46 protein-coding genes and 1 pseudogene (1 of these 47 running past the window's edge) are annotated in these 57,671 nt (G+C 46.3%); 22 read left to right on the top strand and 25 right to left on the bottom strand.

Annotation, left to right across the window (positions count from 1 at the left end; translation table 11 throughout):
• The 9 genes from S1OALGB6SA_RS09715 to tsaB form a co-directional block, all read left to right on the top strand.
• Positions 1–785, top strand: the 3' portion of a protein-coding gene (locus S1OALGB6SA_RS09715; RefSeq protein ID WP_124033339.1) for a PilZ domain-containing protein. It extends 109 nt beyond the left edge of the window; the window shows 785 of its 894 coding nt (coding positions 110–894); its start codon lies off the left edge, out of view; it ends in the stop codon at positions 783–785.
• Between the two features lie 256 nt (positions 786–1,041).
• The gene (locus S1OALGB6SA_RS09710; RefSeq protein WP_124033338.1) at positions 1,042–1,902 is read left to right on the top strand and encodes a flagellin N-terminal helical domain-containing protein; all 861 of its coding nucleotides are present in this window, start codon (positions 1,042–1,044) and stop codon (positions 1,900–1,902) included.
• Positions 1,903–2,191: 289 nt separating this feature from the next.
• Complete coding sequence (locus tag S1OALGB6SA_RS09705; RefSeq protein WP_124033337.1) at positions 2,192–3,046, top strand: flagellin N-terminal helical domain-containing protein; 855 nt, start codon at positions 2,192–2,194, stop codon at positions 3,044–3,046.
• Positions 3,047–3,160: 114 nt separating this feature from the next.
• Complete coding sequence (locus tag S1OALGB6SA_RS09700; protein ID WP_124033336.1) at positions 3,161–3,475, top strand: flagellar protein FlaG; 315 nt, start codon at positions 3,161–3,163, stop codon at positions 3,473–3,475.
• A 110-nt stretch (positions 3,476–3,585) separates the two neighbouring features.
• The gene (fliD, locus tag S1OALGB6SA_RS09695) at positions 3,586–5,577 is read left to right on the top strand and encodes a flagellar filament capping protein FliD (protein WP_195910419.1); all 1,992 of its coding nucleotides are present in this window, start codon (positions 3,586–3,588) and stop codon (positions 5,575–5,577) included.
• A gap of 13 nt (positions 5,578–5,590) precedes the next feature.
• Complete coding sequence (locus S1OALGB6SA_RS09690; protein ID WP_124033334.1) at positions 5,591–6,427, top strand: DUF8042 domain-containing protein; 837 nt, start codon at positions 5,591–5,593, stop codon at positions 6,425–6,427.
• Between the two features lie 59 nt (positions 6,428–6,486).
• On the top strand, positions 6,487–7,452 hold the full coding sequence (locus S1OALGB6SA_RS09685; protein WP_195910418.1) for a PilZ domain-containing protein: 966 nt from the start codon (positions 6,487–6,489) through the stop codon (positions 7,450–7,452).
• Positions 7,453–7,525: 73 nt separating this feature from the next.
• A complete protein-coding gene (gene tsaE / locus S1OALGB6SA_RS09680) occupies positions 7,526–7,963 on the top strand; it encodes a tRNA (adenosine(37)-N6)-threonylcarbamoyltransferase complex ATPase subunit type 1 TsaE (protein ID WP_124033332.1) in 438 nt (145 codons plus the stop codon).
• The gene (gene tsaB / locus S1OALGB6SA_RS09675; protein WP_124033331.1) at positions 7,960–8,640 is read left to right on the top strand and encodes a tRNA (adenosine(37)-N6)-threonylcarbamoyltransferase complex dimerization subunit type 1 TsaB; all 681 of its coding nucleotides are present in this window, start codon (positions 7,960–7,962) and stop codon (positions 8,638–8,640) included. Before tsaE ends, tsaB begins: the two co-directional genes overlap by 4 nt.
• Positions 8,641–8,661: 21 nt before the next feature.
• On the opposite strand, the gene csrA is transcribed toward tsaB, so the two are convergent.
• The 6 genes from csrA to S1OALGB6SA_RS09645 all read right to left on the bottom strand — a co-directional run bounded on the left by csrA (position 8,662) and on the right by S1OALGB6SA_RS09645 (position 14,387).
• Positions 8,662–8,886, bottom strand: a complete 225-nt coding sequence (csrA, locus tag S1OALGB6SA_RS09670; protein ID WP_124033330.1) for a carbon storage regulator CsrA — start codon at positions 8,884–8,886, stop codon at positions 8,662–8,664.
• Positions 8,880–9,335: a flagellar assembly protein FliW gene (locus S1OALGB6SA_RS09665; RefSeq protein WP_124033329.1), complete on the bottom strand. Its 456-nt coding sequence runs from the start codon at positions 9,333–9,335 to the stop codon at positions 8,880–8,882. Before S1OALGB6SA_RS09665 ends, csrA begins: the two co-directional genes overlap by 7 nt.
• A gap of 7 nt (positions 9,336–9,342) precedes the next feature.
• Positions 9,343–10,587: a flagellar hook-associated protein 3 gene (locus S1OALGB6SA_RS09660; RefSeq protein WP_124033328.1), complete on the bottom strand. Its 1,245-nt coding sequence runs from the start codon at positions 10,585–10,587 to the stop codon at positions 9,343–9,345.
• Between the two features lies 1 nt (position 10,588).
• On the bottom strand, positions 10,589–12,466 hold the full coding sequence (gene flgK, locus S1OALGB6SA_RS09655) for a flagellar hook-associated protein FlgK (protein ID WP_124033327.1): 1,878 nt from the start codon (positions 12,464–12,466) through the stop codon (positions 10,589–10,591).
• A gap of 12 nt (positions 12,467–12,478) precedes the next feature.
• Positions 12,479–12,958 carry a hypothetical protein gene (locus tag S1OALGB6SA_RS09650; protein ID WP_124033326.1) on the bottom strand — a complete coding sequence of 160 codons (480 nt, stop codon included), beginning with the start codon at positions 12,956–12,958 and terminating at the stop codon, positions 12,479–12,481.
• 67 nt (positions 12,959–13,025) lie between these two features.
• Positions 13,026–14,387, bottom strand: coding sequence for a hypothetical protein (locus S1OALGB6SA_RS09645; protein WP_124033325.1), 1,362 nt, complete (start codon positions 14,385–14,387; stop codon positions 13,026–13,028).
• 295 nt (positions 14,388–14,682) lie between these two features.
• Here S1OALGB6SA_RS09645 and trxB point away from each other — a divergent pair, with 295 nt between their 5' ends.
• Genes trxB through S1OALGB6SA_RS09630 form a run of 3 tightly spaced genes read left to right on the top strand, consistent with a single transcriptional unit; the run spans position 14,683 to position 18,938 of the window.
• Positions 14,683–15,636, top strand: a complete 954-nt coding sequence (gene trxB, locus S1OALGB6SA_RS09640; RefSeq protein WP_037562753.1) for a thioredoxin-disulfide reductase — start codon at positions 14,683–14,685, stop codon at positions 15,634–15,636.
• Between the two features lie 2 nt (positions 15,637–15,638).
• Positions 15,639–17,405 (top strand): glycoside hydrolase family 3 protein, encoded by a 1,767-nt coding sequence (locus tag S1OALGB6SA_RS09635; protein WP_052080105.1) that lies wholly within the window; start codon positions 15,639–15,641, stop codon positions 17,403–17,405.
• 24 nt (positions 17,406–17,429) lie between these two features.
• The gene (locus tag S1OALGB6SA_RS09630) at positions 17,430–18,938 is read left to right on the top strand and encodes a glycogen synthase (RefSeq protein ID WP_037562754.1); all 1,509 of its coding nucleotides are present in this window, start codon (positions 17,430–17,432) and stop codon (positions 18,936–18,938) included.
• Here the strand turns inward: S1OALGB6SA_RS09630 and S1OALGB6SA_RS09625 are convergent.
• Positions 18,928–20,199: a ribonuclease H-like domain-containing protein gene (locus S1OALGB6SA_RS09625; RefSeq protein WP_052080106.1), complete on the bottom strand. Its 1,272-nt coding sequence runs from the start codon at positions 20,197–20,199 to the stop codon at positions 18,928–18,930. The genes S1OALGB6SA_RS09630 and S1OALGB6SA_RS09625 overlap by 11 nt on opposite strands.
• Positions 20,200–22,500 (bottom strand): DEAD/DEAH box helicase, encoded by a 2,301-nt coding sequence (locus tag S1OALGB6SA_RS09620; protein WP_037562757.1) that lies wholly within the window; start codon positions 22,498–22,500, stop codon positions 20,200–20,202.
• A 68-nt stretch (positions 22,501–22,568) separates the two neighbouring features.
• Here S1OALGB6SA_RS09620 and S1OALGB6SA_RS09615 point away from each other — a divergent pair, with 68 nt between their 5' ends.
• Positions 22,569–23,846, top strand: a complete 1,278-nt coding sequence (locus tag S1OALGB6SA_RS09615; RefSeq protein WP_037562759.1) for a glucose-1-phosphate adenylyltransferase — start codon at positions 22,569–22,571, stop codon at positions 23,844–23,846.
• Positions 23,847–23,853: 7 nt separating this feature from the next.
• The gene (locus S1OALGB6SA_RS09610) at positions 23,854–24,348 is read left to right on the top strand and encodes a hypothetical protein (RefSeq protein ID WP_037562762.1); all 495 of its coding nucleotides are present in this window, start codon (positions 23,854–23,856) and stop codon (positions 24,346–24,348) included.
• A 364-nt stretch (positions 24,349–24,712) separates the two neighbouring features.
• Here the strand turns inward: S1OALGB6SA_RS09610 and S1OALGB6SA_RS09605 are convergent, their stop codons facing one another.
• Together S1OALGB6SA_RS09605 and S1OALGB6SA_RS09600 are read right to left on the bottom strand one after the other, a co-directional pair.
• Positions 24,713–25,129: a hypothetical protein gene (locus tag S1OALGB6SA_RS09605; RefSeq protein ID WP_037562764.1), complete on the bottom strand. Its 417-nt coding sequence runs from the start codon at positions 25,127–25,129 to the stop codon at positions 24,713–24,715.
• Positions 25,130–25,276: 147 nt separating this feature from the next.
• Complete coding sequence (locus tag S1OALGB6SA_RS09600; RefSeq protein WP_037562766.1) at positions 25,277–26,440, bottom strand: LIC_12708 family protein; 1,164 nt, start codon at positions 26,438–26,440, stop codon at positions 25,277–25,279.
• Positions 26,441–26,542: 102 nt separating this feature from the next.
• Here S1OALGB6SA_RS09600 and secA point away from each other — a divergent pair, with 102 nt between their 5' ends.
• Positions 26,543–29,296 carry a preprotein translocase subunit SecA gene (gene secA / locus S1OALGB6SA_RS09595; protein WP_037562767.1) on the top strand — a complete coding sequence of 918 codons (2,754 nt, stop codon included), beginning with the start codon at positions 26,543–26,545 and terminating at the stop codon, positions 29,294–29,296.
• A gap of 13 nt (positions 29,297–29,309) precedes the next feature.
• Here the strand turns inward: secA and S1OALGB6SA_RS09590 are convergent, their stop codons facing one another.
• Entirely contained in the window at positions 29,310–30,206 is an 897-nt protein-coding gene (locus S1OALGB6SA_RS09590; protein WP_161786792.1) for a peptidoglycan DD-metalloendopeptidase family protein, read from the bottom strand.
• A 209-nt stretch (positions 30,207–30,415) separates the two neighbouring features.
• On the opposite strand from S1OALGB6SA_RS09590, the gene lepB reads away from it, so the two are divergent.
• From lepB to S1OALGB6SA_RS09575, 3 genes are read left to right on the top strand one after another with little or no spacing between them, the layout of a single operon-like run.
• Entirely contained in the window at positions 30,416–30,889 is a 474-nt protein-coding gene (lepB, locus tag S1OALGB6SA_RS09585; protein ID WP_077067579.1) for a signal peptidase I, read from the top strand.
• Entirely contained in the window at positions 30,882–32,768 is a 1,887-nt protein-coding gene (locus tag S1OALGB6SA_RS09580) for a penicillin-binding transpeptidase domain-containing protein (RefSeq protein WP_037562773.1), read from the top strand. The genes lepB and S1OALGB6SA_RS09580 overlap by 8 nt, the downstream gene beginning before the upstream one ends.
• Position 32,769: 1 nt before the next feature.
• Positions 32,770–34,506, top strand: coding sequence for a motility associated factor glycosyltransferase family protein (locus S1OALGB6SA_RS09575; RefSeq protein ID WP_037562774.1), 1,737 nt, complete (start codon positions 32,770–32,772; stop codon positions 34,504–34,506).
• A gap of 108 nt (positions 34,507–34,614) precedes the next feature.
• Here S1OALGB6SA_RS09575 and tyrS read toward each other — a convergent pair whose 3' ends face one another.
• The 4 genes from tyrS to S1OALGB6SA_RS09555 all read right to left on the bottom strand — a co-directional run bounded on the left by tyrS (position 34,615) and on the right by S1OALGB6SA_RS09555 (position 39,718).
• Complete coding sequence (gene tyrS, locus S1OALGB6SA_RS09570) at positions 34,615–35,871, bottom strand: tyrosine--tRNA ligase (RefSeq protein WP_052080107.1); 1,257 nt, start codon at positions 35,869–35,871, stop codon at positions 34,615–34,617.
• A 43-nt stretch (positions 35,872–35,914) separates the two neighbouring features.
• A complete protein-coding gene (locus S1OALGB6SA_RS09565) occupies positions 35,915–37,306 on the bottom strand; it encodes a glycine--tRNA ligase (protein WP_052080108.1) in 1,392 nt (463 codons plus the stop codon).
• A gap of 62 nt (positions 37,307–37,368) precedes the next feature.
• The gene (gltX, locus tag S1OALGB6SA_RS09560) at positions 37,369–38,874 is read right to left on the bottom strand and encodes a glutamate--tRNA ligase (protein ID WP_037562776.1); all 1,506 of its coding nucleotides are present in this window, start codon (positions 38,872–38,874) and stop codon (positions 37,369–37,371) included.
• 31 nt (positions 38,875–38,905) lie between these two features.
• Complete coding sequence (locus tag S1OALGB6SA_RS09555) at positions 38,906–39,718, bottom strand: hypothetical protein (RefSeq protein WP_037562778.1); 813 nt, start codon at positions 39,716–39,718, stop codon at positions 38,906–38,908.
• 94 nt (positions 39,719–39,812) lie between these two features.
• On the opposite strand from S1OALGB6SA_RS09555, the gene S1OALGB6SA_RS09550 reads away from it, so the two are divergent.
• Positions 39,813–41,039 (top strand): HD-GYP domain-containing protein, encoded by a 1,227-nt coding sequence (locus tag S1OALGB6SA_RS09550; protein ID WP_037562780.1) that lies wholly within the window; start codon positions 39,813–39,815, stop codon positions 41,037–41,039.
• A gap of 66 nt (positions 41,040–41,105) precedes the next feature.
• Here S1OALGB6SA_RS09550 and S1OALGB6SA_RS09545 read toward each other — a convergent pair whose 3' ends face one another.
• The 9 genes and pseudogenes from S1OALGB6SA_RS09545 to prfB all read right to left on the bottom strand — a co-directional run bounded on the left by S1OALGB6SA_RS09545 (position 41,106) and on the right by prfB (position 54,136).
• Positions 41,106–43,913: a tetratricopeptide repeat protein gene (locus tag S1OALGB6SA_RS09545; protein WP_230204535.1), complete on the bottom strand. Its 2,808-nt coding sequence runs from the start codon at positions 43,911–43,913 to the stop codon at positions 41,106–41,108.
• Positions 43,914–43,932: 19 nt separating this feature from the next.
• Positions 43,933–46,518: an ATP-dependent Clp protease ATP-binding subunit gene (locus S1OALGB6SA_RS09540; RefSeq protein WP_077067580.1), complete on the bottom strand. Its 2,586-nt coding sequence runs from the start codon at positions 46,516–46,518 to the stop codon at positions 43,933–43,935.
• 194 nt (positions 46,519–46,712) lie between these two features.
• A complete protein-coding gene (locus S1OALGB6SA_RS09535; protein WP_037562782.1) occupies positions 46,713–47,969 on the bottom strand; it encodes an ABC transporter permease in 1,257 nt (418 codons plus the stop codon).
• Entirely contained in the window at positions 47,966–48,646 is a 681-nt protein-coding gene (locus tag S1OALGB6SA_RS09530) for an ABC transporter ATP-binding protein (RefSeq protein ID WP_037562784.1), read from the bottom strand. The genes S1OALGB6SA_RS09535 and S1OALGB6SA_RS09530 overlap by 4 nt, the downstream gene beginning before the upstream one ends.
• Entirely contained in the window at positions 48,639–49,907 is a 1,269-nt protein-coding gene (locus S1OALGB6SA_RS09525; RefSeq protein ID WP_124033324.1) for an ABC transporter permease, read from the bottom strand. Before S1OALGB6SA_RS09525 ends, S1OALGB6SA_RS09530 begins: the two co-directional genes overlap by 8 nt.
• Positions 49,904–50,887, bottom strand: coding sequence for a hypothetical protein (locus S1OALGB6SA_RS09520; protein ID WP_124033323.1), 984 nt, complete (start codon positions 50,885–50,887; stop codon positions 49,904–49,906). Before S1OALGB6SA_RS09520 ends, S1OALGB6SA_RS09525 begins: the two co-directional genes overlap by 4 nt.
• Before the next feature lie 80 nt (positions 50,888–50,967).
• Positions 50,968–51,084, bottom strand: a pseudogene (locus tag S1OALGB6SA_RS11000) (signal recognition particle-docking protein FtsY); the annotation flags it as partial.
• 536 nt (positions 51,085–51,620) lie between these two features.
• Positions 51,621–53,036 (bottom strand): carboxypeptidase regulatory-like domain-containing protein, encoded by a 1,416-nt coding sequence (locus S1OALGB6SA_RS09510; protein WP_037562788.1) that lies wholly within the window; start codon positions 53,034–53,036, stop codon positions 51,621–51,623.
• Positions 53,026–54,136 (bottom strand): peptide chain release factor 2 gene (prfB, locus tag S1OALGB6SA_RS09505; RefSeq protein WP_200881697.1). Its coding sequence is split into 2 segments (ribosomal slippage): positions 53,026–54,075 and positions 54,077–54,136, totalling 1,110 coding nucleotides; the frame shifts between segments, so codons are not numbered across the junction. The genes S1OALGB6SA_RS09510 and prfB overlap by 11 nt, the downstream gene beginning before the upstream one ends.
• 1,337 nt (positions 54,137–55,473) lie before the next feature.
• Between prfB and S1OALGB6SA_RS09500 the strand changes: the two genes are divergently transcribed.
• The 3 genes from S1OALGB6SA_RS09500 to S1OALGB6SA_RS10995 all read left to right on the top strand — a co-directional run bounded on the left by S1OALGB6SA_RS09500 (position 55,474) and on the right by S1OALGB6SA_RS10995 (position 56,964).
• A complete protein-coding gene (locus tag S1OALGB6SA_RS09500; RefSeq protein WP_124033322.1) occupies positions 55,474–55,845 on the top strand; it encodes a hypothetical protein in 372 nt (123 codons plus the stop codon).
• A 791-nt stretch (positions 55,846–56,636) separates the two neighbouring features.
• The gene (locus S1OALGB6SA_RS10815; protein WP_306766998.1) at positions 56,637–56,759 is read left to right on the top strand and encodes a hypothetical protein; all 123 of its coding nucleotides are present in this window, start codon (positions 56,637–56,639) and stop codon (positions 56,757–56,759) included.
• A gap of 94 nt (positions 56,760–56,853) precedes the next feature.
• A complete protein-coding gene (locus tag S1OALGB6SA_RS10995; RefSeq protein ID WP_124033342.1) occupies positions 56,854–56,964 on the top strand; it encodes a phage tail assembly chaperone in 111 nt (36 codons plus the stop codon).
• Between the two features lie 301 nt (positions 56,965–57,265).
• Here the strand turns inward: S1OALGB6SA_RS10995 and S1OALGB6SA_RS09490 are convergent.
• The coding region (locus tag S1OALGB6SA_RS09490; RefSeq protein WP_230204533.1) for a hypothetical protein at positions 57,266–57,671 on the bottom strand (406 nt) is incomplete at its 5' end.

The raw sequence follows: 57,671 nt of genomic DNA, 5'->3' as shown, positions 1-57,671 counted from the left end.
AAACCCATCTTAAGTATAAAGGTGGTCAAAGGTCGTGTGTTATCTACTCCTCATCCTTATGTGGATCTAAAATAATAATCGCCTTACCCAATAAACTCTTGGCAAAACTGCAAACAGCGAAATTGGTTTATTTACGATATTGTTTTCAAAAAGAAGATAGCAACGATATAATCAGTTTCATTGTTCACAGCCGGGTAATTGGTTTCACACAGTATGGGGACAATAAGGAAATTTACTTTGCGCAGTTGGAATACACTCACCGTCCGCCAGATGCTTTGATTGAAATCATTGGCGCTATGCTGGATGCCAATGTCAATGCCAAACGCCGTAAGGAAGAAAGGATTATCATCGATACGAACAATATGCGTCGACTCAGCCTGGTATCCAACACTCATATAGTTCGGATCGACAAAGCGTCAAGAAATGGATTGCTCCGGGACATCTCATTCTCCGGGCTTAAAATCATAATCCTTGGTGATCAGGTATCATTAATCGGTAAGAAGGTGGAAGTTCAGCTTAGTCTGACTTTTGGCAGAAGTATTGAACTGGCCGGCGAAATAGTTCGCCATGAAACTGTCGAGAATCACAACAATCTTGTGGCTATCGCACTACATTTTGAGCCGGAAAACACACCACTTGAATACAGAATACTTATTAACGACTGTTTGAAACACCCGAGCGTGGCGCGTGTTCGTTCCTCAGACGAGGTGGAGAACGAGAAACTCGAAGCCCTTCATTCCCAGAATAACTCGATCAATCGGTGCAATGCTTTGCAAGCCGGCTAGCATTTCTTCATATTTGAATGCGTTTCCACTAAAGTTCATACCTTGGAATCCGACTAGTCGGTAAAACTCATTGTCACTTTAGAAATTTCGAAGTTTTACCTCAAGTTTTGGGAGATTAGACACCGATTATTGGCGTAAGGTGATTTCTACAATTCGGACGAACTCTGTCGATAGAGCTTGAATTTCGTTTGAATCTCAAGGAACTCTGAACAACTGGGCACGGATGCCCACAGATTATTAATTCATGGAGGATTATATGATCATTAATCACAACATGAGCGCCTTAAACGCTCAGCGGAACCTGAAAGTAGCCAATGAGTCAACCATCAAAGCGATGGAAAAACTCTCCAGCGGCCTTCGAATCTCGAGAGCTGGAGACGACGCATCGGGTTTGGCGGTTTCCGAAAAAATGAGGGCCCAAATTCGAGGTTTACAACAGGCAAGTCGCAATGGCTCGGACGGTGTTTCGTTTATCCAAACTACAGAGGGCTATTTGCAGGAGTCTTCGGATGTGCTAATCCGAATTCGAGAGCTGGCTGTTCAAGCGGCTAACGGCATTTATTCCGCTGAGGACAGAATGCAAATTCAGGTAGAGGTGTCACAACTGATAGATGAAATTGACCGCATCGCATCTCATGCCCAGTTTAACGGTATGAATATGCTCACCGGCCGCTTTGCCAGCTTCACAGGCCTTAACGCGCCAACAGCTTCGATGTGGTTGCATATTGGGGCGAACATGGATCAAAGGGAGCAGGTGTACATTGGAACAATGACAGCCACAGCCCTGGGTTTGCGACAATTTGGCAACGGCGCCTTTATTTCCCTCAGCACTCCCGATCAGGCCAATCGAAACATTGGCGTGTTAGATGATGCCTTGAAACAAGTAAATAAACAGCGCGCTGATTTGGGTGCCTATCAGAATCGTCTGGAAATGGCCATTAAAGGAATTGACGTGGGTGCCGAAAATCTCCAGGCATCTGAAAGCCGAATAAGAGATTTGAATATGGCCTCAGGCATGGTTGATTATACACGAAATCAGATTCTAACGCAGGCCAGCACTGCAATGCTCGCGCAAGCGAACGTAAGAGGACAGAGCGTATTGCAGCTGCTTCAGTAATTCAAAAAAACAGCTTGCTTGAGACCCCTGCAGGTATTATAGTTATTTAAAGAGGCTCACTCGGCTGTTTTGGGCTGACACTGGAGTCCGGTTGATCTTTGAAAAAGCATTTTCTTGAATATGCCACGGGCGGTGTGCCATTCTCGCTCAGGGCGGGAATGGCTCCTCGTTCCAGTGGAATTTAGCCGACTTGGAGCGACGCGCTTGGCTTCCTTTTTGGCGATAATCCGTGGTTTTGAGGAGAACGAGGAGCATGGATGCTCCTCAATATCCATTTCAAGGAGAGAACATGGTTATAAATCACAACATGAGCGCCATAAATGCGAATCGACAGCTTGGTATTGTGAACAGGCAGGCCATGAAGTCAATGGAGAAGTTGGCGAGTGGTCTTCGAATCAATCGAGCTGGTGATGATGCATCGGGGCTGGCGGTTAGTGAAAAGATGCGCAGTCAGATCCGCGGCTTGAATCAGGCAGTGCGGAATATTGAAGATGGCGTATCTTTCATACAAACCACCGAAGGCTATCTGCAGGAGTCCCAAGACATACTGCACAGACTTAGGGAACTGTCAGTTCAAGCTGCGAATGGCATCTATTCAAATGAGGATAGAATGCAGATTCAGGTGGAAGTTTCCCAACTTGTCGACGAGGTGAATCGTATAGCCTCGCATGCGCAGTTCAATGGCATGAATGTTCTTACTGGTAGATTTGCAACAGACTCTGCCAATGGCGAAATTATGCAGCTTCAGGTTGGTGCTAACATGGACCAAAATGAGAGAATCCAGATCGGAACTATGACTGCCTTGGCCCTGGGCCTCGAAAGCAGTCAAAATCCTGGCAGTTTTGTATCTATTTCATCCGTGCAGGAAGCGAATCGAACTATAGGAATCGTGGATAACGCACTAAAAATAGTAAACAAACAAAGAGCCGATCTTGGCGCTTACCAGAATCGGTTTGAGATGGCTGCCAAAGGTGTTGCTATTGCCGCCGAGAATCTCCAGGCAGCCGAATCCCAGATTAGAGATGCAGATATGGCGACACAGATTGTCGATTATACGAAGAATTCTATTCTGACGCAGGCTAGCACTTCGATGCTTGCCCAGGCCAATCTGCGAACACAGTCTGTACTCCAACTGATGGGATAGTCTTAAAGGAAGTAGAAGAGATTTCTGGATGTCATCTTTTCTACTAGGAAATACGGGGAATACGCGTCGCTCCCCGTGATTTCCTTTATCATTTGAATGTAACGGAGGACTGCCATGGATGTAGTACACCTCACAACTGCCATTAGAAATGTAGGAGTTCTAAAAAGTGGAACAGCGGGGAGATTTCCTGTAACCAGGAGGCCCCCAGTCTTTAGAATAAATAAGGAGCAGCTTAAGGTTGCGCTCGATAAGATAATCCGAAATACTCGTTTCCAATACGTCTTGAAGGGCGAACTTTTCAACTTGGCAGTTAGAATCATTGATAAAGATACCGATAAAGTCATCAGGGAAATCCCGTCACGAGAATTGCAGAAAATGCACGAAAATGTTGAACGGGCCTTGGGAATTTTGTTCGACGAGTTAATTTGAACAACATGACGGAATTTTTGAGTTTCTGAAGCTGAACCGCATCGGTGGTTTAAGACCATTGATACCTGGTTCATTTTTCCGGCCACTGGATGGCTGGTGGGAGCGTCAAAGTGGCCGAAATCAACATTCCCGGCGTCTCATCCAAGTATAACACTGCAAGTTTAATAGAAGATCTCGTTGCGGCTGAGCGCATTAAGCTCAGCAGGATGGAGAAAAATCTATCGAGACTCGAAGAGAACAAGACAATCTGGCATCAGGTTAATCGCGAGTTTGGCAGTCTCCAACGCACCGTGAAAAGCCTATATGGCTTCGAAAATCCATTTTCCGATAAGTTGGCAAGTAGCTCGGATGAGCGAATTCTAACGGCACTTGCCAGCAGAAACGCCCCTATAGACAACTATTCTTTGACAGTTAAACAAATTGCAACCTCTGATCGCTTCAAATCGCTTTCGCTCGATAAGGCTTTTCGCATCGATGCAGGTGATTACGGGTTTAGAGTTGGCTCAAAATCGCTAAGTCTCGATTACCGGGGAGGCACGCTTGAAGATTTTTCACGCCGCCTAACTGATAAGGGAGAGGGACTAATCAGAGCGATTACTGTTCGTGATACCCCCGATACACGAATTATGATAATTGAAGCCATACCTACCGGAACCGAAAACAGGCTGGTATTCGAGGCTGATGCAGTGAATTTGGGGTTGAGAACCGGGATGCTGCAGAAGGCAGAGTTATGGGAAGTATCGCTCGAAAGCGTATTCAAAAATCTAGAAAACGATACAACTTCTTCCAAAAATCGACTGGCGCTCTCTGATAAAGGTATGATAGTTGGTCCCAACACCATCGTGCGTTTACCCTTCGAGGAGGAAATAGAAATAAAGCCGGGTTTGGTGTTAGAGTATGAGTACCGGGTTATAAAACCTGATGATACAGTGAAGCTTTTAGATCCGCCGTGGGCTAACGCGCCAAAACCTCAATCAAAGACAACTGTTCCGAATTTCACTGAAGAAAATTCTGTCACAGAGCAAGGAATCAGGGAAATACCGGGCGTAAAGAACAGCTTCGGTGTTTTCAACCTTCCATCCGTTGATTTTGATAAGAACTCAGACGAGGGCTTCGAAGTTGTCAGAGTGGAAGCATCCAGCTTACCCACGAATATCAGAACCATCGTGCTGGAGAACAGTGATATCGAACGATCAGTGGAAATCGCGAATATTCGTATTTACAATCCAAAACAACTGGGAGGCTTTGAGCCTGTCAATCCAAGCAGCCAAGCGGAAGATGCAATAATCGAATTTATGGGAATTGAAATCCAGCGTCCTGACAACTCGATCGATGATCTAATCGACGGACTAACACTCAACATCAAACGTTCTTCGTCTAAACCAGTTGAATTATCCATCATTCCTGATGTGGAAACTGCAAAAGAAGCTATTATCAGATTTGTATTCAATTACAACCAATTGATAACACGCATATTGGTTCTGACAAACGACGATCAGGGGATAATTGACGAGCTGGAGTATCTGGACGATGCTGAACGCGAGGATTTGGAAAACCAATTGGGATATATGCGAGGAGAAAATGCCTTGGCTCAAGTGAAGAGTCAACTTCAAAGCATTGTTTCTAATCCATATCCCACCAGCGCGGGAGTCGAACTTTCATTGCTTGCTCATATTGGCATTTCAACCAATGCTTCATCCGGAAACACGAGCGCAGCCAATTTTTCAAAGCTCAGGGGCTACCTCGAAATAGATGAAGAGAAACTGGAGAAGGCTTTAGAGACGAATGTCGATGCAATTAAGGAACTTTTCGGGAAAGACACGAGTGGCGATTTAGTAATCGATAGCGGTGTTGCAAACGCTGTTGACAGCTACCTCACTCCGTATGTGCGCAGTACTGGTTTCGTCAGCAACCGGATAGCGAGAATAGGTGGACAAATTGATGATGTCGAAGAAGATATTTCGAACTACGAGCAATACCTTGAAGACTACGAAGCGAACTTAAGACGTCAGTATGGAAACATGGAAGCAATCCTGAATCAACTGGAGAATAGCTCAAGGGAACTTGAAAATTTTGCCCGCCAGCAGAGCGATGAACGCTAGAGGAAAAGCTTATATGACAATAACTATCAACGGTGATGCTATCGATTTCACATTGGAAAACGAGAAAACAATCGGAGATGTAATTGCTGAGCTTAAAACCTGGCTCGGCAATACTGGAATGCTGTTAGACGGCATTGAAATTGACAATCAAAAAATGGCACTCGATAAAAATGAATTATTCAAGAAACCAATTGAGGAGGTGGGACAACTATCGATTGAAGCGCTTAGCATCCGAGAAAGCCGAATGAGGCAATTGGAAATCGCAAGAGATTTGTTTGCCCTACTTAAAGAGTCCGCCGAAACGGGCAATAGCGACACCCTTGCGGAGCTGGAATCAAGCTACCAGGATCTTAGAAAAATCCTTCCCAGACTGCTGGATGAGAAGCCAAACTCTTCCGTCATATCCGAATTAGGAAAAACTCTGGAACAAAACCGCCTGACATTGATTTCAAGTTCGACAACTATGCTTGCATTACTGGACGATCGATTGAAAGAGATTACCGATCCAATTGGCGAGGCAAAATCCGCGATGACGACGCTTTCTCAACTTGCAAATAACCTCGATGTTGTTGCAGTTAACCTTCAGACAGGTAAGGGTAAGCAAGCAATGGATTCAATCGCCGAGCTTTGCAAAATTCTTCAGAAATTTATTAGATGTTTGACTTGGGGCGCCGGCAATGTTGGCAGGAGTGGCATCGTGGATGACATGAACAAAATGTTCTCCGAACTTGAGGAAGCTCTAATAGCCAACGATACGGTTCGAATCGGAGACCTGCTGGAATATGAATTTAAGCCGCGACTTATGGAACTGCCAGACAAGATGACTTGGGATGTGAACTCGACCCAATAATGCAATTAGCTCCGAGCCATTTTTATCAAAACGTTCTCGATTTGAAAACGGCGATAGCAATGGGAATAATAGTTCTCGCGATAATTATGGCGATACTGCGGTACTCTGCCCCTGAAGTTGGTGGCAAGAGAATCAGTAGGAGAGCTTTTCGGCGTAGGGCGATGGCGATTGGATTGACAAAAAACCAAGCTCGCCTGTTGGTGAGCTTCATGAAAGAGGTTCAGCAGCCGGCAAGTTTGTTGGCAAATACCAGAGAACTAAATAGAGTCCTTGCCGAAGCTCTAAGAGATTGTTCTGACGCCGAAAACCCTATGGTTAAGAATAGGCAACTGGAAATCTACAAAATTAAACAACACATTGATAAAGTATTTGTGGATAGAGGCAACGTGACCTCATCCAAACAGCTCCGAATAAATCAAAAAATAACCTTTCAACAGGAAGACGGCAAACGTTTTTCGTCGTGGATTACTGCGAACCTCAAGGAATTCTATTGTGTCAGAGTTCCGAAAGAACTTGAGGAGAAATCAACAAAGTGGCGTAGAGGAAGCAAGATTAGGCATTTTATCTTGAGTATCGATGGCGAGGAAGTTGTCTTTGAATCCAAGGTGCTTGGATACACGAACATCATGAGAGAGCCCAGTATAATACTGGGACACACGGCAAAAGAGAATCGATCATTGCTGCGGAAACACCGTAGGCGCGCGATTAGTGGCCACGTGGCTATATATCTTGTTCGCATCGTTGAAAAAAGAAGAAAGCAGGTGCTATCCTCCAATAATCTGGCAGGAACCTTAATCGACCTCTCACCTGGGGGATGCTCTATTTCATCGCGCAATCCGCTCGATCTGGGAGAATTGGTAAAACTGGTTTTCGAGTATAAAACCGGGGAGAGTGTTGTCGTTTTCGGGGAAATTGTGAATACTCGCGCAATTGATCGTACCAGAAGCATTGCCCACGTTATGTTCACCAAGGCAAGCGTTGAGGATATGAATTTGATTAACAGCTATGTATACAATCTTGGCTAAGGCTGATTCTCAACCCTTGAGATATTTTCCATCCGCGCATTGCGTTAAAAACTTGCTTGATTCTTGACTCAATATGAACAGGAATAGTCAACTGACAAGTCAAAGTGCCTTGCAGACTCGGAGTTTAGGCAGGGTATTTGGAAAAACTCTTGGGCCGGGCGATGTTGTGGCGATTACCGGCCCGCTTGGAGTGGGGAAAACAGTGTTCGCTCAGGGAATAGCCGATTCTTTTGACATCGACGATAATGTGACTAGTCCCACATTCACGATTATGAATGAATACTCGGGTAAGCTACCATTTTATCATCTGGATTTCTACCGACTTAACTCTCCAAGTGAATTTATTTGGCTGGACTTCAAGGAAATGCTAGATGGTGAGGGAGTAAGCATAATCGAGTGGGGTGAGCGAGCGGGAGATGAGTTGCCGAAACGGACTTTGAGAGTGATAATGGAATTCATCGACAACGATCGGCGAAGTATCACGATAACCAGGATTGGGGTCCAGAAATGAATATTCTTGCCATGGAGACCTCGGGACGTGTTCTAACAGTTGCTCTAAGCAGCAAAGGACATTGCATCGAGCTGATTATCAACAATGAGCTTGATTACGCTCAATCACTGATGTTGGCAGTTGCATCAGTGTTCAAGCAGTCCGAAATCGAGCCTGTAGATTTAAACCTTGTTGCCTGCTCTGCCGGACCGGGTTCCTTTACGAGTTTGCGAATTGGCATGGCAACGGCGAAGGGTATTGCCAAGGGGGCAGCCTGCCATTTGAAGGCGGTGCCTACTCTAACCTTATTGGCGGCTAGACGGGAAAACTGGCCTGGAATCGTGGTACCCATAATCGATGCCAGGAAGAGACGAGTCTACACGGCCGCATTCCAAAATGGGAAGCGAATTAGAGATGATCAGGATATTGCTCTGAATGAGTTCCTAAACTCCTTGTCGAAGAAGTCCGCGATTCTGGCCACTGGTCCCAATGCTGAAATTGCGGAGGGCTATGAACGTGTCACAATCGACCGGCTTAGTACTTACGGCAGGGGAGCAGCAATGATCGATATGGCGAAAACCGCCTATGAAAGGGATGGTCCGGATCCTTTGGATATAGGGCCAATATATCTTAGGGCAAGTGAACCCGAGATTGTTTCGATGTCAAAAGGGTTTTCATCGAGAAAATTTCCCGTGTAACCTGAAGCAAAACGAGAATGCCTATTTATTTTCTGGAAGCTCAAGGGTTGGAAGATCTACCGGCGCGGCTGCAGCAGCCCGATTCTCGGCCTGAATTGCCTGGAATACCTCATTTCGATAGACTTTCACGTTTTTCGGCGCCTTGATTCCCAGTTTAACCTGGTCGCCCCTGATGTCGACGACAGAAATCTCGATGCCATCATCAATAATTACACTCTCATCCTTTCTCCTGGAGAGTATCAGCATGCTCGATTCTCGTTAGCTTTCATCTCCTCGATGATGTTGTGTTGCACATGCCACTCATTATCGCGAGAGATGCACTGTCGTCCTTCTTGAATGTCCTTGTTGATAATTAACGGTCCTTGAAGATTGACCGTCATTCCCCGACCATCAGCGGGAATCGTAACAACGACAAATTGCAAAAATCTATCATCTTCGGGGCCAGTCAATTTCAAAGCTTCATAATCCTGAGGGTCGATATCGGCATTGTAATCAGGGCGAACGATAAGCGGATCGATTAGAACAAATGCAGTTTCCTTAACGTTAAGGGATTGAAGCCAATAAAAAGGACTTTGGCGTGCATCCAGGAGAACATAATCAGAGAGTCCTTCAAAACCATAGAGCCCCTGAGGGAATTCTATTTTCTGCCTTACATCTACCTCAAGAAAACCATAGGCCTTAGTGTCAATTCTCATATTGACCTCACCTGAGAAAATCCATCAATGTTGGCTGAAGGATACGACCGGCTATATGGTAAGCGGCCCTCTGAGTATATTCAAGCATGCTCATCTCGGTAATCGCTTCCGTTAAATCTGCATCGGCAAGTCGCGATTTCCATTCGGTAAGCGTCAAGAATTCATCGGCTAAGCGATTCACAGCGAATTCCAGACGTTCGCCCTTTGCCCCTAGGTCTGCTAGATTGCGAAGCAGCGTATCAAGACCCTTATCGAGACCGCCAATCACTACTCCCCCCACTCGCTCTTGATCGCCATCGATAAGGGCATCCCTCAGAGTCAGTCCTTGATCGAGAATACTGCCTCCCGCAACTACAGCGTCAGGGTGCCAGTTCATCGGGGGGCTTGTTCCACCCCGGTCGGTAAGGAGCCCCATGTCGATTAGCGCCCTGCCCTCTGCTGGTTCAAGCCATATCTGATGAGGAACGGTTGTTTCCAGATTCAGAGAACCGGTTACAGGATCGATCGAGGCTTTAACTGGTGCCCCCGAGTCGTTAATTTTTCTGACAACGGTGTGAATGTTGTCACCAATCTCCAAGACAACTTCTTTTTCGTCAATAATAAACCTGTTTTGCTCGCTTACCATAAAACCTTCGGTATCACTTGCTCCAAAAATCTGCTGGTTTTCAGCCCAAAAGATTTCGTTCCCCTTAAGATTGGATTTCACTGTCTGCCCATCGGTGATTTCCACACGACTTCGATTAATATCTCCTTCGTAGATTATGCTGGTAATCGAAGGTCGCCTTATGCCCGGCACACGGCCGATGTTAATCAGGAAGGGAGGCGTGGAAACTTCATCACCCGCGAAAAGATATTGGCCATCGCCCCCCTTGGCATTTATTATTAACGATAATTCCGATATGAGCGCATCCACCTCAATGGCCATATTGTTCATCGATTCTCGACTGTAAATACCGTTCGCACCCTGTATCGAAAGCTCCCTTAGGCGATGCACTATGGTGAGCGCTTCGTTCATATAGCCCTCGGCCTGCAACCACCTGCCCCGGATATAGTCGATATTCTTCATATACTTTTCCAGTCGCTTTCCGGAGGAATCCAGTCTAGTAACATGAGCGGCATCAACAGGCGCATCTCTAAGTTCTCCTATTGCCTGACTGGAAGCAACGGCACGCTGTACCTGACTCATTCTGAAATCTCGTTCAGACATGCGGAAGCGACTATCTTGCATCGACATATATGTGCTGATTCGCATACTAAACCCCCAATCTGTTGATTATAGTTTCAAGCATTTTATCGATGGTTGTAATAAATCTGGCGGCGGCATTATATCCATGCTGGAATTTAATCATCTCGGAGAATTCCTCGTCCAGATTCACTCCGGAAATCGACTGTCTTAGGTCTTCAAGCTCTTTTATCACCAAGTCCTGACTTTCTTTTGTCTGGGCGGCTATTTCACCCTTTAAACCGATATTCGCCGCAGCTAAGGCAAACCAATCATCGAAGGTGCCGTTCTGATCTTCAAGTACAGGATGATGTCGAAGCTGGGCGATAGCGAGTGCGGCCCTGTTGTCGCCTCCCGATGGGGTGTATCCCGTTTCGCTGAGCGAGGCGACAATCTTTGAAGGATCGACAACTAGTTCCTCATTCACCCTAAGCCAACCTGAGGGATGGCTTAAAGGCGAAATTGAGAATGCAGTTTCACCAGGTTGCAGGCTTAGGGCAGCATCCGGAACCTGCCAGTCGTATGCCGCCAGAGGCCCGCTCCCCCCGAGCAGACCTGCATAACCTGTTAAAAACTGCCCTGAATCTTCAACGTGCCTGATTACAAAGTCAGGATTATCAATTTCTTCGGCTGTCCCTGCGCGAAGTTCCAACCTTCCATTCCAGTTCAATCTGGCGCTAATCTCGCTTACCGAAGAATTGATTCTGTCCAAAACCATTTCTACAGTATCGACAGCTGTATACGGGATATCCACTGGTCCTTCAATCCCATCGATAGTGATTGTTCCAGCAAAACCAATTACTGCCCTGAGATTCAATTCGTTGCTTCCCGACAGACGATAGATGTAAGTTGAATCCAGCACACCGTCGCCGTCCCGGTCATAGTTTCCCGAAACATTGTCTACAAAAGGATACTCTCGGAAAAAAATCGTGTCGGTGATCCCTTTGGCAGACCAGGCCTCTCGATGTATTTCATTAACCAGGTCTGCAAAAGCCATTGTCATTTCATCGAGCGACTGAATTTCGTCGCGGATATCTATGTCTCGCAACTCAAGCAATGAACCGAATTTGCCGTATCGCGGTATCAGAAGTTCGCCGTCAGTCTCCCAACGAATATCGTGATAACCTTCATTATCGGGATTCGGATCGGTCGTTATATAGGAAACCTGAGCTCCCTGTATTAAATGAAAACCTCCCGTGTGAACAAGGAATTCATCGGGATCTCGATTATCCACGGTAATAGTTAGATAGTCGGCCAGTTTATTAACCAGCAAATCGCGCCTGTCGTACAGGTCGTTCGGGTTATCGTCCATGGCTTCGGACTTAACTATTTCTTCATTGAGTTCCTTGATATCAGTTAGTATTCCATTCACTTCGCCCACAGAAACAACTAAGTCCTCGTCTATCATGTTTCGGACTTCCTTGAGCCTGCTGTAACGTCGGTTGACGCCGTCCATGAGCGATTCTCCTCGCCTTAGAACTGCTTGTCGTTCCGCTTCTCCGTCGGGATGAACAGAAAGTTCTTGCCATCCCTGCCAGAATGCATCCATCAAAGCTCGTACGGAATTGTCGTAGGGTTCAAGGTGAATCTGTTCAACCTGAAGTAGATAAGTATCCCGCGTGCGCCAATATCCCACATCATCAATCTGAGCCAATATCCTATTCTCTAGAAGCTTATCTCTAACACGTTCAATACTTGCGGCTTCCACGCCCTGTCCAATTTGCCCGGCTCTTTCCTCTCGGTTTAACTGTGGACGATAAAGGGCATCGACTGAGCGCATGATTACTCTTTGACGAGAATATCCCTCCACAGATGCATTCGAGAGATTATGCCCGACAGTGTTCAGAGCCAACTGATGTGTATTCAGACTTCGTTTGCCAATTTCTATTCCACTAAAGCTATTAGACATGTTAGTAATCCTCTACAATTTATGGGAAACAACTAGTGGATTCCCGCTGGTTGAAACTGCCTGCCCCTGCTTGTTGTATACACGGCCTTGAGCAGATGGAATCAAAACCTCCATCAGCTCACGCACTAACCCCTCCCGTGATTCCGTGTAGGCAGCTATACCGCTGACGCGACTTCCAACCTTGAGTAAGCTGGCCTTCAGCTCAAATTTCAAGTAATGGAAACGCTTGCGAAGTTCATCCGGCAATTCCATTACTTTTTTTTCGATGAACTTGTCGCCCAAATTTTCGCTGAGAGTTAATCTCTTGCTCTCAATGTCTTCCAAGTCCCTGGCCAAAATATCCAAACGTTTTAGTGCTGGTTCCAGTGCCGGCCAATTTCTCGCGTGAAGACTCGCTCGTATGTCAATTGATAACTCGTTGCAGCTTTCGAGTATTCCCCGTTCCATTTCCATCAAGTCTACGAGGTTTTCCCACTGCCTTTGATCGTTCACACACATCCCAAGCTTAAACCACCCTTCTTCCATCCTCGGCAGTTTTCGTAGGTGAATTTAGGAAAAGCTATTGCTGCTCTGCAAGTAATTTCTTGTCGGCAATCAAAATGGAAGAATCGGGAAATAGCTCAAGTCCCTCGTTTAGAATTCTGTTAGCCGTATCGATACGTCTCTGCCTCAGGGCTGTGACAAAACGATTATGATAAGTGATGGTGGCGTTGTATTCGTACGTGGCTTCCAGGGAATCCCATCCTGAAATTACTCGGACGGATTCTGGCGCAGTTTCCAGAAATAACCAGCCGGCCAACCAATCCCCATCAACAGCTTTGCGCTGGGTTTCCTTAGTCCAAAGAAACACGGTTAGCTCCTCCCATCTTTTGACATCTATGACATCAGTCGCCAGCGCCTTATTCACTTCAGTCAGTGAGACATGAAATGAGAGATCATCTTTGACGCCTTTAACAGTTATTTCAAGTTCGTGCCTCATGATTTCTTTTCGACGTGCGGTCAAAAAATCTTCCGATACAAGTACCCTTAGTCTTTCATCCTCAAGAATCGCGCGGGCCTCCTCAATCTGATTTCCTCTTAAATTGAGAATAACCGCATTCCCTAGCAGCATCGACGCGATATCCTCAAGTCCATGATTTCTGCCCAGAGTCTTTGCTACTTCACCCAAGAAGTGCAGAGCTTCCACCTGACGTTTTTGTTCATTGAGGTAGATGGCATAATTTCTAACTGACAACAGATAGTATTCCATTACAGCCTGACTTCTCGTTAGAGCCCATCTATCAAGCGATAGACCTACCGCCTCGTTCCAGCCACCGGATTTCTGCAACATAGATATTCGGTTTTGATAAATCAGGGAGATGAGCTCCTTTTCTCCGATATCCCTGCGTTGTTTCCCGGCCGGAATATAGGTGAAACCTGTGCGTCTAGTAAACGAATCCCGTGCAAGTTTACGCGAACCAACATCAAAGCCATGTATCGTCGTAGTCTCCACATCGATCCCGATAGCTCCACCCGCCACAGGAATATGACAAAATGCATGATCTTCAGTTAGAACACCGTGAATTGGTATTCCAATCCCCCTGGCCAGCAACATATATAGAATGGCCGAAGATACGCAGTTATAAGTTCCTTTTTCCAGCAAAACAATTAAGGAGGTTTGAAGTTCCACATAGCGTGTCAACAAATTTTCGTGAATCCACTCCAGCAGTGCCTCGCCCTTACTTGTCATTTCAAGCGAGGCAAGGGGGCCAAGTGAATCGATTATTTCCAGTATTGCTTCTATTCTCCCATTTAGCTCTTCATGTTTCGCTCCCGAGGCCAAAAATGCGGCACGTATCAATGCTTCCAGGGGCAAAGGCTCGTTTGCTTCTCCAATGGCGAGCACAGCTTCATCTGGAACTATTCGAACCTCGGAATACAAAGGCTCTCCCCCCGTGAACACCCATATACAAACCACGAACAACCAACAGCAATGCCGCGAACGAGCAGACAATTTGCCGAATGTGCGAAGCTTGATAAATGACATCATGCATATATTATACATCAATCCTAGGGAAGTTCTGATTCTGTCTTTCGCAAAAAGGGCGAAAATAAGCTATTAAGGGCAGAAGAGTGAAACATTATGGCTCTCAAAAAAGCTAAATGATGGTCTACCTACACGACAAATCATTGATTCATTCATCCATATTGTACTAGTCTTCGAAAAGGACATATGGATGAAGAAAATACAACCTGAATGGGATTTAATTGTAGTCGGCGGAGGCCCTGCCGGGCTGAGTGCGGCCCAGTATGGGTCTCGTGCCAATTTACGCACATTGGTTATAGAGGAATTGGCGCCCGGCGGAACGGCTCTTCTTATCAATGAAATGGAAAACTATCCGGGCTTCCCAAAGGCGATAAACGGCTATGAATTCAGCGAGCTTATGCGACAGCAGACAGAGCAATTTGGAGCAATGATTAAATCTGCCACCGTGACAGCGATAAAAAAAACGCAAGATGTTTTCACCGTTGAAACCTTTGATGAAAGCTTCAGCAGCTGGACCGTTGTTTTGTCCACTGGAGCAAAGCACAAACACCTGGGTATACCTGGAGAGGAAACATTTTCAGGCCGAGGAGTTTCTTATTGCGCCACCTGCGATGGACCATTCTTTAAAAACAAAAAAATTCTGGTTGTCGGCGGAGGTGATGCTGCCTGTGATGAGGCCGCGTATCTTGCGAATCTCAGCGATAAAATCACGCTAATACACCGGCGCGATCGCTTCAGAGCACAGAAATCCCTGGCTGACAGGGTGTTGAAAAATCCGAATATCGAGGTGCGTTTCAATCACGTTTTAGAAAAAATTCTGGGCGAGGACAAAGTACGCAGAGTAAGACTAAGGCGAACCATTGAAAATAAGGTATATGAAGAGAATTTCGATGCCGTGTTCATTTTCGTGGGTGCCATACCACAAACCGCGTTGGTGCCGAAACTGAAAAAGGACGAGGCGGGTTATATTGTAACGAACCAAAACATGGAAACAACGCAGCCAGGACTTTACACGATTGGAGATGTACGCTCCACACCCTTCCGTCAAGTGGTGGTGGCATGCGGCGAGGGCGCAATATCCGCCCATATGGCTGCTGCCTACATTGATGCGATTAAGGGTGAAATCTACGGCGGAGCCGCTTGATTTTGAGCCGATTTATCTGCCTTCTTCTATTTTTTCTAACCTCTGGAACGGTGTTTGACACAGGACACTTTTCTTCGGAACTTCTTTCGGAACTGAAGAACAAGGCTGTCAAGATGCCACCCGTCTTGTCTGGTAAAATGGGCTCCAGGAATCCGATAGAACCTATTGATCGATTGCCTCATTTTTCCGACAAACTGGCTCCAAAACAGCTTGCTACTCGTATTGTGAACGTGATGAGCAACAGGGAGGCTCTAGGACAAGTTCTGATGTTTGGCTACCCGGGCAAAGCACCTGAGAGGGAACTTCTTCACTGGATAGAATGGGAAGGAATTGGAGGAGTAAAGGTGTATGGCTGGAACGCCAACGACCTATCGGAATTGGCTGGAGCTGTTGGGAAGTATCAAAGCAAGGCCATCGCATCAAAGTTTGGCATACCACTGTTAATCGCTACCGACCAGGAGGGTGGTTGGGTTCGTCATGTCAAAGGAAGCACTTCTATAACCCCCGGCAACATGGCCCTGGGAGCAGATAAGCTTCCCATAGATGCCTGGAAAACCGGTTTGATTCTGGGAGAGGAGTTAGCCGCTGTTGGAATCAATACAAATTTTGCCCCCTTAGTGGACATCTTCATCAATCCGAAAGCAGACGTTATCGGACCGCGTGCTTTCATGTCCGATCCACAGTGGACCGCCATTTTAGGGCTTTCATTCTTTCGAGGGCACAAGGAGGTGGGTATCATCAGTGTGGCAAAACACTTCCCGGGCCATGGGGATACCCAAGACGATTCTCATGGAACCCTCCCAAAGGTTTATGCGGATTTGGATACACTGAGAAACCGCGATCTGATTCCCTACAAAATCATGATAGCTGCCGGCATTCCAGCGATAATGGTGGGGCACCTAGCCTTCCCCAAAATAACTGGAGACGAAATTCCCTCAACGCTTTCATACTCAATATCGACCGAGTTACTGAGGGATGAACTTGGTTTCGAGGGCGTTACGATAACCGATGATATGTTTATGTACGGTGCAAGAAACAACGGAATGCCCATCGCCAAAATTTGTTATCAGGCGATGGTTGCCGGCGCCGATATACTTCTTGCATCCAGCAGCGTGGCATATCGTCGCAGTATACACCAATATCTGCTTGAGCAGATGAGAGAAGATGAATTCAATCGCCGTGTTCGCGAGGCAGCCAGGCGCGTTATTGCGCTCAAGGCAGAGTATCTCAAGTCGTCGAACGCTATCCCACTGCTCCCCGATGCCTCAAAAGCCGATAGATCCGTACCCGGAGCAGCTACATTCTTTTTGGAACAGGCTGCTCGAAGTATCACACTGCTTCGCTCCGAACTTCTCCCCCTCAAGCCAGAGCAGGCTGGAAGCGTGCTGTTGGCCGGAACTTATGCCAACTTCTTCACCGAAGGAATCAAACGCTATCCGGACGCGTATCAGTGGTTTTTGGATTATGCTGAGAGCAGAGCGGATTTGCGCCGCGAGGGGAGAGAGCTTCTGCGAGTTGCCCGTAACTTTGATTCAGTAATTGTGCTACTTCCGGATGCGGAGATGGGAATCCTGCTCAATGAACTTGAACCGATAGCTGAGAAGGTTATTGTCATTTCCGTTCTCTCTCCCATCCATTTAAATTCACTGGATTGGGTTCAAACCTCACTGGCGGCCTACGGCACCGGCAGGGAGAGTTTTCGGGCAGCTTTTGCCGCCCTTATCGGAGATTTCACACCGGAGGGTGAATTGCCAATCCCAATGAAGTAAGCATCCATCTATGAGAAATGTGAAGTGAAAATATTGATGATTAGCAGCGAGGTGGCACCCTTGGCAAAAGTTGGCGGCCTGGCCGATGCTGTCCCCGCGCTCTGCAAAGCCCTATATCAGAGAGGCCACGATGTCAGAATTTTGATCCCCATGTATTCCGGCATTGATGAAAATACATTTAAACGGTTCACTAAGCCGCTGGGTGTTCCAATGGGACCGGGCGAGATGTGGTGTGCGGTTCACGCCGGCAAACTCGTGGGAACTGAAATTCCCCTGTATGCTCTCGAGAGACGAGATCTTTATGATCGGGAGGGTATTTATGGGCCAGACGGCTCTAATTCCTGGCCGGACAATGCACTTCGCTACGGTTTTCTCTGCGCCGCCGCATTGCAGTTGTGTCGGAGCCTGAATTGGATTCCTGATATATTCCATGTACACGACTGGCCCACGGCCCCATTAGCTTGGCTATTGAAAAATTCGGAGAGAAATGGGGATTTTGAGAGGAGCTCGTCAATTCTAACCATTCATAATATTGAACACCAGGGAGTTTTTCCGTCCAACAACCTTTTGATTTTCTCACCCAGACAAATTGAAGCAGTGGAAAGAAATCAGGAAAATTCTGTCTTATTCATGAACTCCCTCAATTTTCTTGTTCTGGGATTGAAATCAGCTGATGAGATAACAACGGTTTCACCAAGCTATGCAAGAGAAATTTTGAGCCCTGAACTGGCCGGGGGTCTGGATGAGATTTTGATAAGTCGTAAAGAAAACATCACGGGCATACTAAATGGAATGGACTACCACTTATGGGATCCTGCGAATGACGAAGTGTTAAAGCCGGATAATTATGATCGCAATAAGCTCTATGGCAAGGTTCGGTTGAAAGCGCGACTCCAAAAAGAAGCCGGACTGGACAGTAACCCCGATATCCCTGTTTTTGGTATGGTTACCAGATTGACTAGTCAAAAGGGAGTGGAACTCCTCACCGAAATTCACGGAGCCGCAATGAAACCTTTTCGAGATGACAGAGCTCAACTGGTAGTTCTAGGCACCGGCGAGACTGTTTACGAGAATGCTTTTCGCGCGATTGGTGAAATATTCAAGAATCATTGTTCTGTGAGAATTGCATTCGACGATCGCTTCTCGAGACTGATTGAGGCCGGATCGGATTTCTTCCTTATGCCAAGTCGTTATGAACCATGTGGGTTGAATCAGATGTATTCTATGCGTTATGGAACTCTGCCAATTGTAAGACGAACTGGCGGTCTCGCGGATACTGTTATTGATATCAGTGAATCCCCACGCAAGGGGGATGGTTTTGTGTTCGATAAATACAGCAACGCCGATTTAGCCAACGCAATTAATCGAGCCATCGCTTTCCACCGTGACAAACGTTCGATGCATGGCGCGATTAGGCGCGGAATGAAACGGCGCTTCAATTGGAAGACTTCGGTGCGGTTTTATTTGAAAGTTTACAAACGGTCTCAAGCGCTCCGCAGAACAGAGGCTCGCCGAGCTCTACTTACCCTGTAGACAGTCTCGCCCGCGCAATTTTTCGATTCAGGCGATTTTTGCGATAGGCAAGATGCTTTCGCTCTTTGATACCTGGAGCAATATCCTCTAATCCATCAAGCACGCTGAGTGCCGTTTCGGGATTTTTCATCTGGTGTTCGAGCTGTTTGGACAATTCGATGGCTGACACAAAATTCTTTTCGCTCTCGTATAAATCTTTCCAAATTGAATAGGAAGCATGGTAATGCCGTTCTCTCTTCAATCGTCTGGCTAATTCGCGACCGCAGTTTTTTTCCTTGGCGGCCCAGCCAAGCTCCAGAGATTTCCGTTCCTTCGAGACATCGCTCAGAGCCCACTGACGCGCAATTCCCCAATATGAAGGCATTTTCCACTCCGGGAGTTTGGGCATCATCAGTTTGTACTCCAAAGAACTTCTCACCGAGGGGTCTCGATAAATCCTCTCCGGCAACTCGTTTGGCAGGCTTTGGAGTTTCTCCTGGACATGCAGCTGCCGACTCAAACTGTGTTTGGGAGTCGAATTCTCCGTTACTTCCACACCTAACATCCCGCATTGCTCCAAAAGAACTAACAATCTGGCCAATGAAATCATATCGTTGACATTGTGTTGAAATACTTCTTCAATTCGATTTGGATTTCCTCTAAGCCAGGCGAACCAGGCATCAGGCACTTCTCTTCCAGGAAGATCGTTAATCCGATTAATTCCCAGGAGCTCTCTCTCAACCGTTCCAAGAGTGAAGTTATCAAGTATAGTCTTCCATAAGCGGCGCGTTGGATGTAGCAAGTCTATTTGCTTCCTATGCAATGCGGGCATTCGGTTTATCAAGAAGCGCGTCTTCAACACCTGATAGTCAAAAGAAAGACCGTTATAGGAAATCTGCGGATAGTCCCTGGGGCTTAATTCCTGATATCGCCGTAGTAAGATCTGTTCGCCCGGATAATCGGCAAGAAACAGCTGAGCAATCGTGAAACAGTCGCCCTCTTGCCAGGCGATGCCAATTAGAAAGGCCGTGTTGCCGGAACCTCCGGATAGGCCCGTGGTCTCCAAGTCGTAGAAAAGTATATTCTCGGTGCTAAGCTCTCCGGGCAATATAAACGTGGTGTTGAATTTTTTTGGCAGTATTGGCGAAAGCTCTATTCTACGTTCCCACACGAACTCACCGTATTTACTCCACTCGGGCCCAGGCGAAATATCTCTTGACTTTGTTGGCATCGCAGGCTTGCGGTCGCGCAGGTGGGCCAATCGCTGAGTCAAGCTGCTCATCTACACTTCTTTCTTCAAGTTGCGCATCCACGCATCGAGGAACTTCCCGGTAAATTCCTTAGGGTTAAGTGTGTGAATCTCACGTTCATCTTTGGGGCCAACGCAGGAAGGACAACCTGTTTGGCAGGGGCAGACTAATACCAAATCCAACGCTGCAGCCAAAATTCTGGGAAGCTGTTCAATGAGTGATTCAGCAAGACCAATTCCACCGGGAAAATTGTCGAAAACATATATGCCGCTCAATTCATGATGAGGATCGCGTATTCGTTCGGAAACACCTATATCTCTGATACTGCAAAGAAGGAAAATTGGGGCCGCCACCTGAATCAATGTGGCAATTCGGCCGAGTACCGGTATTTTCATCGACTCTGGAACCCCTTCCCACGCAAGTCTCGATGCCGAATCCGAGTTAAACGCCAGAAAAGCCCCTTGAGTATGCATTTCATATTCGGGGAGATGAACATTCCCGTAGCCTATGTTCTCATGAGAACCGAAGCGTATTTTCTTGTATTTGGAAATCTCGCTGCGAATTAGAAGATCTCCCAGTCTTTCCTGTAATCCAGCTACATCTCTGCGAAGATCTTCGGAGAGTACCTTGATATCGCGCTTCACAATGGCGTCAGTAAAGTAGTTAACCTTGCATGACTCGACATAGGCGTGGCGTCCGGCCAAATCCAATCTATTTACCTGATACTGCTCGCCTCTATGCAGATAGATTGCTTCATTATGAAGCATTTCTCTGGCTGAATAGCTATCCATTTCGCCGATTACAAGATTGGCGCCCTTTGTTTCATCGATGATTGCAACATTTTCATCTGCTCCGCCACGCATGGAAATGTGCTCGGAAGGATAGGATCGGTCAGACCAGAACCAGCGTCCTGATGTATGTCTAAGAACCCCCTGCTCTTCGAGGTATGCCAGCAGGTCCCTGGTATCGCCTCCGAAATTCTCACTTTCCTCAAAGGGTATTTCGAAGCTTGCGCATTTCAGATGATCTCCGAGGATATATAAATTCGACGGATCGATAAACGCAGATTCAACCGAACGAGAGAAAAAGTAATCCGGGTGGCGCACTAGATACTGGTCTGTCGGGCTGGAGGAAGCCATCATTATTGCAACAGATACATCGTTCGAGCGACCAGCACGACCTGCACGCTGCCATGCCGAAGCCACCGAAGAAGGAAAACCGGCTAAAATAGCAGCATCCAGCCCTCCGATATCAATGCCCAATTCTAATGCATTTGTTGACACAACACCCTGAATGTTTCCATCGCGAAGACCCTTTTCCACGTTCCGCCGTTCCCTGGGCAGATGCCCACCACGATAGGACTCTACTTTGATTCTTTGGTTTTCATTATATACGTTCGCGAACCTGTCATTGATATAACTCGCTATCAATTCAGCATTGATACGGCTACGAGCGAACACTATCGTCTTAACTCCCGCCTTAAGAAAAGTCATCGCGAGGTGTTGAGATTCCAAAATCACGCTGCGGCGTATGCCCTGAACCGCATCCACCAGTGGTGGATTGTATAGAATAAGATGCTTCTCGCCTGATGGAGCGCCGTTGTTCTCGATTACTGTAAAGGAGCGACCAGCAAGTGATTGTGCCAATTCTCCCGGATTCCCGATACTTGCACTGGCGGCTGTTATAACCGGGTTTGAACCGTAAAACTTACAAACCCTAAGAAGGCGACGTAACAAATTCGCCATGTGAGAGCCAAATACTCCCGTGTAGATATGTAACTCGTCTAGCACGATGAAACTCAGATTTTTGAAAAAGTGGGTCCATTTGGTATGATTAGGTAGAACCCCGGAGTGGAGCATATCCGGATTGGAAATTATGATGCGTCCGCCCTGCCTTGCGGCCATGCGAATTGAAGAAGGCGTATCACCGTCGTAAGTGTATATCAGCATCTTTGTATCCGATACAAGTTCATCCAATGCCGCCTGCTGATCCTGGCTCAAAGCCTTTGTAGGAAATAGATAAAGTGCCCGGGCAGCGGGATTTTCAAGTAAGCTTTGCAGTATGGGAAGATTGTAGCAAAGTGATTTGCCAGACGCCGTCGGGGTTACAATAACCGTATCGCTGCCGGCACGTATGCAACTCCAGCTCTCCGCCTGATGAGAATAAAGTTTCTCTATCCCCTGAGAGGCCAATCCCGAGGTTAACTTCGGAGAAATATCGGATGGCAGGTCGCTATAGATTCCTTTTTTCGGCGGCATCACCAACCATTGGGTAATATGTTCATTGAATGAGCGATTTCTCTTTAATTCTTGTAGTAGTTCTTGCAGAGGCATAGGTTATTATGTATGTGTTGCTAAGATTAGCGCAATTGGCGATAAATTAAGCTTAAACTGGAGGTGCCATGAATAAAACGCTGACAATAATACTGGGGGGGGGTAAGGGAACCAGACTTTATCCGCTAACGAAGGACAGGGCAAAGCCATCATGCCCCTTTGGAGGCAAATACAGGCTGGTGGATATCCCGATTAGCAACAGTATTAATTCAGGGTTTCGTAAAATCTATGTGCTAACCCAATTCAACTCAGCAAGCCTCCATCTCCATATTGGAAGAACTTATAATTTCGATCCCTTCAGTAGAGATTTTTGTGAAATCCTGGCTGCGGAACAAACTTTTCATCACGAAAGCTGGTATGGTGGCACCGCCGATGCCGTTCGGAAAAATCTCGATCACTTCAGGATCCAAAAACCGAGTCATTACATTGTACTCTCCGGGGATCAACTCTACAGGATGAACCTCCACGAATACATGTCACAGCATATCGAATCCGGCGCTCAGGTTACCATAGCCGCAACGCCTGTTTCGCAGTCTGCTGCTAAAGAACTAGGCATCCTTCAGATTGATGCAGGAAATCACATCAATGCATTCCTGGAAAAACCAAATCCAGAGCAAGATATCAGCGCTTATAAAATCCCCGAAAAAAGCATAACAGATGGCGACAGGAAAGAGAGACGCGAATACCTTGCTTCCATGGGTATTTATATTTTTGACGCCGAAGTTATGGAAAAGGCGCTAGACTGCGTCAGTACTGATTTTGGCAGAGAAATAATTCCTGATTCCATAGAGAATTTCAATGTAATGGCATACATCTATCGCGGATACTGGGAAGACATAGGTTCTATACGAAGCTTTTACGAAGCCAATATAAACCTTGGCTCGCCTTTCCCGCACTTCAATCTTTACGATCAGGAAAGTCCTCTCTATACGCACCGGCGGGATTTGCCACCGACAAAAATAAACTCAAGCACGTTGAGAAACAGCATTGCCTCTGAAGGTTCAATCATCACCGACGCCCATATTGATCGCAGTCTAATCGGGATTAGAACCATTATTGATTCCAAAGCGACTCTCGAGGAAGTGTATGCTATGGGGGCTGATTTCTATGAAACCGAAGAAGAAAAAATATCGAATGTAAGGAATAAAATTCCACATATCGGCATCGGCGCCGACTCAATGATCCGCGGCGCTATAATTGACAAGAACGCTCGAATCGGCAGAGGTTGTAGAATAGGAATAGATACATTAATGCGTGAAGATGGAGACTTCAATGGATATGCCATACGAGATGGCATTATCATCATATTGAAGGGAGCCGTAATTGCCGATGGGACTACCATATGAGTGATTGATGAGTAAGTGGAATATTATCCGGGAAGAACTTAAATATAAGATGCATTACACCATTTATTGGTCACCGTGGGGGGTGATGGATCGCTGGGTGATCAACCGACTGATACCCTCTGAAGCCGGCATTTTTCAGCTTTGGATTCTCAAAACAAAAAACTTGCTGCTACTCAAAACAGAAACTGCATATTTCGGAGGGGTGCGCAACGGTCTGCGAGAAATCGTTGATAACCTCGCAATAGCGGGAGAGCGGTTGAGGAAGCTTATAAACGGCCGTGAATGTTGGTTCAGGTTCAGTATTTCACCAGTTCGTGAATACTTGGAAGATTTGAATTCGTGGTTTTCGCAGGGATTCCATGAAGACAATGAACGGGAAATATACGTTAGGGAAATAGAGGAATTTAAGAAATTCGCGACACCCCCGCTAGATATCCAATCATCTTCCAAAAAAAGGCTGAAGGATTTGTTCGGACCACCTATCTCCAAACCCGGTAAATAGCGCCCAGCAAGCCCTTATCCCCGATTTCACAAGTGACGGATCTCGGAGCCTATCAATCCCTAGTCCAGTCACATGCATAGTTTTCCCGAAGGATGGGGACGGATGTCGAATTCATGATTTCGACATTGAACGCGATGGACATTGAACGCGATGAGTGTGTATTGCTCGTTTTCATGAAAAAAACTACCCCGCTCGTCTCAACAGCAATCGCCCTGTCTCCTCAAGCCCAGCTACAGAGCGTCCTTCGGATTTTCACGGCTTTAGTTTCCCCACCGGAAAACTCCCACAAACCTATCTCTCAGAGGGTATTCGGCGCATCATGAAAACCGTATCTCCATCGCAGGCCTTACGACGGAGGTATGCATTAAAGTAGTGGAGCCTTCGGGAACACCGCGTGCAGAATGCCGATAATCACAGAACCGATACCGACAATACTCAGATAGGGGGCGGAGTTTTGCTCAACTTCTTCGGCAATTTCAGTGGTTTCTGTTTTCGCAATGCGGTTTCGAAGATAGTCCACTAACAGCAAAATCCCAGCGACAATTCCTGCTAAACTCGGCAATAAATCTCCTAATACGGCAATATCCTCCGGATAAATGGAAAAGAGATTGATAAAACCAATCAGAATGCTTGCTGCAACAAGTACTATCCGGTAGAGACCATTGTTCATAAAATTAGTGTGTTCGGAGAATCGCTCAAAGCGTGCGCTTATAAATTCCCTCGCCAATGCGAACCCCACCAAGATATTTGTAAGCACAGTCAATAGATATAATTGAAACACAGTCCTAACTCCTTATGACAAAACTACACCTATTCAAATTCGTTGTCAACTCTTCATATATACTCTTTTATCCCGCATATACACCATTCGGCTAAATGGTTTCGCCTAAGCAGCGGCAACCCGTGTCCGATGAAAATGCGATCGCATCTATTGCCTTTTTTTCAGAATTTCATCCAAACGCCACCATGAAATCATAGCCCTGGAATTGCCAAAGAATATGCCTGTTAGAAGACCGTTATTCTGAATTTTGAAGCGACGATAAATCTTTGAATCATCGACTATCTCGAGTCGACTGTTATGAGTGACACGACCTTGTGCATCTATCATGGAAATTCGATAAGTATTCGAACCTTCCGGATATAACATCGCATGGCTTCCATTCAATGTCGTCCCCAGGTATTCAGGGAGGCCAAGAGGATAGCCCAAATCTGTAAATCCCTCGGTATAAGGAAGGCTTATCGATTCGGTATATTCAAGAGTGGATAAGCTCAAGGTGTAGAGTCTTGCCTTCAGTTCCCTGCCCGGCTCCATTTTGTTATAAAAATCTGCCTTCAAGTGCAAAGCCCACTGCTTCGGATCGGGTCTGACAGCCTGGATGATGACATCCTTGTCATCCATAACATCTGGCAATTGATTCTTTCTGATTTGAATCGTTGTAACAGGGAAACCATCTTCAGTATACCAGTAGCTAATCCAAGTTCCAGAGATTAAGAGATGGCAAGTAACAACTATGTCACCATTCTGGCGAATATCAATGGCGAATATGTCAGGGAAAGGCGATCCGCCAAGGCCTTCTCTACCCAGATGCCCTAGATATTTCCCTTCCCTGTCAAATCGCAGAACAACTTGATTAAACATTGTGAACTGTCCGTTATCTGCAGGTTCCTCTCGAGGTCTATCCTCAATCCTATCTCCGACTAGGAATCCTTCATTGAAGGCGGTAATTATTTGGGGTGAATTAAATGACCAACTAGAAACTGAGCTGTTGAGTCCGCCAGCTTTGTCTGGAACGGGATTTCTCGACGGATCATAAACAATGGTTAGAAGATCGCCATAGGAGTTGAATATCATTACCTTGCCTCTGCGGCTACTGGAAATGTATATAAGTCCATCTCTCGTGTGAATATCCACCATGCCGGCGGCACTACCGCGATAGAACCAATCCAGTTCACCGGGCAATGTGCCAAGAGAGATATCGAATAGGTCGTGGCGTTCCAATCCTAACTCAGCGCCAACAGTACATGAGGCGAGCAGAGTAATCAGTGTCAAGCCCACTAACACAAAGCTCATCGAAACTCGCAGCTTAATCATCCAGCCTCCAACTTGCATGCTATCCTAGCGAGAGCCAGCCACGGCTGTCAATTTTAGCTGTCAGCTTGACTGGTTATCCAACACGGAAGTATCTTGACAATAATGAGTAATCACTTCCTTGCCGCCCTCTTCGGAACGAAACACGATAGGGATTTAAAGAGATTGATGCCGATACTGCACAGGGTAAACAGTCTGGAATCATGGGCCCTGAGCCTTGCGGATGAGGATTTCTCGAGACAAACCAAAATTCTGAAATCGCGCCTCAAAAAAGGCGAAAATGGTGATGATCTGTTGCCCGAAGCATTCGCGCTTGCCAGAGAAGCAGCCCGCCGCACGCTTGGAGAGAGGCCCTATGATGTACAGATGCTCGGAGCAATCGTATTGCACCAAGGGAAAATTGTTGAAATGAAAACTGGCGAGGGCAAGACTCTCGCCAGTATAGCCGCAGCATATCTGAACAGTCTCCCGGGTTTCGGAGTTCATATCGTCACCGTCAATGACTACCTGGCCGAACGCGATGCCAACTGGATGAAACCAGCATATACCCTTCTTGGGGTAAGTGTGGGTTCAGTTCTTTCCAATATGGACCCGGAAAATCGCCTGATTGAATACTCCAAAGATATCACTTATGGGACGAATAATGAATTGGGATTCGACTACCTTCGCGATAACATGAAATGGGATGAGGGTTCCAAGGTTCAGAAACACCACTATTATGCGATAATTGATGAGATAGATTCAATCCTGATTGACGAGGCAAGAACCCCGCTTATTATTTCCGGGCCCATTGAAGAAGATGTCGCCAAGTATATCAAGGTTAACAAATTAGCAACAAAATTGCAGGAATGCGAAAAGGACCCGGCCACTGGCAACTATCCACACGATGATCCCATCACCGGAACCCAGGCCGTGGGTGATTATAAACTCGATGAGAAAAGTAAACGGGTAGTCTTTACCAACGAAGGAATGAATAGCATCGAAACCATTCTGACAACAGAGAGATTACTTCGAAAGGGCAGTCTTTTCGACGAGGAAAACTTCGAATTCATTCACTATTTCACCCAGGCATTGAGAGCTCGTCGACTATTCGGAAGAGATAGGGATTATGTAGTTCAAGGAGGTAAGGTTCAAATTGTGGATGAGTTTACCGGACGCATTCTGCATGGTAGACGGTATTCCGATGGACTTCACCAGGCGATTGAGGCAAAAGAAAGCATAAGACCAGCTCGACAGAACAAAACACTGGCTACTATTACCTTTCAAAACTATTTTCGAATGTACAGGAAGCTTTCTGGGATGACAGGCACCGCCGACACCGAGGCTCGTGAATTCGGTAAAATTTACAACCTCGATGTGGTGGTGATTCCGACAAATCTCCCAGTAAACAGAATGGATGAAGATGACATTATATTCTTAAACGACGACTATAAATTCAAAGCAATCTGCGATGAGATTGTTGCGATTCATGAAAAGGGGCAGCCAATACTAGTAGGGACAGTGAGCGTTGAAAAATCTGAGAAACTCGCAAAATTCCTGGAAAGACGAGGAATAAAACATGAAATTCTCAATGCGAAAAATCATCATCGGGAGGCGTTGATTATAGCCGAAGCAGGTGCAAAGAGCGCTGTAACAATCGCAACCAACATGGCGGGGCGTGGCACTGATATCAAACTCGGAGGGAATGCCGAATTCAGGGCCAAAAGGCGCTGCGGAGAAGATTGCAGCAAAGAGGAATACAGAAAAATTCTCGATGAGGAATACATGAAGTGGCAGATTCAAAACAGGGAAGTTATTGAGTTGGGAGGCCTCTATGTCTTGGGCACGGAGCGGCACGAATCTCGGCGCATAGACAACCAGCTGCGAGGGCGCTCAGGTCGTCAGGGTGATCCGGGGTATTCCAGATTCTATATTTCTCTCGAAGATGACTTAATGCGGCTATTTGGAGGTGAAAGCTTCCGAACAACTATGGCTCGTCTGGGGATGGGTGGCGGCGAGGCTCTTTACCATCCCCTTATCAACAAATCCCTCGAAAGGGCTCAGAAACGCGTAGAAGACAGGAATTACGAAATACGGAAGCACCTGCTTGAATATGACAATGTTGTAAGTAAACAAAGAACCGCAATCTATTCCATTAGAAACAAAATTCTGTACGGTGAGAACCTTGATAAAATGTTACTCGATACTGGCAAAGAAATACTCCAGGTGCTAATCGACGATTACATAGAGGACAGACGCAGCGAACCGAAAACTGCCTTGGCCAGGTTGGGTGAACGACTCCTTCAGAATTTCAACTTCCGTGGCTCTCCCGATGAGGAAATAACTGTTCACACAAATCCCGAAAGAATTCAGGAAATCGTCAGGTTTTATTTACAAAACGATATCGAGGAGAAAAAATCCGCTATTGGCGCGCGGCAGATTAAATTGTTCATACGATATGAATACTTAAGGCAGATTGACAAGCGTTGGCAAGATCACCTCGAGGAACTAACTGCGCTTGGTGAATCGGTTCGCCTCCGAACCTATGCACAGAAAAACCCCCTCACCGAGTATAAGAACGAAGGTTTTGAATTATTCGACACCATGCTGGAAAACCTACATATCGATATCGCCCGCAAAATATTCAGGGTACACATGCAACACGGTGAAAATCGCGAGATTCCCGAACACATGGCTGTGGTGGCATCGCATAAATCAATGTCGTCCTTGATAAATCCCAGCGCCGCGATAAGAATTGGAGAGCGTCATGAGGCTAGTGCAAAGGGCACTCAGATTAAGCGAGTTGCACCCAAGATTGGAAGAAATGAACCCTGCCCCTGCGGAAGTGGGAAAAAGCATAAACAGTGCTGCGGCGCCTGAGTTTACAATGCAATTAGTAGAGATAATCCAGAGGGTCCACGGATTTTTCACCAGATATAAGAACGAAAAGAAGCTGGGGACCGCGAGCAGTTCCTGAAGAACCTGAATAGCCTAAAAGCTCTCCAGCATCGAGTTTGTCTCCAATGGAAACTTGAATACTGTCAAGGTGACCATAAAAGCTTTTCCATTCTCCGGCATGGGACATAATCACATACAATCCGTAGGCTGAATGATAGCCTGTCAGGATAACCTTGCCCTCTTTTGAGGAATTCACAGCTGTTCCGTTTTTTGCCGAAATACCAATGCCCTCGGAAATATAGCTTATATCGGTGAGATCGTCCACGCTTTCACCATACGCAGTCAGTATTCTGCCAGATACGGGGTACAGAAAACGCTCTCGAATTGTACTGGATGACGAGGTTGCATCAGAAATTCTCCCGTATATGAAACAATCCCCAGTTCCTGGAATTAATTGAACCCGATCAATCGTAGTGCCAAAACGAGTTGCGATTTCCATGATGCTTTCACTTTCGAGGCGTTGAATTCTCTGTCCATCAATGTAGGGAATCATCAAATCACTGTCTTCTTCAAGAATTTCTGAACTGTCCAATTTGTTGATGCTCGCGACGGTTGCCGGTGAAATCCCATACTTGTAAGCGATGCGTGAAATGGTTTCGCCCCTACTCACCTTGTGCCTGGTAAACACCAGTTCCGAGGAACTTGTCTTGGGCTTTGTCACCGTTATTGAGCTTTTATTGACTTCTTGGATTAGTTGCTCAGCCTTGTTCGGATTAAGTCCAGGGTTGGATTGCTTCACATCAAGCAAAAAATTGTCAAAAAAACCCATCCCCAAGGCCGTCAGAAGTGCAATAAAAGCAGTAATGAGTGGCAATACTTTCGTTTCTGCCAAGTCCTTAGAGGATCGCCTAAGCACAGCATGCTGTTCTGAAATCCGCGAAGCGGATCGGTTTTCTTTTGCGTTTTCGCAGCGCGCTACTTTTGAACAACTCTTTCCCAGGTGCACAAAGTCCTTTCTTGTTCCTTGCACTCGCAGCGACACAAATTCCTCTCTCTCACTCATATCGACAAAACACCCCCGCCGTATTACCCTCAAGGCACATGTTCCATCACTACGAAAGGACAACCAGACCCGCACAAATCATCCCAATTGCTCTAGTCGCGTCTATTGTTTTCACAGCATCAAGTTTTTTCATGCTTGTAAGAATTCAAGAGGACTCGATGGCCCCAATGCTTTTGAATGGACAAGTAGTGCTTGTCTTGCGAGGTTCCAGAAGAATTTACCCAGGCGATATCGCGGTTTACTACAGCCCGGTATCAGACAATTTGGTTGTGAAACGCTGTGTTCTAAACAGCGATGTGGAACCCCATATTGAGAATGGATGGCTGATTACGCCCTGGGGACGCTGGTATCTTGCGGGAACGCAGTGGGAACAGTTAGATGAAAATCAACCCGAAGATTCTCTATTTATGGTTGGAGATAATCAGTTTAAATCGTTTGACAGCAGAAATTACGGCTTTGTGCCCAGGGAAAGCTTCATCGGTCGAGTTTTGAACTGGAGGGGCAATGACTAGGCGCCCAAGCAGTGTTAGAATGAAAATTCTGATGGTGACAAGTATAGCCGTAGCCCTGGTTATATTTATTCGTTTCGCCTTTATCATGCTTTCTCCCAATAAAAAAGCGTCTGTGAGTAATCGTGCACCGGCGGTCGCAGAGCGGGGTTCAATTGTCGATAGGAATGGTAGATTGATTGCTCTGCAAACTCGCTTATATTCGGTGGCGGCATGGAAGCCAGAGATTGAAGACTCTGTCAAAATCGGCAATCTATTGGGTGCGATTCTCGATATGGAGCCTGGCTCAATCTCACAAATGCTGGCTGACAATAGAACATCCCGCTTCGTTTTCATCAAGCGACAGGTTACGCCAACCCAGTCCGATAAGATTAGAGAGCTGATTGAAGAGGGACAAATACCCGGAATTAGTCTACAAGAGGAGTTTGGAAGGCATTATCCCATGAAGGAATTAGCTGCTCCTTTGATAGGTTACGTTGGGACAGACAATATCGGCCTAGCTGGACTTGAGTACTCGTTTAATCGAATTCTGGCCCCAGGCAGCGTAACGGCTGCGGTGGATAGAATTTACGGGAACTCTCTTCACTTGACTCTGGATATGAATGTGCAATTCCTGGTTGAAAACATAGCACAGGAGGCCTGGGAAGATTTCAGTCCGGATTCCATGATGATTTTGATTTTGGACGCAAAAACGGCCGAAATTTTAGCCTGGGTGTCCAGACCCTCTTACGATCCAAACACCTTTGCCCAATCGAACCAGAATCAGCGTATTAATCGACCCCTGGCGATAGCTTATGAACCGGGTTCAGTGTTTAAGGTTTTTTCCTGGTCTGTCCTATTGGATATTGGAGCTGCAGGTTCTGATGACACATTTCACACGGCGAGCGGTTATGAGCCGGAAGCTTTTACAAAATACGGAATACCGCCCATAACAGACATTCACAATTATGGAATACTGAGCCTAAGTGAAGCCATCATTCTCTCTAGCAATGTTGCGGTTGCAAGCGCTTCAGAGAATATCTCAGATACCGATTTCTACAGGAGTTTGAAAAACTTCGGCTTTGGAAATTCCACTGGACTTCCTTTATCGGGGGAATCTCAAGGACTTCTAAACCCCGTGTCAAACTGGTCGGCTCGCAGCAAACCTACAATTGCCATTGGACAGGAAGTTGGGGTATCGGCAATTCAAGTGGCTGCTGCGGCCACGACTCTGGCGAATGGAGGCATCCTATTAAACCCTCGGATAGTAAGCAAGGTAGTGGCGGCAGACGGGAGTCTTGTTAAGGAATACCCCCGAAATCCTGTCAGAGAGGTTATTTCTCCAAAAACGGCCAAGTTGATGTTGAATTTAATGGAACAAACGGTTATTTCGCCGTTGGGCACTTCCCGCAAAGCGGCTGTTCCAGGTCTCCGGATTTCTGCCAAATCTGGTACGGCCCAGATTACAGATCCGAAGACTGGGCAATATAGTTCGGACCGTTTCTTGAGTTCCGTTTTAGGACTCTTCCCAACTGATGATCCGCAACTAATTGTTTATATCGTTTTGGAGAATTCCAGAAGTGTTAGCATTTTTGGAGCCCAGACGGCGGCTCCGATGCTGAAGGAAATTGCCCAAACTCTGGCTCCATTTTATGGAATTCCTCTAGCGGGTAATACCGTACTCGAGCATTCTGGGCAGGTTCGTATCGATAATCCAAAGCCCCTTCCGCTCGGTAAGGAGCTACACGATTTGACGGGCTATTCAAAGCGAATGCTGCTGCCATACCTTGAACGAGATGATATCAATCTGATTATCAGCGGCAATGGGTGGGTTGTATTTCAGTTTCCCCCCCCTGGAACTTCGATTGAAAATGGGATGAATATATACCTGGAGCTTAAATAGCGTGAATTCCGAGAGTGAATGGCATACCGAGCCTACTCGCAGCGGGATGATAACGGCTTTTTCGAATGGTATTGCGCTCCATTCACGTTTTAATCCGGTGCGCGAAGCAGAAAAAGTTGCCGCTTCACTGCCGACGGATTCGGCAATCGTGGTGCTCGGTGGTTTCGGCCTCGGTTATGTGGCAGAAGCCTTGCTTAAGGAGGCGCCGAATCGACCTCTGGTTATAGCCGAAGCGGATGAGAAGGTACTCGAACGCGCCGCCACTGTACGAAATATTGAGTCCACAATCAGCAATCCTTCGGTAAAATTCGTCTTGGGAGACGACCTGAAAAATATAGACAACCATTTAACAGGCGGTCCTGTTGGTTCGAAGATTTCCTTGATTATCTGGCGCCCGTCCGAACGCACCAATCCTCATTGGTACAACGCTCTGAAGCAAATCGTTGTAAGTATTCAAAAGCGGCGGGAGATAAACTCTGGAACGCTGGAACGCTTTGGTGGTCTGTGGGTTAGAAATCTTGCCTCAAATGTGTCTATTTTACCCAGAGCCCTGTCACTTCCAACATGGGAAGGAAAGTTTGAAGATATCCCGGCCCTAGTGGTTGCGGGTGGACCATCTGTAGAATCCGTGCTCCCCGAACTCAGCGATATTGCCAGAAGTCACTTAGTAATAGTGGTGGATACAGCTGTTCCGGCAGTTATTAGGGCCGGAGTGAAGCCTGATTTGATAGCGGCAGTGGACCCGCAGTATTGGAATACCAGGCATCTGGATTGGTGCGCTGAGCAGGCGGGTAATTGCCCTATTCTTGCCGAAGCTGCAACACATCCGGCCGTATTTCGCATGCTTTCTGGTCGCCCGCTGTTAATTAGAACCAAATTCCCCTTGGGAACTCTGTTGGAGGATGCAGCGAGAATCCACGGTGAACTCAAAGCCGGAGGTTCAGTGGCAACGGCAGCCTGGGAACTAGCCCGCTTCCTCGGATGCAAACCTCTAAGCATTGTTGGATTGGATTTGGGCTTCCCTGACGGTCGAACCCATTTTTCCGGCAGTCTTTCGAGCGAATGGCCACATCTCCACTCAGGTAGAGTCCTGCCCGCCGAGCAATTCTTCTTTCACAGCCTATACGATGCCTCACCATATTATGCAAAGTCTTACAAGGATGAGAACGTACTCACCAATTTGCGAATGGATATTTATGCCAGCTGGTTTGCCGAGAGTATCGCTATGTCAACTCGGGATAAATCACCTCGAATAATTGGCGATTCAGGCCGTCGCATCGAGGGTATGATGAGTGTCAATGTTTCTGAAATAAGGAAACTGCCGGATGTGCGCGACAAGATTGATTCAACAATGGTTGCATTGTTGGACACACCGATAAATCCGGACTGTGGCTCGAATGTCATCAGGGTGATTAGAGAAATATCAAAGGCACTTGATGATATCTCCTTACTGGCAAAAAAAGGAATAGAACTCGCCATAAAGGCCGAGCGGTCGATTGCGTCAAAGCAGGATCCGAATCCACATCTTGCGGAGATGGAAGCTGTCGATAAACGCTTACTTGCAATGAAGGGCCGTGAGATAGTCTCCTTTTTGATACAGCCAATCATATTGGAACTCAGTTCATCAAAGGTGGGTGACAAGCCCTTGGAAAATTCTAAGCGCCTATACTCCGAAATTGCTAAATCGGCAAACTACCACCGCAGCTGTTTGAATCCGGCCGGTTGCAGTATTCAATGAAGTAACAAAAAAATAAGACTTGGAAGGATATTGGCCGATAGTGGAAATGTCGGCGAGATGCCGTTACTACCCGCGGGAAATCGATATCCAGACCCGCGGGTTTTTCATTTATATCACGTCGATCCTGAAATATCTCTTCTTCCCGGCCTTTAACATCACTTCGCCTTTTTTGACATCCGAAAAATCGATAATGGCATCTATGCTATCCATCTTCGCTCCGTTTACTCTTGCTCCTCCCTGAAGGATAAGACGCCGAGCTTCACTTTTTGAGCTACATAGATTTGTTCTGGAAAACAAATCAGCTACATTTATTCCAGTTTCAAAATCGGATCTTGATATGATGCAGGAAGGAACACCGGTTCTATCCTTCCCGTTGGAAAAAACTGCCTTGCCAGCTTCCCTCGCATTCGTTGCCTCAACTTCTCCATGAAGCAGACTAGTCACCTCATAGGCTAACCGCTCTTTGGAAAAGTTGATTCTGGCTCCCTCCGCCGATCCGAGTTCACGACATTCCTCCTTCGAAAGGAAGGTGAAAACCAGAAGAAAATTCTCTACATCCTGGTCTGGCACATTGCGCCAGTATTGATAGAATTCATATACTGAGGTGATAGTCGGATCAAGAAACAACGCACCCGCCTCGGTTTTACCCATTTTTTTCCCGTCCGACCGCGTAATCAGGGGAAATGTAAGACCATAGACCTCCACCCCCATAACTCTGCGAATAAGCTCCACACCTGCCACTATGTTACCCCATTGATCGTTGCCTCCGATTTGAAGCAAGCATTTTTCTCTCCGATATAACTCAAGAAAATCATAGGATTGGAGTAATTGGTAGTTAAACTCGAGGAAAGAAAGACCCTCCGCCATGCGCTGCTTATATGTCTCAAAGCCGAGCATCCGATTTACGCTGAAATGTCGTCCAATATCCCTAAGAAAATCAATATAATTCAACGACGAGAGCCAATCGGCGTTATTGGCCAACAATACTTCGGCTTTGTCAAAATCAATAATCCTCGCGATTTGTGGGACGAGCTTCTCAATATTTTCATCGATTTGTTGATAACTAATCAATTTGCGCATTTTAGTCTTGCCCGACGGATCGCCGATGCGAGCAGTACCACCCCCCATAAGTATTATGGGCTGATGACCCTCATTTTGAAGGTGAGCCGACGCATAAAGAGGCACAAGGTGGCCTATGTGCAAGGAAGATGCCGTGGGATCAATTCCGACATAGAACTTCACCGGACTGTCGATCATCTTATTCCTCAAAGCAATCTCATCCGTGCACTGCTTATAGAATCCTCTGTCAATCAACTTGTCCAACGCGTGTACTTGTTTTTTGGCATCAACCTGAATTTTGCTCATATTGGCTCGCGATAATCTGAATCGAATAGCAACATAGGAGGGATTAGGAGCGCTTATATGAGAGTGTTTCTCTGCGTATCAAATCCGCAATTCCCTCAATAGGAACTCGAATCTGCTCCATTGAATCACGCAATCTAAGCGTTACGGAACGATTATCCATGGTTTCATAATCAATTGTAACGCAAAAGGGGGTACCGATTTCGTCCATCCTGCGATAACGACGGCCAATCGCACCTCCTTGATCGTAGAAGGTAGCAAAATCCTCTCTTAAACCCTCCTCAATCCGCCGGGCCATTTCGGAAAGGCCGTCCTTTTTCACCAATGGAAAGACGGCAACCTTAATTGGAGCTATTTGAGGATGCAGATGAAGAACTGTGCGCATCTCATCCTTACCATCCAATTTCTCCTCGTGGTAGGCGTCCATCAGTGTTACCAGCACGCTGCGGGTAAGCCCGGAAGAAGTTTCGATTACATACGGTATGTAGCGAGCGTTTGTTTCGGCATCGAGGTAGTTGATTTCCTTTCCGCAGAATTGTCCATGCCTCTTTAAGTCGTAATCTGTTCTTGAGTGAATTCCCTCCAGCTCCTGCCAACCGAAAGGATAACTGTATTCAATATCGAAAGCAGCTTTGGCATAGTGAGCAAGCTCCTTTTGTCCGTGCTCGTTAAGGCGAAGGCGTTCGGGTTTAATGCCAATGTGTTCAACATACCAAGCCATGCGCTTGGTTTTCCACTCTTCGAAAGCCACATCTTCGCTGCCAGGCCTTACAAAATACTGCATCTCCATCTGCTCGAACTCAGAAGTTCGAAATATGAAATTCTTAGTGGTGATTTCATTACGAAAGGCCTTACCCACTTGCGCAATTCCAAATGGAATTTTAACCCTGGAGGTGTCAACCACATTTTTGAAATTTACGAAGATACCCTGCGCGGTTTCCGGCCGCAGATAGATTAGATTGCCAGCATCTTCTACCGGCCCCAATTGGGTGGTGAACATCAGATTGAATCGCCTGGCCTCTGTCAATTCGCCCCCACATTCCGGACACACTCCATTATCAATACTTTTTTCAAACCAGATTTTCTGAAGGGCATCTTCACGAAATCTGCTTTTACACTTCTTGCAATCAACTAGAGGATCCGAAAAATTATCAACATGACCAGAGGCTTCCCAGGTTCGAGGATGCATCATAACAGCAGCATCTAGGCCTACAATGTTCTCATGCCGACGCACCATCTCCTTCCACCAAGCATTCTGAATATTCTGCTTAATTTCAACTCCCAAAGGCCCGTAGTCCCAAGTGGCTGACAGACCTCCATATATCTCGCTTGACGGATATATAAATCCGCGACTTTTACAGAGAGAAACCACTTTCCCCATTGAAGCACCATGTTCATTGATTCTCTCGCCTTTTCCTTCATTTCCATAGGTAGCCATTGGGAGGTTTTCCTTCAAGTGTCAGTAACGTAGCACTTGGCAGTGCTAAAATACAAGCAACTTCATCCATCTCTTACATCTTCCAAGGTGAGAATTAGCCGTCTTATTCTTCTAAGCGACTCGCTCAAGCCAAGTAGACGAATAACAGGAATCAGTGGAGGACTAATCGAACTCGCGGTAAGTGCAATCCGAAGCAGACCAAACACCACGCCGATCTTCCAATTCCTTGATGCCGCCATATCACGAAACTCATGCTCTATAGCCTCATCCCACTTCGTACAAGTTACACCAATGCCAGGCGGTTTGGGCGCCGAACTTAGTAAATCAACGGCAGAGGTTAGTACATCCAAAGCACCATGCACATCCATTCCCTTTGGCACCGCTTCCTCAGCACTAACGCAACCAGGATCAAGAAATAGAAAGCGGATTAAAGAAGTTATGTCATTCAACCGCTTCAGGCGTTCGGTGACAATTGGCATAAAACCATCAATGATATTCAACTGATTGGCAGTGGGTGGGTTCTGAACAAGCCCATCGGCAACTAGAACTGGAATAAGCTGAGATTTAAGGAAATCTGAACTCATTGATCGAATATAATATCCGTTGAACCAATCCAGTTTCCGATAATCAAAAACCGCTGGAGATTTATTGATTTTTTCAAGGCTAAATAGTTCGCAAAGCTCATCCATGGTGAACAACTCTCTTGAATCATCGTAGCTCCAACCCAAGAGCGAAATAAAATTGATCAAGGCTTTGGAAAGATAGCCAGCCTTGCGAAAATCTCTCAAAGCCATCGATCCATGGCGTTTGGATAGCTTCTGACCGTCTTTACTCATCACCATCGGCAGATGGCAATAAATTGGAGGCGTCCAACCGAAGGCCCGATAGATGTTGATATGAAGCGGCCCCGAAGGAATCCATTCTTGGGCGCGGAGAACGTGCGTGATTCCCATCTCATGATCGTCAATTACATTCGCAAGATGATAAGTGGGAAAACCGTCAGATTTCATTATCACAGGATCGGGGCTGATATCCCTGTTCTTTTTGTTTATTTCTCCCAACAAGAAATCATTGAATACGGTTCTGCCCTCCGTGGGCATTTTTAAACGGATAACGTATTTTTCACCCAGATTGATTCGTGATTTAGCCTCATCGATAGAGATATTTCGGCAATGCCGATCGTAACCGATATTTTTCTTAGCCAACTTCTGTTCATCTCTAATCAAGTCAAGACGCTCGGTACTGCAAAAACAATGATAAGCATTGCCTGAGTTAAGCAAGCTTCCGGTTAGTTCAGCATAAATCAATTTTCGCTCGGACTGTACATAGGGTCCACAAGCTCCATCTTTGCCAGGCCCTTCGTCATAATGGATATTTAGCCATTCAAGAGAACTGAATAAATCCTCGAGAGCCTCAGGATTGAAGCGAGTTCGATCGGTATCCTCAACCCTAAGAATAAAACTGCCCTTATTAGCCTTGGCAAAAAAGTAATTGAACAAGGCCGTTCGTATGCCGCCGATGTGCTGCATCCCTGTCGGAGAAGGCGCGTAACGGACTCGAACGCTCATAATATCATCTCTCAAAACTGTTCAAAAAACGCTAGCTCGCTAGCAAATCTGATTTCACTCTATCTACCTGAGAAGACAAGACAAGTGAAATCAGATAATTTTCCCTCGATTTCCGTAGCATTTTATCCCCCCTGGATTCGTTTAGCAGATTTTTCAATTCCACCCTGGATTTAGCTAGCACATCGAGCTCTGCGTCAGATAGATATCGCGAACGTTGTTTCAAAATCTCCCACGAAAGCAATCGCAGCGAGATATCCCGACTACCAAGAAGTCTCATAAGCTGGTCTATTTTCCCCCTCCCCAGAGTTGCGGCTCGACACCAGATGGCCCAATCTCGTTGTTTTGTTTTAGGATCGTCAGCCAGTGGTCCATAATACCTCGCGATTGCCTCCCGGTCTTGTTCCAGAAGTATCGGAATGCCCAGGGCAACTCCCAAAGATCTTCGAAGCTTTGGCCGTTTCTGTCGAATCTCAACCTCCAACTTCTTAATCGCATCGAGTTTTGAAACAGAAAGCGCAGTACTGATGAGAAGACTCGAATATACTCGATTCAACCTCCGCTTCACGTGTAAACGATTCTCCAGCCAAGCTAGAAGGCCTGGCCAGTTCTCGGCCTCGAGCAGAGAAAGAAGTCTCCAATTCTGAATGAAATAAAAGTCTAAAATCCCAACACTCAACACAAGGAGAATAATCCATACATTGCCCACAGCGACTATTTCGCTTCGATTTGGAATAAAAGAAGATACGATGAGAACAAAAAACAAGAGAAGGATCATCAGTACATTGAACAGAAGGAAAATCGCTCTAAGTTTCACCTCCCCATCCTCACTTAAAAAAACTACCACCCTTTTTAATCATCCAGGTTTACCTTTATAATTGGCGAAAGTCTAAAAACTAGATCTAAATCACTGAAAAGATCATCAGAAGGAGATACCCAGAATGAGAAGCATATCAATAACCAACCTCAAAGCCAACACCTACTACAGCGAACCTCTGTGGATCGACGAGAGGTTTATGCTTCTTCCGGCTGACTCGCCGGTAACAGAGGGGCTAATTGAAAATTTAAAAAAGTGGGGGTATAAAAGCATACTAAGCCATGGAATTCTCCGTCCAACGCCCTCTGGAAACATCGACATCGAACTAAACAACAAAACAGAAGAATCCGAAGCCCGTCGCGTCATCCTCGACTTCCTCTTCAGCTTCACAAAATTTATTCGAAAAACCTACGAAATGTTCGATAGCAATGGATATCTCAATCTAGACTCCATAACAGAACAAGTTAAATCGACCATTTTAATGCTAAAAAGCTACCGCGCCTTCATCCTCCGTGACTTCACTCTCCATGCTTTGAACCCTCGATTGCTCAACCTGGAAGCAGAGGAAACCAATTACCTCTACACCCACTCGGCCCGAACAACCATAATCACCCTCACCATCGGCAGTAATCTCAAGCTAACCAACTTCCGTCTAATCGAACTTGGCATCGCGGCCATACTCCACGAAGTTGGAATGATGAAAATGCCAAGCAGCATAGTCAACAAAACTGGTGGCCTCACTGAAAGAGAGAAAAAAATCATAAGCACCCACCCGCTTATTGGTTTGAAAATGCTTCAAAACTACTCACATAAACACTCCAATCCAATCGCCCAGGAGATACTCCATGCAATCTCCCAGCATCATGAACGCCTCAACGGATCAGGCTATCCCCAAGGCATCAGGGGCGAGTCCACCACCCCGTTCGCCAAAATACTTGCTGTCGCTTGTTCATACGATGCTCAGATATCCAACCGTCCCTTCCGTGAAAGTGGCGAGGCTCATACAGTTATTCTAAAAATGCTGAAAGAGACACATAGCCTCTACGACGAAGGTGTTATAACAGCCCTGCTCAATTCAATTTCAGTCTTTGCACTCGGAAGCTACGTTCAATTAAAAAACGCTTCTATTGGAATCATAATCGATATCGGCGACAACCCAAAATACCCCATAATAAAACTCTGTCTGGACGAAAATCTTCAACCCTACAGTGAACAATCCATAATCAGAACTAGCGAAAAGGAAACTAAGTTCATAATCAGCCGAGTACTCGGCAAGCGCGAGATTCAAAAACTAATCGCCCGCAAACTCCTTCCGGAATCACCTCTAAACAAAGCCGGCATAGAACCTTAACTTGACACTTTGTCGAACGCGATTTCCCGATATTGTTCGAGAACTTATGAACCGAAGTGATTTCCACTACCGAGCAATGCTCTCGCGAATCTTATCTGCCTCTTCAAGCCTTCCCACCTCGCGAAAAAGTTTCTCTGCCTCCCTTAATGCATTATTCACCAAATCTTGCTGATTTGGAAAAAGATAGAGTATCGCCATATAAGCCTCGGCAGCCTCATCTAGATTCCCCTCCGCAAAATAACTTCGAGCTAGGCCCTCTTGCGCTTCGGCTCCAATCCTACCTGGAATATCCCGAACCAGCACCTCATATATTTCTCTGGAACGATCAGTTCCCCCCTCTCTCAGATATGAATGAGCTATCAGCAATAAAGATTCTGAACGGTCTGCTTGCGGAAGCGACTCATCTTTGGCAATAGTCTCCAAAAGCACAGTGGAATCGGGTGGAACCAATCTAGCCCAAGCAAGAATAATCGGAGCGCTAAGTTTCAGATTATTGCCCAGGCTGTCTATAATTTTATTTTTCGCATCGACGGCAAGGCTTGAATTACCGCTGTTTCTAAGCATTTGAGCCCAGGAGCGAATAGCCGCGGATGTGCTGGGGTTTTCGAGGTGGTTTATTACCCAGGCACCGTAGCGTTTGGATGCATCTACCACATCACCATTCTCCTTGGCCGCCAGGGCAGCTCGAAGCTCCGCTCGAATGGCCGTTTCCGTACCCGGATATTGCACTCGAGTGCGATCATACCAGCGAATTGCCTCGATAAATCGCCCGTCTCGCATGGCATTTTCGCCCATCCTGAACGGCAAATCCGCCATCAAATTGCTATTGGGGAATTCCTCGCTCATCATCCTGGCAGTTCTATTGGCCTCTTCAATTCGATTCAGATTCAACAAGGCCCAGGCTTTCTGATATAAGGCCTCCTCCCGCCATTGCTGCTCTCCAATAAGCAAAGCACTATCATATGAAACCAGCGCCTCTTCCCATTTTCTCCCCGATGCCAAACTCATGCCAACTCGGAACTGCGCCTTAGCCTTCTGTCTGGCGTCAAGCGCCGACTTTGCCGCATCTTCAAATGCCTTCGCCGCGTTATCCCATTCAAACTGACGAAACCAAGTCCATCCGGTTTCATAAAGCGCATCAAATAAGAACTCACCGCTGGCATGGCGAATCGCGCTCTGATATGCCTTTCTCGCTTCTACATATCTTCCCTCGTCGTAGTGGACTTTTCCAAGATGATAGGCCGATTCAACACTCCAGGATCCTTCAGGATTAGATTTTACAATCGAATTCAGCAATGCTATCGCTTCCGCATTCATACCGCCATTTAGATACGCAACAGCCGCTGAATAAACAGCTCTGCGTCCTGCCTCTCCTCCCTTAATCCCGCCACTCGCCTCAATCGCCCGGGCGTAATAGTCAGCAGCGCGAATATATTCCTTGCGCTCCGAATAAATAAATCCGATGCGAGAATTTGCCTCAATAGCCACGGGCGACTTACTGTGGTTTTTCACTATAATTCCATAGTCGCGCAGAGCCGCGCTGGAATCTCCCATACTCAGGGCGAGTTCACCTCGCAAAAAGAGATAGGAAGGAAGCTCGGCGCTCTTGGGATAATCATGGATTAACGTTTCAATCATGGTTTCGGCGCGGCCCGGCATACCTCCTTTGCGATAGGAGGCAAAGGCCAGGCGAAGAGCTTCCTCGCGCCTTTCATCCTCTGGATTTTGGTTTGCGAAACTCTCCAACAGTTTTGCGCCACGCTCATCCTGATTAGAAACAAGAATGTTTCCGGCAAGAAACGCAGCATCGGCAGCTATCCTCTTATCGGGCCCGATAGTCGCCTTTTCAAGATACGGAACGGCCTGAATTGTTTCCTCGGTTCCCAACCAGGTTTGAGCCAAGTTGAAGGCAACAATCTGCTCCTCATCCTCGTTTCCAGGAGTTATGGACAAGTACGCAGTTTGCGCGTCTTCAATGCGGCCCATGCGCAAGTATATGGCCGTTCTAATTCTAAGAACCGTTTCGGCCTCCTCATCGATACCCGATTTAAATTTTCTATCCCACATATCAAGATAGTGTAAGGCCTCCTCGTTCAGCCGCGCATCGTAAGCCAGACGAGCCGCTTCCAGTAATGCAAAAGACATGTAGGGTGATTCTTCATCGGTCATTATATAGTCGCGATAGGACTTCAATGCCTTTTCTCTCTCCCCCATTTTCTTCCACGCTTCGGCAATCCAGTAACTGCTCTGTGGCGTTAAGGGGAATTCCGGATACTCGGAAACCAATCTGCCAAACGCGTCGATGGCATCTTCGGATCTGCCATCCAGAAGTTGAACCTGCCCCAGACGGAAAATAGTTCTTGCCACCAAATCCTCAGACTCACTCCTATCCATTAATCTCAAATACACTGCCTCCGCGCCCTTCCAATCTTCCAGATTTTCCAGAGATGCCCCTAAATAGAACATTGACTGCTCCAAATAAGCACTCTCGTCGCTGAATTCAATTTGGCGTTCGAAAGATACGAGAGCCCCTGTCCAATCCTCCAATGCGTAGCGGGACAGGCCGTCCCAGTAGCTAACGCGCTTAAGCCATTGCGATTTGGGATATCTCTTGTCGAAGCCACTTAGAGCTTTAAGGCAACGTTGAAAATCCTTCGCCTTGTAGTAGGCAACAGCACCAAAATAGGTAGCGGAATCAGCACGTGGATCTTCCGGATACTCACGTATAAACTGCGCAAAATGCGATGAAGCGGTTTTCCACAGGCTTGCTGCAAATGCCTTGTAACCTTGAATGTAGAGCTGATCGGATGAAAGTCCAAAAACTGCATTGCATACCAACAAGAACACGAAACTAAGCTTTCTACACGCCCTCACTGTTTTCAATGGCATATCACTATTTATCTAGTATTTTCTCTTGGTTCCCTCGTTCTTCCGAGTGTATATCGGGAAGCAAACACTCGTTAAGTTCAGCTTTCACAAGAGAGCTGGGTGTTTTTTGGGTGCTTAGGCTTCCCCGACTTTTACGTCTGAAACTTATTCTACCTGAACGCACTTCGACGCGAACCGTATCCCCAGCCTTGAATCGGCCTTGCAGAATAGCAGTAGATAGAGGGTCTTCTATTTCTTTTTGGATGGTACGCCTTAGCGGCCGGGCGCCATAAATCACATCATAGCCCATTTGCACCAAGGATTTTCGAGCTTTTTCGTTCACTTCCAACCCTATTGATAAATCAGATAATCGTTCTTCAACTTCCTTCAGCATTATGTCCACAATTTTCATAATGTGTTCGTATTCAAGATTGTGAAAAACAACAATCTCATCAATCCGATTAAGGAATTCGGGGCGGAAATTCTTTTTCAGGTCCGCGAGTGCTGTGCTTTTGATATCGGCATGCGCCATAGCACCTTTGCCAATTTGGAAACCCAAACCTCCGCGATTGATTTCCCTCGCACCCGCGTTAGAGGTTAATATCAAGACTGAATTTCTAAAAGAAACCTTGTGGCCGAAATTGTCATATAACTCGCCTTCTTCCAGTACTTGCAACAGTAAATTAAAAACATCCGAATGAGCTTTTTCAATTTCATCAAATAACACCACTGAATAGGGTCTCTTCCGTATTTTTTCGGTTAGAAGTCCACCTTCCTCATAACCAACATAGCCAGGCGGTGCGCCGATTAATCGCGAGGCATTGTGTTTTTCCATGAAATCGGACATATCCATCCGGATAAGCGCCTCGGTATCACCAAAAAGGTACTTGGCAAGAGTTTTTGCGAGGAGGGTTTTACCCACTCCCGTTGGTCCAAGAAAGACAAACGAACCTAAGGGTCGAGAAGGAGAATTCAACCCAGTCCTCGAACGGCGCACTGCAGCCGCGACTGATGCAATGGCCTCATCCTGACCTATCACCTTGGAGTGCAATTCATTCTCTATTTGGAGTAACTTGTCCGATTCGCTCCTGATGATGCGTACCATGGGTATGCCTGTATTCTCCGAAACTATAGCCTGGATATCTTCGGTACCTATCAGGTTTTTCTCTTCCTTGAGCATTTTCTCCCACTGTGATTTTAGTTCGTCCATTTCATTGCGCATCTCACGAATCTTATCGCGAATCCTGGCGGCATTTTCATAATCCTGAGAGTTAACAAAAGAAATCTTTTCTTCAGTCAATACTCGAGTCTTGTTTTCAAGTTCGTTAATTGCCTCAGGTCGACTGGTGTTCAGCATTCGCTTGCTGGAACCGGCCTCGTCTATAAGGTCAATGGCCTTGTCTGGAAGATGGCGATCGGTTACGTAACGATCAGCAAGCTCGGCGGCAGATTTCAAGGCTTCATCGATATAGGTAACATTGTGGTGAACTTCATAACGACTTCTTATTCCAAGTAGAATCTGATAAGTTTCCTCGATACTCGGTTCATCGATGATCACAGATTGAAATCGACGCTCAAGGGCTGCGTCCTTCTCAATATACTTCTTGTACTCGTTCATAGTCGTAGCCCCTATGCATTGAAGTTCTCCCCTGCTAAGGGCCGGCTTCAGCATATTCGACGCGTCGATAGCTCCCTCGGCGCCGCCGGCCCCGATAATGGTATGTAACTCATCGATGAATAGGATAGTATTACCAGCCTTATCAATCTCCTTTAACACTTTTTTGAGCCTCTCTTCAAATTCACCCCTGTACTTTGTTCCCGCAACCAAGGCTGCCAAATCAAGTCCGACAAGCCGTTTACCCGCAAAAATATCCGGGGCGATACCATTAACTATTTTCTGCGCCAATCCCTCTACTACAGCCGTTTTGCCCACACCTGGTTCACCAATCAGAACCGGATTATTCTTTGTTCGGCGAGCAAGGATTCTCATTACTCGAGCAATCTCTCGCTCGCGCCCCACCACGGGATCAAGTTGTTCTTTCCGCGCCATTGCGGTTAAATCTCTCGAAAACTCATCAAGCATGCTTGTGGAAGCTTTAGCCCCGTTCATTGTCTCTTTTTTAGAAACCCCCGGTTTCTCGAGTTTTCGCTGGAGTCCTCTTAAACTGTCTAACTCACCGCTAATCTCGTAGACAACGCCGCGAAGAATATCCACTGTAATTCTATATAAGGAAAGATAAGCGCTGGTTGCGCTGCTGGGTTCGCCGGCTGCCGCAAGTAGAAAGTGTTCGGTACCGATGTATTCATGATTTAGAGTGATTGCCTCGTTAGCCGCGTTTTCAAGCAAATTTTTCACTCGATTCGAAGGTGGAATTTCATCGATATTCGCCTTTTTGTCATTTATCGGAAGCTCCTTCTCAATCCCCAACGACATTTCAGCAGTATTGATTCCTAGACGTTGGAGACATCTGAAAGCTACTCCGTTTCTTTCGCGAAGAATGGCAAGTACAATATGTTCGTTCGATAGCCTACTTGCGTTAAAACGCTTTGCCTCTTCCTTGGCAAGAACTGTCAGAATTCGCTGAGCTCGTTGAGTTAAACCCTTTATCATCCCCATTCTCCTAACATAACACTAAGAATAGTGGATTTTTGCCTTTTTTGCCATCACTCTCAAAAAACTGTCTTGTTAAAACAGCCTAAATACCCCATATAGTATCGACCACAATTGTCTACATGGCAAAAATGAGTGCCAAGTGGAAAATTCCAATTATCGGAATTGTCTCAACCCTCAGGTTCGTTTGAAAACTAATGCTTTCTAAGAACATCCAGGGGCTTCAGTTTAGCAGCTCTGAAAGCCGGCATTGCACTGGCGCCGAGTGAAAGTAAAAAAGTCACAAATCCAATCAATACAGTTGACTCCCAACGAATTTGAATTGGTATATGCTGAAGATAATACCCTTCCGTCAGGAGTTCCAGTTCCGTAACTCCCGTAGTGAACACTCCCAGCAATCCTTCGATTCCAGCTATTATCTCATTGATGAACCTGGCCACCAGGAGACCGCATCCGATACCGACCAGAATCCCAAGCGCCGAAGCTATAGCTCCAGCGAAAATGAAGATTCCAGTTGTTTTGGAGGGGGAACATCCGGCGCATTTCAGAATACCAATTTCTCTCTGCCGTTCCAAGGCTAGCATCATCAAAGATGATGTAACGTTGAATACTGCAACCAATACTATTAGCGTCATAATAAGCAGCAAGATACGCCTTGTTGTCTCCAGATTACTAAGCAGATAGTCATTGAGTTCTCTCCAGTTATACACATTCCACTTACCGGGAAGAGAGGGAGGCATGATATCCAAATCCCCATTTGAACTCTGGAACTTGCCGCCAATGAAAGTCAAGGAATTCTCCGAGGATAGAATCGACCAACCCGTTTCCAGCGGTATGAAAGCCCAAGTCCTGTCAAGATCCTGATAACCACTGGAAAACACGCCCCGCACAATGAATCTACTTACCCTGGGAACATAGCTTCCGCCGAATACTCTTCGAACTGTGAGGACTCGGACTTCGTCACCCACATCCGCCCCAAGTTTTCTCGAGGACTCACGCCCAAGCAGTATTGAGTCCAATGTTGATAAATCCCATAACCCTGAATCAAACTCTATAAATGATGCAAAAGCCCTGTCCCTTTCGGCCAAATCTGAAGGGAGAGAGCGAAGAGTCAATCCCTCTCGAGAGCCACCTGCTCTGGCTAAACCAAAGCCCTGTCTTTCGATCCAGGCATCTGATACTGTGTCGATAGTTAGGGTTTCCTCCACAGCCCTTCTCCATTCATCACGTTCACCCTCACCCCAATAATGTATCTGAAAATGAAAGGTTGATGTTTCACGGTATCGGGCGACAATGCTTTCAATCATCGCATCAACAACATGATCGACGGTAATAAGAGGAATAAGAGACAAGGCAATCCCCAAGGAGGCTCCAATTAACGGATGCCCATGACCACGCTCTCGGTGCTGTCGAAAAAAAAACCGTTTGGCGACAAATACGGGGCCACTCATATCTGAACCAGTCGTCCCTCACTCAAACGCAGGCAACGATCCGCCCTCGATGCCAGGTCTTGTGAATGAGTAACCAGTATCAACATCTTCCCAGATTCCGCTGTTTCTGAAAAAAGCAAATTTGAAACAATGCTTTTGTGATACTCGTCCAGATTGCCAGTGGGTTCATCCGCAAGCACCAGACTGGGATTATTGATTAAAGCTCTCGCGAGTGCAACTCTCTGTCGCTCTCCACCGGAAAGCTGTGCCGGAAAATGGGGAGCACGATCGCCCATTCTAACCCGTTCCAATAACACCTCTGCATCCTTTTTGGCTTCTCGATTCGCAATACCCGCCATAAGTGCGGGTAGCATAACATTTTCCAGAGCCGTAAAATCTTTTAGTAAGTAGTGAAACTGGAATACAAAACCCACTCCTTTGGATCGATAAGCAGTTAGTCCCTTTTCGTTTAGCTTATCCACTTCGTAGCCGCAAGCGCGTATAAATCCCGAATCCAACCTGTCCAGGCCGCCGATAAGATTTAAGAGAGTACTTTTCCCGCAGCCGGATGCCCCTACAACCGCAACGCTCTCCCCTATCGAAGCCCGCAGATTTGCATTTCTCAAAACCTTGATTTCCTCCGAACCCGAAAGGTAGGTTTTGTAAACACTTTCAACCCAAATTCCCTGCTCACTCACTTCGCAGCACCTCCGCCGGTTTCCTTGAAGCCGCTTGAGACGCCGCGCGAATCGCCGCGAGTAATGACATCAGTACTGCAGTAGAAAGTATAGTAAGCACATCCCGAATCATCACCTCAGAACTCTTGAAAAAAGCTCCCACTGTGGGTGGTGTAACACCTTCCAAGGCAAAAAAAGCCGAGAAGAAAAATGTAATTTGCTCAGCCGCGGATATGATGTGGTCGACGTTGGCGCCGATTAACACACCTAGAATGCTTCCGATGATTCCTCCAAAACCGCCGATAATCAGGCCCTGTCTCAAAAATATGTTTCTGATATCTTGCGGACTTGCACCCATTGCCTTGATGATGGAAATATCTTCAATTCTTTCGGTGGCCATACGTCGCAATGAATGATCGATGTTTACCGCAACGACAACGAAAATCAGTGTCAGCAAGAGAAGCATCAGCAACTTCTCAGTACGCAAGGCTCCAAAAAACGAGCGATTGCTATCGCGCCAAGAGCTAAGTGTCTCGCCATGTTCGCCCAGAGCAGTCTTCAGACTACTCATCACCACCCTATCCCGCTCAGGCCGCTTGAGTTTGATGCCAAGTTCGGGAATCGCATATCCAAACAATTTTTCAGCAGTCTCCAATGAGACAAAGGCCATCGATGCCTCATATTCTCTATAAGCACATTTAAATATTCCCCTAACTTCAAGCACAATCTCTCCAGGAGACATTCCCGCTTCGCCGAGATCTAGCGCAAGCACCTCGCCGCCGGGCATCAAGCCCAGTTTTCGCGCCAACCCTAAGCCGATTACAATCCCATTACCAGCTAAGTCGAAATCGCCAGCTACGATATCCATCAATTTCGCGAGAGCCAAATCATCTTCATACAAAGAATACGGCACACCTCGAATCAGTGAACCCGATGGATTTGAGCGTATCCCGGTAAGCATCGTCTGCCCCTCGCGAAATTCAACAGCCAGGAGTACTTCTTCGTTATTTGAAATCGTGTTTGCCACATCGAGCAGTTCCATGGATTCATAGTTAACCCCGGGTTTCGGCGACCAGCGCAAGTGATAGGAGCCAATCTCCAGAATGCTTCGAATATAACCCTGCTGAAGCCCATTCATCACGGCAAGCACCGTATTGAGTGTTGCTACGCCCACTCCTATCAGAGTGACCGAAAAAATAAACACCACTCGACCTCTACCGCCGTGACGACCGGTAAGAAATCTTCTGGATATCCAAAATCGCCAACCTGATAAGAGCGTCACAAATCTTCTTCTCGTTCACGAATGACTCCGTGATCGCCTATGAACTCCTCCTTGATTTTGCGGCCATCTTCCCAATGCACACGGACGAAGGGTTTCCCATTCCTATACAGAGTTTCAACTTTTTCGTTTGGATTTTTCCAAACAAGTTCCACGCTTATCACGCCATTGATTGTGGTAGTTTCTTCAATGATTCGATCACCCAACCAAACACTGTCCTTAATTTCAACTGCGCCGTTACCTCGTTCCTCCACTCGAACAAGGTTATCTCCTTCCCAAAAATAGTTGCGCAGCAATACTGGCGCGCCATTGTCCAGAATTTCCTCTTTCGTCATTCTGGCCTTGGAATCGTATTGTATGCGATGTTCCTTCGTATCCCTTATAATGAGCTCTTCCAAAAGATTTCCCGCTGAGTCACGAATCCATTTTGTCTCTCCAACTATTTCATCGGAGTCTATGATTCTCAGCGTGCTTCGTCTTCCATTTGAGTCCATGCTTGTTATACGCCAACTATCCTCAAAACCTTCCAAATGGCGTCTGTTCTCGTAATCGGTGGTTAAAACCATATCAGAAATCACATGGGGGATAGATTTCGTATCTTCACTAAAGTAAATAGCGCGCGGACTTCCATCGACATCATAGACATATACAGACTTGTTTAGCAGATTTCCCTGTGCATCAAACTCTTCGCTGTTAATAAGCTTCCCATTTTTCCGCATTAATACGCGGGATGATTGTTCCACGCCGTTTAGATACAGAGTTTGCGTTTCGGTATCATCAGCGTATTCAATCGACAAAGTCCAACCCTCGACAGCAAGTCCATCGGTGGGGGATTCCGGCATCCCGCTTGGAGAACTTTCATACCACTCTAATCCACCTATACTAGATGCCGGCACTGCAAACACAACTATTCCGCATAACTTCGTTAACGAAATTCGTAAACAGAAAATCGAGTTAAACACTGCAATTATTTTCTTGAACATAACTCATCAGCAAACAGTTCATCAAAATATGAGTTTGGATCGAATGCAACCAAATCATTCAATTTCTCTTCCTTTCCAAGTTATGCGAACGGAAGGTTCAAACCTTGACTAATCGCAGCTATCACGCCTCCCTTGGCCGAAGAATCATACTTTGTCATAATCACTGTGTCTATGCTGATTGCTTCGCAAAATATTTCGGACTGACGCGTCCCATTTTATCTGGTAACTGCGTTGATTGCCAGTATTTTTTGTACACATCGTCATTGCCGAGTTTTGTCTTGCAAATTCTATCGATTAGTTCTCTGAACTAGCCTTTTTTGTGCATTCGTTTCGCCGCGCAGGCTATTAAGAGTCTCTCGTGTCATACCGTGCCAGAAATCGACCCATGGCTTCGCTTCACACAGCCATCAACCAGATGTTTCACATCCCAATTTGAGATTCCACTCAATATCCCCTGGTTCGTCTGCCAGGCCCGCGGCTTTAAAGGCTCCAAAACCACCCTGCAATTTGTCCATCGTAGAACCTATTCGCAGATCCAACGTCCTCGAGCGAAGAGATCCATCAACTTCCTCCCCAGACTCGGCATGAGTTTCCTGTTTCTACTTTCCACCGATTTCTTGTACATACAGCGTTATAGCTTATTTGGTTGGGATGGTTTGTCCATTACTGAAAACAGATACCCAACTACTGCTCTTTCCAACACACATTTTTTCCGGAGCATAGGCAATCCGCATTAGTAGGGAAGGGATTCCACTGTTTTGAAGTATCGTGCAATCTTGATAAGGACATTGCTTAGCAGCACAACGTTTATGGTGATTGAACCCCACATGAAACCATAGGCATAGAGATACTGCTCATAGGCCCTGTGATAGTTTTCAGTCCCTGAACTGTATAAGACAGTTTCATTTGCATAATTTCTAGAGACGCCAATAAGGATTACAGTCGGAGCAAGCGAAAATGAAAACAACGCGATTGAGTTATAGAGTTTCTTCTTGGCATTGTCGAGTTCCTCCATTGGATCGGCAACAGCCAAATCAAGAGGAATGGTGAGGCTTCCCATGTCGGGATACAAGGGGATTATTCTCTTTTTGTACCCATCTTTCTCGACTGTTAAGACAAGGGTTTCGCTTGGGGCGTCTATCGCCACAGGAGTTTTCCCAATCCAAATATTGCCAAGTCTTAAATTTGCGCCTGTGGGTATAGTTCTAATCAGTATTTGGGGCGAGTCGGATTGCTCCAGCTCTATTTCTATAAATCTAGTTTCGTTAGCTCTCAGAGTATCGTTTATGATTTTCGGCTTATAACCAATGGCGGAGATTTCAAGTGAGAAATCACCGGGCAGTAAGCTGGAATCCGACCAATAACCAATGGCGCTTCCACTTCGGTTGACAGTGATAATGGCATCCGATGGCTCAGTTTGAACCGTTAGAGATGCCCATTGCCGCCCCAGTATAAGCTCCCTCAAACGCGCAGAAATTTCTTTGGATACCTTCACAAAATCTTCATCCGTGCTTGCTCCCTCCCAAACCACTGACTCCCCGGAACGTTCAAGAACGGAAACTCTAATCCCATAATAGTCACCCACCCTAGTTACAGTGCCAAATATCAGTATATCCAACTTGTTGGATTGGCGGTACATTCTTGGCGAGACAGTATTCATATCCCATAGCAATTCCTTATTTGGTGCCTCAGGAAACACTATGGGAATACTGTCAGGCATACTGATTTGACGAGGAGGATACGTGCGCCAATAAGAGAGTTCAGTATTTTTGGTCTGAATTTTCTTTTCAAGTTCATTCAAAGTAACAAGGCTGCGATTCAGATCGAACAATAAATCATCTCTACTTTGAAGGAGCTTTGAAAGTTCAAATAAAACCTCCGATTCCTTTATATCGAGGATTTCCCTCGCGATTAGGTTTTGCTCTGTTTTGCTGATTACGTGTTGTTTCAAGGTTGAAATCTCGTCATATACCAGACGCGGGATAAGAGTAGAGATTTCCTCCTCTCCATTTTCGATCTCGAATGAGCTTATGGCCACCCTCCAATCTTCCTGGGTAAACTGTGCTTCTCTCTTGCTGGCAGTCTCATCAGCGAACGCAAAGCTAGCTAGCAGAATTAGTGGGATTGAAAACCGAAACTCAAGCATCATCCGTTTTGCCTATTCGCCAACGAAGATAAGACTCGATAAAAGGATTCAAATTACCATCCATCACAGCCTGTACATTTCTGTTCTCGTGACGTGTTCTTAGGTCTTTCACCATTGTATAGGGGTGAAAAACATAAGATCTTATCTGATTGCCCCAGCCAATGTCCATTTTCTTTGCCGCACTTGAAGCCCGCTTTTCGTCTCGTTTTTGACGGTAGTACTCGTAGAGTCTCGATTTCAAAACCTTAATTGCAGTCGCACGATTTTTCAGTTGACTCCGTTCATTTTGGCACTGCGCTATAATACCTGTTTTCAGGTGCGTCATCCTCACCGCGCTGGAAGTTTTGTTCACATGCTGTCCTCCTGCACCGGAAGCCCTGTAGGTGTCCACCCTGATATCCTCACTCTTCACTTCAATTTCGATGTCATCCTCGAAAACAGGTGAAATATAAACAGAGGCGAAAGAAGTGTGTCGCCGCCTCGAAGAATCAAAAGGACTAATCCGAACCAAGCGGTGTATTCCGCCTTCGCCCTTTAAGAGTCCGTGAGCAAAATCGCCATCGATTTGAACATCTACTGACTTGATACCTCCATCAGCTTCTTGTATGTCCAGCATTGTCATTTTGAAACCCCGGTCAACAACCCAGCGTCCATACATACGGTAAAGCATGGCCGCCCAGTCGCAGGATTCGGTGCCTCCGGCACCAGCATGTATGGTAACGAATGCTGATGCTGAATCATTTTCTTCGCCTAGCAACTGCAAAGTTTTCAGTTTCTCATACGACTCATTTAGGCTGCCAATTGTCTCGCGAAGTTCGACTTCCATGCTCTCGTCTCCCGCTTCTTGGACCAAGGACAGGAGAGCCTGGGCATCTTCCTCTTGTCTTATCAGTTCCTCCCATGGCTCATATTTGTTCTTTATTTGCTTGATTTGCGCCATCGTTTTCTCAGCCTCATCATGGTTATCCCAGAATCCTGGCTGAGTGCTCGCAGTTTCAAGTTTTTGAACTTGATTCCTCAAGCTGGAGGAGTCAAAGCTCCCTCCAAATTTCAAGTATATCCTTCTTGAGGGATTTAAGTATCGGACCCCAATCACTAATCAATTCATCTTCCTCCTAAACTGAATTCCTTGTTTTTTCGTAAAGCCTGCACAATCTTTTGAAGGGAACACCCCACGAATAGGATGCTGAGAGCATCTAAAACAAAGTTCTCAGAATTATCCAGCTCCACCATGCTTGTTTCAAGTCAATATTGCTAAAACTCCGAAAAGCCGCTTGATTTACGCCTCAGCGCTTTCTCAAACAGGCGCTGTCTCACAGAATCAAAGGGGTCTCCTGAGGCTTTCGTCGAACTTAAGCGGCGTTATATCAAGAAGTTCCCCATTCCCTGGTGCTCTCTGCCGGCCAGCCAAGCTTGCATCTGGTGCAAGTATTGACGTGGAAACCTTATAAGGGAGTGTTAGCTGCAGGCCTCGATGAATTTAATTTTCTCGCGGCGGAGATGTTTCATCGGAATTACCGGCTCTCATCGACTTCCGCCTCAGTTTTTTTCGTCTATTACTCCTTCTCCACCTCGAAACCGCGCTAATCAAGGTTCGAAAAATCAACGCGAGGCCGAGAAAAAAAAGAGTCCAGACAAGGATTTGCTGCATACTTCTACTAGGAATAATGATCCTTTTTGCTTAAGTCAATACACTGTGTTCGACCCTGGAAACGAGAATATATAGCTCAAGGGGGCAGCAAGTTTTAAAAAATATTGTATCACAAGAATGGTTCCGGAGCATACATATATTGCAATAGAATTATAAACAAAGCGAATACATCCTTATATCTTGCCTTCCATCCTTGTCTATCCTTCATGAGAATGGCTACTGTGATTTCGGAAATTTACTAAATTGAGATTCTTGCCGCAATACTTACAAGAATGATTGGATCTGAATACGCATTGAAATGGACTGGGTGCCAGTGAAGTACGAAAGCTAAAGCAGCTTGAAGAAGAAAATCGCAAACTGAAACCAATGGCTTGAGCATCTGGGCCTGGGCAAACAGATGCTGCAGGATGTCCTTAAAAAAAAGGTTTGAAGACGAAGCAGAAGCGGATTCTCGTGGATCATTTGCGCGACTCTTACCAGGTCAGTGTCCGGCGAATCTGCCAAGTAGTGGGAATCAGCCGATCAACCTATTACTACCAATTCGCAACAATCGGGACGATACAGCACTGATTATACAGATGATAGGAAATCGTAGAGACCCGTGTTGGATATGGCTCACACACGCGCGCGCGTCTACACACTGCTTCGCCACCCGAAGACTACTACTACTCTCTGCGGAACAAGCACCTCAGGCGTCGAGTCAACCCTGAACATCGCTCACCGGAAAGAGAAGGCACTGAGTTAAACGAGGTGTGGGCATGAATTTAGACTTGGATGCGCTCTTCATGGATGCCGAATCGGGCCTTAACTGTAGTGGATACTTCTAGTCGAGAAGTCCTGACGATTAAGGTCGGGACAAAACTCACAGGACTTGATGTCATCGATACCCTGAAAGAAATCGAAAAGGAAAGAGGCTGCCAGATAAGGATTAAACAGATAAGGGAATTATCGAAAGATTCAACGGATCACTTCGGGATGATGCCTGAATGTGAATTGGTTCTTGTCCTTGGAAGATGCGTGTTGAGAAGATCGAATTGTGGCTCCAGAATTACAATCGATATAGGCCGCCGCAAAAGCCTTAATGACCAGACGCGACACGACTTTGCGCCACTCTGGAGAGGCGAGAAAATTCTACTGTTCGCCGGTCCAGAATTCGGGTGAAGGGCAGTAAACCCAGCCTCTTTGAGCCGATGAAGATATGCCTGGAGTAACGATAATCAATCCCATCCTCAGGTGGCGGTAAACCAGGAGTCGAAATGGATCACAGTACTGCCCCTGCTTCAATCCCTGACTCCTGCGACTAGTCTGTCCATCTCGCCTGGGAGTTATTCTCAGCCAGGTGAACACTGGGTTATTTTTGCCTAAGTTGAAGCTGGAAGGTGAGGATGGCTGCTGCAAATAATCCAGTGTTCTTTTAAGACCGGAGCCAGGGGATGGGCGGGATCTTGGGAAGCACAATTCGAAAACGATGGGGGTGTTCTTCAGAACTCCGGGTGGCCGGGCTTCCGCATTTGAATCGGGTATTCAGGAAGATGCAGTGGGAACGCGCACTCACGCATTTTTCGGACCGGTTTTCAATTCCGAAGGGGGTGGTAGAAATCGTGGAGTCTCGGGACCCCACACACAGCTTCAACTGGCCAACCGAACGTGGACGCTATGCTGCTGAAACCCGTCCTCGCAATAGAACCTTCCGCATCTGGGAAAGAACAGCTTGATGGAAACAAGAATGAATATGAAAGGAATTAGCTATGTATGCAGTAACAAGTAACAACGCTGTCACAAGAATCCTCATCCTGTGCAGAACAGGATAAGCCTGATAATTCGATTGAATATCCGGATGAAGCACAGATCCATGCAGGATGTGCCTCAGGTGCAAGACTGGCTGTAGCGGAGGCGGCAGCTAATCTCATAAGCGCAGGTGACAATCGGCGCTATGGGAGAACGGTAAATACTTGGTAAAGGGTGACTATATCAACACGCCGGCATGGGAGAAGTCCACGGGAAATCTTAGGAAACTGGCTCTCGGGGAAAGCCTGGATTCAACTCTCAATCACTTAAGATGCGCCAGACTCTGAGGCCGTGTGGCAGTCGAATGGATGGGTTGTTCCGAGCGCGGTGATAAGAAAACGAGCAAGATGAGAAGAGGGATGAACTGCTTATGAAGAGTGACTGCGCAATGCTGCCGGACTATCCGTCGACAACAGAACTGCATGGAAAACCTATCGTCAAACGCTGCGAGATGTGCCACAACAAACTGATTTTCCTGAAAACACCACCTGACCGACTTCACCGGCTGAAAGTCCTCTGGGGGGGAAAGGAATGACGGCTTCTAAAAACCGGTTTCTAACAGAACGAAAATACCAGGCAAATTGCGCCGATTTTAGTGGGTGATGCTCCCGTTTTTCTCATTTTGCGTGCAAAAAATTCCCATTTTGCGTGCAAAGTTACAATGAGCCTTATGGCCATGGATGGCCTAAGACGGGCCTGCCGGGGATGAAGAGCTTTGCATTTCAACTTGAGTAGTGAAACATCTGAGCTAGCAGTTCTCTAGCCATAAGGTTCTCTGGATGTAGACTTTTCGTTAATACCATCTTTGGTCAAAGATATCTGGACTCAATCCTAGAAGTTCATGAAATGTATCGAGAATTTTCTCACTCAATACCTTGTCACCGTATATACCTAAATAATAACTGGATATACCTACTGAACAAACTATGACATCATCGGAAATAACATCGATCAGCATTCTTACATCTTCATAATACTTTTTTCGATATTTTGACTTTCGTTCATGGTCAAACTTCCGAGCTGCAAAAATCAATCCCGACATTTTGTTAACGGCGGAATGTTTGACTATAAGGAGTTTGCAATCATGATAGTGTTCCCTCACAGCTTCTTCTGTTACAGGAGTGAGAGTCAATACGTTAGGTGCCATGAAGTATACGATCAAGGTTGTATCTCTTTTGCTAAGAATAGCTTTCAAAGTC

The organism is Olavius algarvensis spirochete endosymbiont (assembly GCA_900608495.1).
Classification (GTDB): domain Bacteria; phylum Spirochaetota; class Spirochaetia; order DSM-2461; family DSM-2461; genus UBA2779.
This window is presented reverse-complemented; position numbering and strand designations above follow the sequence as displayed.

What these genes read in the sequence shown, in the direction of transcription:
- S1OALGB6SA_RS09700 (WP_124033336.1), top strand. Translation starts at nt 3,161, where the DNA reads ATGGATGTAGTACACCTCACAACTGCCATTAGAAATGTAGGAGTTCTA.
- S1OALGB6SA_RS09600 (WP_037562766.1), bottom strand. Translation starts at nt 26,440, where the DNA reads ATGATTAAGCTGCGAGTTTCGATGAGCTTTGTGTTAGTGGGCTTGACA.
- S1OALGB6SA_RS09625 (WP_052080106.1), bottom strand. Translation starts at nt 20,199, where the DNA reads ATGAGCAGCTTGACTCAGCGATTGGCCCACCTGCGCGACCGCAAGCCT.
- S1OALGB6SA_RS09620 (WP_037562757.1), bottom strand. Translation starts at nt 22,500, where the DNA reads ATGCCTCTGCAAGAACTACTACAAGAATTAAAGAGAAATCGCTCATTC.
- S1OALGB6SA_RS09520 (WP_124033323.1), bottom strand. Translation starts at nt 50,887, where the DNA reads ATGTTCAAGAAAATAATTGCAGTGTTTAACTCGATTTTCTGTTTACGA.
- S1OALGB6SA_RS09550 (WP_037562780.1), top strand. Translation starts at nt 39,813, where the DNA reads ATGAGAAGCATATCAATAACCAACCTCAAAGCCAACACCTACTACAGC.
- tsaE (WP_124033332.1), top strand. Translation starts at nt 7,526, where the DNA reads ATGAACAGGAATAGTCAACTGACAAGTCAAAGTGCCTTGCAGACTCGG.
- S1OALGB6SA_RS09540 (WP_077067580.1), bottom strand. Translation starts at nt 46,518, where the DNA reads ATGATAAAGGGTTTAACTCAACGAGCTCAGCGAATTCTGACAGTTCTT.
- S1OALGB6SA_RS09665 (WP_124033329.1), bottom strand. Translation starts at nt 9,335, where the DNA reads ATGAGAATTGACACTAAGGCCTATGGTTTTCTTGAGGTAGATGTAAGG.
- S1OALGB6SA_RS09705 (WP_124033337.1), top strand. Translation starts at nt 2,192, where the DNA reads ATGGTTATAAATCACAACATGAGCGCCATAAATGCGAATCGACAGCTT.
- S1OALGB6SA_RS09615 (WP_037562759.1), top strand. Translation starts at nt 22,569, where the DNA reads ATGAATAAAACGCTGACAATAATACTGGGGGGGGGTAAGGGAACCAGA.
- tsaB (WP_124033331.1), top strand. Translation starts at nt 7,960, where the DNA reads ATGAATATTCTTGCCATGGAGACCTCGGGACGTGTTCTAACAGTTGCT.
- csrA (WP_124033330.1), bottom strand. Translation starts at nt 8,886, where the DNA reads ATGCTGATACTCTCCAGGAGAAAGGATGAGAGTGTAATTATTGATGAT.
- trxB (WP_037562753.1), top strand. Translation starts at nt 14,683, where the DNA reads ATGAAGAAAATACAACCTGAATGGGATTTAATTGTAGTCGGCGGAGGC.
- S1OALGB6SA_RS09535 (WP_037562782.1), bottom strand. Translation starts at nt 47,969, where the DNA reads ATGAGTGGCCCCGTATTTGTCGCCAAACGGTTTTTTTTTCGACAGCAC.
- S1OALGB6SA_RS09500 (WP_124033322.1), top strand. Translation starts at nt 55,474, where the DNA reads ATGCCGAATCGGGCCTTAACTGTAGTGGATACTTCTAGTCGAGAAGTC.
- S1OALGB6SA_RS09710 (WP_124033338.1), top strand. Translation starts at nt 1,042, where the DNA reads ATGATCATTAATCACAACATGAGCGCCTTAAACGCTCAGCGGAACCTG.
- tyrS (WP_052080107.1), bottom strand. Translation starts at nt 35,871, where the DNA reads ATGAGCAAAATTCAGGTTGATGCCAAAAAACAAGTACACGCGTTGGAC.
- S1OALGB6SA_RS09580 (WP_037562773.1), top strand. Translation starts at nt 30,882, where the DNA reads ATGACTAGGCGCCCAAGCAGTGTTAGAATGAAAATTCTGATGGTGACA.
- gltX (WP_037562776.1), bottom strand. Translation starts at nt 38,874, where the DNA reads ATGAGCGTTCGAGTCCGTTACGCGCCTTCTCCGACAGGGATGCAGCAC.
- S1OALGB6SA_RS09660 (WP_124033328.1), bottom strand. Translation starts at nt 10,587, where the DNA reads ATGCGAATCAGCACATATATGTCGATGCAAGATAGTCGCTTCCGCATG.
- flgK (WP_124033327.1), bottom strand. Translation starts at nt 12,466, where the DNA reads ATGTCTAATAGCTTTAGTGGAATAGAAATTGGCAAACGAAGTCTGAAT.
- S1OALGB6SA_RS09565 (WP_052080108.1), bottom strand. Translation starts at nt 37,306, where the DNA reads ATGGCTACCTATGGAAATGAAGGAAAAGGCGAGAGAATCAATGAACAT.
- lepB (WP_077067579.1), top strand. Translation starts at nt 30,416, where the DNA reads ATGTTCCATCACTACGAAAGGACAACCAGACCCGCACAAATCATCCCA.
- S1OALGB6SA_RS09685 (WP_195910418.1), top strand. Translation starts at nt 6,487, where the DNA reads ATGGGAATAATAGTTCTCGCGATAATTATGGCGATACTGCGGTACTCT.
- S1OALGB6SA_RS09510 (WP_037562788.1), bottom strand. Translation starts at nt 53,036, where the DNA reads ATGATGCTTGAGTTTCGGTTTTCAATCCCACTAATTCTGCTAGCTAGC.
- S1OALGB6SA_RS09690 (WP_124033334.1), top strand. Translation starts at nt 5,591, where the DNA reads ATGACAATAACTATCAACGGTGATGCTATCGATTTCACATTGGAAAAC.
- S1OALGB6SA_RS09610 (WP_037562762.1), top strand. Translation starts at nt 23,854, where the DNA reads ATGAGTAAGTGGAATATTATCCGGGAAGAACTTAAATATAAGATGCAT.
- secA (WP_037562767.1), top strand. Translation starts at nt 26,543, where the DNA reads ATGAGTAATCACTTCCTTGCCGCCCTCTTCGGAACGAAACACGATAGG.